Here is a 57671-nt window from a genome sequence, read left to right as displayed (position 1 = left end):
GCACCGGCCGGCCGTTGCAGGCCACCGCGAAGCGCTCCGGATTGGTGGTCTCGAGCTTGACCTGCAGGCGTTCGACCGAGGAATCGACGAAACGGACGGTGCCGCCGATGGCGCCGGATTCACCTGTGACGTGCCAGGGTTCCAGCGCCTGACGGAGTTCGAGCCGCGTGCCCTCGTAATCGACCTCGCCATAGAAGGGGAAGCGGAATTCGAGCTGGGCCTCGAACCATTCCGGCCGGAAGGTGAAGCCGTGGTTCTTCAGGTCGTCGAGCACATCCATGAAATCCGCCCAGACATAGTGCGGCAGCATGAAGCGATCGTGCAGCGTGGTGCCCCAACGTACGGGCTTGCCTTCGAGCGGGGACTTCCAGAAGCGGGCGATCAGGGCGCGGACCAGAAGCTGCTGGGCAAGGCTCATGCGCGAATCCGGCGGCATTTCGAAGCCGCGGAATTCGATCAGGCCGAGACGGCCGGTCGGGCCATCAGGCGAGAAGAGCTTGTCGATGCAGATTTCCGAGCGATGCGTGTTGCCGGTCGAATCGACCAGCAGGTTGCGGAACAGGCGATCGACCAGCCACGGAAGCGGCGGCACGCCCTGGCCGGGGGCAGGAACCTGGGCGAGGGCGATTTCCAGTTCGTAGAGGCCGTCGTGGCGCGCTTCGTCGACGCGTGGCGCCTGGCTGGTCGGGCCGATGAACAGGCCGGAGAACAGGTAGGAGAGCGACGGATGGCGCTGCCAGAAGAGCACGATGCTCTTGAGCAGGTCGGGGCGGCGCAGGAACGGGCTGTCATTGGGATTGGCGCCGCCGACCACGACATGGTTGCCGCCGCCGGTGCCGGTGTGGCGGCCATCGATCATGAACTTTTCGGCGCCGAGGCGGGACTGCCGGGCTTCCTCGTAGATGGCGGTGGTAATGTCCACGCATTCGCGCCAGTTGCTCGCCGGGTGGACGTTGACTTCGATGACGCCGGGATCGGGGGCGACGCGGATGACATTGAGCCGTTCGTCATGCGGCGGCGTGTAGCCCTCGATATGGACCGGCAGGCCGAGGCTTGCAGCAGCGCGCTCGGCCGAGGCGATCAGGTCGAGATAGTCTTCGAGCTTCTCCGTCGGCGGCATGAAGATGCAGAGCCGGCCATCGCGCGGCTCGATCGAGATGGCGGTCCGGACGCGTCCACCGATCTCCTCATAGGACTGGCCGATCTGTTCCTGCTGGCCGGTAGCATCCGCCTTCAGCGAATGTTCGGGCATGGCGCGGCCCTTCTCAGTGGCGAAATCCGGCAAGTCCGGCTTCGCGACCGTCGGGTCCTCGGGGTTGATATAGGGATACATGGAGGGCGAGATATAGGGGAGCGCGTTCAGCGGCAGGCGGAAGCCGACCGGTGAATCGCCCGGCACGAGGAAGATACGGCCGCGTCGCGTGATCCATTTCTCGCTGACCCAGACCCGGCCCGATGCACGCGCCTGCCAGGCCTGGACCGGGAGGACGAAGCCGGACGGCGTCGTGAGCCCGCGCGAAAACACCCGCGCGATGCGGTTGCGCTCCTCGGGGTCCTTGATCTTCGAATTGGCGGGATCGACATTTTCCGGGAGATTGGCCTCCTTGACGATCCACTCGGCGGGATCCTCGTAGGCCGGCATGACGTTCTCGGGCGTGAGATCGAGTTCGACGGCGATGGCCGCGAGCAGCTTGCCGGCATCATCAACGGTCGCTTCGTAATCCTTGCGCTCGATGGCGACGAGCTGGGGGTCGCGCCAGATCGGCTTGCCGTCCTTGCGCCAGTAGAGCGAGAAGGTCCAGCGCGGCAGGGTCTCGCCCGGATACCACTTGCCCTGGCCATAGTGCAGGAAGCCGCCGGGTGCGAAACGCTCGCGGATCTTGCGGATCAGGGTGTCGGCGAGGTCGCGCTTCTGCGGGCCGACGGCGGCGGTGTTCCATTCGTCGGACTGGAAATCGTCGATCGAGACGAAGGTCGGTTCACCGCCCATGGTCAGGCGCACATCCTCGGCCTTGAGATAGGCATCGACCTCCTCGCCGAGCCGGTCGAGATGTTCCCAGCTATCCTGTGGGAAAGGCTTGGTGATGCGCGGATGCTCGGAGACGCGGATGACCTTCATGTCGAAATCGAAGGAGGTCTCGGCCTGGCCGAAATAGCCGCCCGAGATTGGCGCCGCATTCTTGAAATGCGGGCTTGCGGCGAGCGGAATGTGGCTTTCGCCGGTCAAGAGGCCGGAGGTCGGGTCGAGGCCGATCCAGCCGGCGCCGGGAATGTAGACTTCGCACCAGGCATGCAGGTCGGTGAAATCGACCTCGGTGCCCGAGGGGCCGTCGAGCGCCTTGAGATCAGGGGCCAGCTGGATGAGGTAGCCCGAAACGAAACGCGCGGCGAGGCCGAGATGGCGCAGGATCTGCACCAGCAGCCAGCCGGAATCGCGGCATGAGCCGAGCGCGGAGAGAAGGGTTTCCTCCGGCGTCTGCACACCGGGCTCCATGCGGATGACGTATCCGACACGGGTTTGCAGCATGGCATTGAGGCCGACGACCATGTCGATGGTCTTCTGCTTGCCCCGATCCAGCGTGTCGAGCACGGCCTGAAGCTGGGGGCCGGCGGGCTCGGGCTTGATATAGATCGAAAGGTCTTCCTTGAGGTCTTCCGGATAGTCGAACGGCCACATCTCGGCGGATTCTTCGACGAAGAAATCGAAGGGATTGTAGACCGTCATGTCGGCGACGAGATCGACCTCGATCTTCATCTCGGTCACGGGTTCGGGGAAGACGAAACGGGCGAGATAGTTGCCGTAGGGGTCCTGCTGATAGTTCACGAAATGGTTCGACGGCGTGACCTTGAGGGCGTGGCTGAGGACTTTGGTCTTGGAGTGGGGAGCGGGCTTGAGCCGGATGATCTGGGGCGAGAGGATGACCGGCTTGTCGTATTTATAGTGGGTGAGGTGATAGATGCTCGCCTTGATCGACATATGGCGCTGTTCCCTGCTTTTGATTTTGGAGTTTGTGCAATGCAAACCGGGAAAGCAAGCTGATAAATTAGGAAGATACCAACGGCCAAGGAATGTCCGGGCCATAGCTTGACAGATGCTCGCTGCATTTGTAATTAGCAATTATGTTAATTAACAAAAATGTTAAATTATGAGCCAGCAGCTTTCATCCGTTTTCGCCGCCCTCGGCGACCCGACGCGGCTGGCCATCATCCAGCGGCTTTCCGAGGGTGAGGCTTCGGTGCAGGAGCTGGCGGAACCCTTCGACATCAGCGGTCCGGCGATCTCGCGGCACCTCAAGGTGCTGGAGCAAGCGGGGCTGATCACCCGCCGGCGCGAAGCGCAGCTCAGGCCCTGCCGGCTGGAGCTTTCGCGAGTGCAGGAAATCCGCGACTGGACGAAACAGATGAAGCGCTTCTGGGACGAGAGCTTCGACAGGATGGATGATTATCTCGAAGAGATTTTGGAGGACAGAGAATGAATGTGATGAACACGTCGGACCGGGTGCTGGCCTTCGAACGGATATTCGACGCGCCGCGCGAAATCGTCTTCGCGATGTGGACGAACCCTAAGCATATGATCCGCTGGTATGGCCCGCGGGGCCATAGCCTGACCAGCTGCGAGCTGGACGTCCGTGTCGGCGGCGGCTGGCGGGCCTGCATGTTCAACGGCGATGTCGAGACCTGGGTATGGGGCACCTATCATGCGATCGAGGAGCCCTCGAAGCTGATCTTCTCGTCGTCGATGCACTGGCATCGCTACGAAACGCTGGTGACCATCCATTTCGACGATCTCGGAGATGGACGTACGCGGATGCGGTTCCGGCAGGAAGAATTCTGGAATGAACCCGATTGTCACGATCACCGCTGGGGTTGGGCGAGCGCGCTCGACAAGCTCTCCGAACAATTGCTGCTCATGCAGACGGCAGGCCTCTTCAACGACCTGTTATGGAAAGAACCGCGCAGAAACGGCGTAGCCGAGGATTTCGCAGAGGCGGCGCGGCGCGCAAAGGCCGAGCGCGAGACCATGCCCGATAAAGTCATTCCCCCAAGCGTTGAATATCGCTAGGCGATCTTTGCTTCCGGCATGGCCAGACGATGGAGGAGGATTTCCAGCGCGTGGTTGAGTGCGCAGCGGGCATCCTCGGTGAGGCTCGACAGGATGAACTCGATCTCGCGACAGGGATCGAGTTTCAGCAGTGCCCGGCCCGATGCGGTCAATTCCAGTATTTCCGCCTTGCCGCGCGGCTGTTCCTTGGCCTTGGCGAGCAGGCCCTTCTGCAGAAGCGTGCGGACGGTGCGGCTGACGGGACCGTTGGCCATGTGCTGGAAGCGTGCAAGCTCACTTGCCGTGCAGAGATCGCGGCGTGCCCTCGAGAAATATCTCAGCGCCACCCATTGGGCAGGAAACATCTCGTGCTGGTAGCCCCTGGCATGCAGCATGCGGGCCAATAGCTCCAGCATGTCGGCAATCGCCGTCTCGGACGGTTTGAGCATGGGTCGTCAATCTCCGGCATCGAGTCTCGTGTTTCGGATCGGGCGGATAAAGCGGGCGAGAGCCAAATTCGTCAAATGCTTTGCCGGGAAAGGATGAACAACCCTATAATGAAGAGCATCGCATTTACCGCTTGAGTCGCAAAATCAGTATGTTAGAGGTTGTGAAAATGGAAACGATCGCGTTCCGCATGGTGCTGAACCCCGGCCAGAAGGCCGAATACAAGCGCCGCCACGACGAGATCTGGCCGGAGCTTTCGGCGCTGCTCAAATCATCCGGTGTGTCGGATTATTCCATCTGGCTCGACGAAGAGACCAACCACCTTTTCGGCATATTGAAACGCACCGAGGATCACACGATGGATGCGATGCCCAAGGAGGCGATCATGCGCAAATGGTGGGATTACATGGCTGACGTCATGGCGGTCGAAGCGGATAATACGCCGGTGCAGGTGCCGCTAACGCGGGTGTTTCATATGGAGTAGCGACCGATCGACATTCAGCTGATGCCGGTCTGCAAATGGCGATTTTCTGCGCTTCCGGTGCTCACGTACCTTAAGTACGCTCCGCTCCGGTTCTCGAAAGCCACCATTTTCGACTCGGCCTGAGCCGAATGCCGATCGGTCCCCGCCGAGTCATGCCCGCCTTTCCAACGATCGTATGATCAGCTACGCATGGGCCGCGGAAATGTCCGGGAGGGAACATGAACAGGATCGATCTCGAAGGCCAACATGCCGTGGTGACGGGTGGTGCGCAGGGTCTTGGCTTTGCGATGGCGAAGCGGATGGTGGAGTCGGGCGCCCGGGTGACGCTCTGGGACATGGACGAGGCCTTGTTGGTGACCGCCGCTGCGGCGCTCGGTGCGCGGGCCGCGCATGAAGTGGTGGATATCTCGGACTGGGACCAGGTGGAAGCGGCGCGCGAGCGGACACTGAGCGATAGCGGCGCGGTGCAGATCGTGGTCAATTCGGCCGGGATCGCCGGGCCGGCGGGGCCGCTCGACACCTACGAAATCGCGATGTGGAAGAAGATCATCGACATTAACCTCCATGGAACATTCTTCGTGAACCGCGCCTTCGTGCCCGGCATGAAGGCGCAGAATTACGGCCGTATCGTCAATATCGCCTCGATCGCCGGCAAGGAGGGCAACCCCAACGCCTCGGCCTATTCGACATCCAAGGCGGGCGTGATCGGGCTGACCAAGTCGCTCGGCAAGGAACTCGCGGGCTATGACATCGCCGTCAACTGCATCACGCCGGCGACCGCGCAGACGCGCATTCTCGAACAACTGACGCCGGAATTCATCGAATATATGCGGGTGCGGATTCCGCGCGGCCGGTTCCTCGAAGTCGATGAGGCCGCGGCGATGGTGGCGTGGCTGGTGTCGAAGGAGAATAGTTTTACCACGGCATCGGTGTTCGATCTTTCGGGCGGCCGGGCGACGTATTAGATCGTTTCATTGTTAAATGGAAGCATTCTGCCGGAGCAGGTTTTCGTCAGGGCAGAGGCGATTGGCGAAGGGCACACCCCGATGTACGTCCGAGCCGATCGCCTCTGATCCTGGCGGAAAGATGCCCGGCCCCTTCGGGGTTGGCCGATACGGGCCGCCTATTCGTTCGGTCGCCTTGGCCGTAGAACTGGGCTACGACGCGCGCCGACCGAACGAATATCCGACTCCGTCTCGGCCAACAGAATGATTCCATTTAACAATGAAGCGATCTAGGACCGCATCCACCCTCACTTCACATTGATTATTGTCTTGCGATCGACGATCGCCTTGCTGTCGCGGATGATCTCCAGACCGATTGAATAGGAACCCTGCACCGGTGCGCCGCGCTTGCCGGAATAGGCGGAATAGACCGCCTTGTTGCGGTCGAGGGGCTCGGTCATGGTGTCGATGAGAGGCTGGCCGCTGGGGTCGGTCATGGTGAAGCGCAGGCGGTCGCCGGCTTTCAGGTTGGCGATCCAGCCCCAGATCACGGCTGCCTGATCGCCGGAGGCGGCATCCGCAGGTGGGCCGTCGATGGCGAGCGTATCGTAATCGACCACCGCTCCGGCGAGACCGAAGCCGAGGACATCGGGCTTGTCGTGCGGCAGGGCGTCCATGACCGCCTTGGAAAACAGGGGATCGGCGTCGGCGCGATTGGCGACGCATCCGTCGCCGATCTTGCGGCCGGTAAGCGGGTCGATCTCCTCGCCGCTGACCCGCACCGTCATATGAACATGCGGGAACTGAGCGAGACCGGAGGCGCCGACCTCGCCGATCTTGTCGCCGGCCTTCAGCTTCTCGCCCGGCCGGACCACGATGCTGCCCTGCTTGAGGTGGCAATACTGCGTCTCGGTGCCGTCTGCGTGCTTCATGATGACGCCGTTGCCGCATTCCCTGTCGGCGACGGCCTGGCGATCAGCATCCGTCTGCACCAGACGATCCGGCACGCTATCGCGGCCTCGCAGCACCTCGCCATCGGCCGCTGCCACGACCGGCACGCCGCGCGCGACATCCTTCATCGACAGCACGCGGAGATCGACGCCATCGTGGCCGTCATAGGTGGCGATGCCGCAGAAGGGATCGGTGGCGCCCGGACCGGCCTGCATGTCCGGCGACTGTTGCAGGAAGCAATTCGTACCGAGCGTGCATTCGGCAGGCAGTCCGAGTTCGATCGCGGCTGCGCTGCCCGTGAGGCAGACGAGGCTTACAAGTGCAAGGCCGATCGTGCGCAGTCCCATCCGGTCGCTCTCCATCCCATGCTCGAGAGAACCTCTACTTAATGTGGTTGTGCGGCGGGGAAAAGGCCAAGTGCTCCATGGACAATGGTCGACGCCGAGCCTACATGCGCTTCCCATTCCGTCCGCAATCATGAAGCATATGGAAGAGCATGGCTGCATTTTTCACGCGACGCCCCGCAATCAACGCCACGGCTCTAGGCGTGCTCATCGCGCTCTATCTGCTGGCTGCGGCCAATATCACGTTCTGGGGCAAGGCCTGGGAAGGTTTTGTGAGCGGCATGGGTCTTGCGGCCTTTGGCGTGGCGACGCTCGCGGTTTTCGTCGGGGTTATGGTCGGCTTGTCGTTCCGCTTCATCGCCAAGCCTGTCTACATCTTCGCGATCCTGGTGGCGGCGGGGGCTTCGTATTTCACCGATACGTTCGGCACGATCATCAATGCCAACATGATCGAGAATGTTCTGGCCACCAATTCCGGCGAAACGGGAGAGTTCCTGACTGCGAGCTTTTTCGTCCACATGCTGGTTTTCGGCATTCTGCCAAGCCTTTTGGTGATGTGGGTGCAGGTGATCTACGGTCCGTTCCGGTCACGCCTGCTGACCAATGCGACGGTGTTGGTCGTGATGCTTCTGGTCGCGGGCGGGCTGATCTTTTCGCATCTCGGCGAGGTGCGCGCAGCGATGCGACGCGACTTCAACGCCATGATGGAGGTGCTGAACCCGGCGGGACCGGTCTCGGCTGCGATCAAGGTGGTAGTGCAGATGGTCGAGAACCGTCATGCGGTGCGCGAACCCTATGGCCGTGATGCCCGTAAGGGCGAATGGATCGCGCAGGCAAAAAAGCCTGTCGTCACGGTGATCGTGGTGGGGGAATCGGCGCGTGCGATGAATTTTTCGCTCAACGGCTATGCACGGGATACCAATCCGGAACTGGCCAAACTCGGCGTGCTGAACTTTTCCAATGTCACGAGTTGCGGCACGGAAACCAGCATCTCGCTGCGTTGTATGTTTTCGGGTTTTCAGCGGACTGACTTTTCCAAAAGCAAGGCGATCGCCAGGGAATCGTTGATGGACGTCTACAAAAATGCAGGGATCGATGTGCACTGGTGGGACAATGACGGTGGCGCCAAGGGCGTCGCCAACGGCGTGAAATATACCAGCTACATGATGCGGACCGATCCGGATCTCTGCCAGAGCGGCGCCTGCCAGGACGACATCTTCCTCGGCGATCTCGATACGCTGATCGGCGCGGCGACGGGGCCGACCGTCGTGGTTTTGCACCAGCGCGGATCGCATGGACCGGCTTATTACCTGCGCTATCCCGATACGTTCCGGCCGTTCCAGCCGGATTGCCGGCTCTACCAGATGAACGACTGCTCTTCGGAGGAGATCGTCAATGCCTATGACAACACGATCGCCTATACCGACCGGTTCCTCGCGCGGGTCATAGGGCTTCTCGACAAGCATCGTGCGACGGCGAGCGGTGCGATGTTCTTCGTCTCGGACCATGGGGAATCGCTCGGCGAGAACGGCGTCTTCATGCATGGCGCCCCTTTTGCCTCGGCGCCGAAAGAGCAGACACATGTGCCGCTGATCGCCTGGATGTCGCGGGAATACGATGCGGCTTCGGGATTTGATCGGGCCTGTGCGGCAAAGCTCTCCGCATTGCCGTTCAGCCATGACAATGTCTATCATACGCTGCTGGGGATGATGGATATCAGGACATCGGTCTACCGGCCGGAACTCGACATTTTCGGGAAATGCAGAGTTCCGGCGGTGAATTAAGCTATTCCTTTGTCTCAGGCTCCGAGGCTCATGTCGGGGCGTGGCTCTCCTCCAGGGGCTCCGGTGGTGAAGCAGCCTTCGAACGGCGCGAGCGGAGCAGGACATAGAAGACCGGGGTCAGGAACAGGCCGAAGAATGTCACGCCGATCATGCCGGAGAACACGGCGGTGCCGAGTGACTGGCGCATTTCGGCACCCGGACCGGTGGCGATCACCAGCGGCACGACGCCGAAGATGAAGGCGAAGGCGGTCATCAGGATGGGCCTGAGGCGCAGATGGCACGCCTCGATCGCCGCCTCCACCGCGCTTTTACCCTCCGCCTGAGCTTGCCGAGCGAATTCGACGATCAGGATCGCATTCTTGGCCGCCAATCCGATCAGCACGACAAGGCCGATCTGGGTCAGGATATTGTTGTCCATCCCTCTCAAATAGACGCCGATGAGCGCCGCGAGGATTGCAAGCGGCACGATGAGAATGATCGCCAGCGGCAGGATCCAGCTTTCATACTGGGCAGCCAGCACCAGGAAGACGAAGATGACGGCGAGCGCGAAGATATAGATCGCGGTATTGCCGGTATTCTTCTCCTGAAGGGCGAGTTCGGTCCATTCGAAGGTCGTGCCGGATGGCAGGATCTCCCTCGCCAAGGTTTCCATTTTCTCGATCGCGCTGCCGGTCGAGACGCCGGGCGTCGGATTGCCCTGCACCGGCACGGAGACGTACATGTTATAGTGCTGGACGAGTGCGGGACCGCTCTTGTCGAGGATGTCGATCAAGGTTCCCAGAGGCACGAGCGCCCCCGTCGCCGAGCGGACCTTCAACGCCAGGATGCTCGCCCTGTCGGTGCGGAACTGCTTATCGGCCTGGGCACGAACCTGGTAGACGCGGCCGAACGCGTTGAAATCGTTGACATAAGAGGTGCCGAGATTGATCGCCAGCGTGTCGAAGATATTCGGGATCGGCACGTTCAGGGCGCGGGCCTTGTCGCGGTCGATATTGAGGAAATATTGCGGGCTCGATGCGGAGAAGGTCGTGAAGACGCCAGTAAGACCGGGCGTCTGGTTTGCCTTGCCCATCAGCTGATAGGCAGCGCCGAGCACGCGGCGCATGTCCGAACCTTCGAGATCCATAAGCTGCATCTTGAAGCCGCCGCCATTGCCGATGCCGGCGATGGCGGGCGGCGGCACGGCGATGATGAAGGCTTCCTGGATGCTCTGCATTTTCATGTAGAGCTGGCCGATGATCGCATTGGCGCTCTGACCGTGTTTCAGCCGCTCCTCGAAACTATCGAATGGCGTGAAGATGACGCCGGAATTCGAGGCGTTGGTGAAGGTGGCGCCATTGAAGCCGGCAAAGGCCACGGCGTTCCTGACGCCGGGAATCGAGTTCGCGATCTCGGAGGCTTTCTTGATCACGGCATCCGTACGCTCGAGCGATGCGCCGTCCGGCAATTGCACGACGACGATGGCGTAGCCCTGGTCCATGGTCGGCACGAAGCCGCGCGGAACCGTGGTGCCCATGAAATAGGTCGCATAGAGCAAGCCGGCGAAGACGATGAGGGACGCGGTGATTGCCAGCCCGGTCTGCACCATATGGCGGACGATCCAGGAATAGCCGGCGCTCATCCTGTCGAATCCGGCATTGAACCCGCCGGCGAGGAACCGGCCTGCGCGCGTGATGGGATTGCGCGAGCGATGGTGCTCCTCATGCGGCTTCAACAGGATCGAGGCCAGCGCGGGGGACAGCGTCAGCGAGTTGAGCGCCGAGATGCCCGTCGCAACGGCGATCGTCACCGCGAACTGGCGGTAGAACTGGCCTGATATGCCGGGAATGAAGGCGGTCGGCACGAAGACCGCGATGAGCACGAGCGAAATGGCGACGACCGCCACGCCCACCTCGTCCATCGTCACATGCGCGGCCTGCTTGGGTGTCATGCCGCGCGCGAGATTTCGCTCGACATTCTCGACGACGACGATCGCGTCGTCGACGACGATGCCGATCGCCAGCACCAGGCCGAACAGTGTCAGCATGTTGAGCGAGAAGCCGAAGGCGAGGAGGAAGGCGAAGGTGCCGATCAACGATACGGGAATGGCGACGATCGGAATGATCGCGGTGCGCCAGGATTGCAGGAAGATGAGCACCACGAGCGCGACCAGAATCGCCGCTTCGGCGATGGTCTTGTAGACCTCGTAGATCGACTCCGAGATGAATTCGGTCGGGTTGTAGATGATGTCGTAGGTGAGGCCCGGCGGGAAATCCTTCGACAATTCCTTCATTGTCTGCTGGATCGACTCGGATGCAGCCAGCGCGTTGGTGCCGGGCCGGGCGAAAATGCCGATCGCGACGGCGGGGTTGCCGTCGAGATAGCTGTTGGTCACATAGTCCTTGGCGCCGAGTTCGACACGGGCGACATCCTGCAACTGCACCAGGCGTCCATCTTCGGCCGCTTTTACGATCACATAGCGGAACTGGCGGGCATCGGAAAACCGGCCCTCGGTGGTCACGGTATATTGGAAGGCGCTGTTGTCCGATGCCGGTGGAGCGCCGATCAAGCCGCCGGAGACCTGCACATTCTGGTCGCGCAGAGCCTGGACGACATCGCTCGATGTCATGCCGTAGGACGAGAGCTTTTCCGGATCGAGCCAGATACGCAGCGAATATTCGCGTTCGCCGAACAGGATGACGTCGCCGACGCCGTCGAGCCGGACCAGCTTGTCGCGGATGCGGGTGCGGGCATAGTTCGAGGAATAGAGCTGGTTGTAACGGCCATTGGGCGAGAGCAGATGGATGACCATCATCAGGTCGGGCGAGCTCTTGGCCGTGGTGATGCCGATGCGGCGCACGTCTTCGGGCAGCCGCGGTTCGGCAATGGCGACGCGGTTCTGTACCAGCACCTGCGCCTTGTCGAGATCGGTGCCGAGCTTGAAGGTGACGGTCAGCGCCATCGAGCCGTCGGCCGTCGAGTAGGACGACATGTAGAGCATGTCCTCGACGCCGTTGATTTCCTGTTCCAGCGGTGTCGCCACCGTATTGGCGATCGTCTCGGCATCGGCGCCCGGATAGGCGGTGCGGATGACGATGGTCGGCGGGGCGATCTCCGGATACTGGGCGACCGGCAGCTGGAAATAGGCGACGCCGCCGACAATCAGCAGCACGATCGAGACGACCGATGCGAAGATCGGCCGGTCGACAAAGAAATGTGCAAATCTCATTGCGCGAGCTCCAGATCCAACGCATCCGGCACGGCGTCATCGCGCTGCTGCGGCAGTTCGGTCATCTGAGGCGTGACCTTGGAGCCCGCGCGCGCGCGCATCAGGCCATTGACAATGATCGTCTCGGTGCCGTCGAGGCCCTCGCGGATGACGCGGTAGCCATATAGACGGGGACCGGGGCGCACCGCCTTGGTGGATACGGTGCCATCGGCGCCGACCACGAAGACCACCCGCTCGTTCTGGTCCGAGCCGATCGCCTCGTCGGGGATGAGAATCGCACGATACTTGTTCGATGCCTCGACCTGGATACGGCCGAACAGGCCGGGTTGCAGAACCAGCTGCGGATTTTCGAACCGCGCCCGGAGCCGCATCGTGCCGGTCTGCGTGTCGATCCGGTTTTCGGCGAAGTCGAGCTTGCCGCTGAAAGGCTTCTCGTTGCCGTCAGCAATCGTCACCTTCACTTGGACACCGCCGCCGCCGAGCTGAATGTCGTCACCACGGCTGCGCGCCGTGCTGGCGAAGTTCAGGAGCCGGCGTTCATCGACATCGAAATAGAAATCGATCGGGTCCAGCGTGACGATCGTGGTCAATATCGACTGATCCGCCTGGATGAGATTGCCGACGGAGATCAGCTTGCGGTCGATGCGGCCGCTGATCGGCGCGGTGATCTTTGTATATTCGAGGTCGAGCTTGGCGCGATCGGCCGTCGCCTCGGCGGCGCGGACGGCGGCCTGGGCGGAAATCTGTTCGCGCCGGCGATCCTCGAGCGTCTGGATGGATTGGCCGCCGCTCTTGACAAGGCCTTCCGCGCGCTTGAGCTGCGCTGCCGCGTAGGTCAGCGTGGCCTGGGCGGACTGGAGCTGGGCATCGGCCTGGTCGAGCGCGATCGCGTATGGCCGCTGGTCGATCACGAAGAGCAGATCGCCCTTCTTGACCAGCGAACCGTCGGTGAAATGGACTTCCTGCAGATAACCGCCGACACGCGCCCGCACGATCACCTGGTCTACGGCGTCGAATCGGCCGACGAAGCCGTCATTGTCCACTGCGTCCCTGACGAGAGGCTTGGCCACCGTTACCGGCGGCGGGGCGGCGGCATCCTGTGCATTTGCCGCGTTTGGCAGAAGGAGGAGAGAGAAAACGAGACCGTTCAGTACTGAAGATAGCCAATTCCGCATTCTCATGCCCCTTGGTTCCATATCAATTTACGAATGCTCTTCGCTCACTTGACCGATGTCAACTGATACGGCGGCAGAGTTTGAGTGAAGTAGGCATTCCAAGCCGGTGTTCAAGGCGTCAATCAACAAATGCGGAGTGATTGGTCGATTGACCAATCACTGATTGATAACAGCAGGTTGGTCCCCCTCGCTAGCAATCGCGATGCATCGAGGTTCTTTCCGCAACTCTCACGAAAATCTCCGCCGCAGTGGCGGAATGAACCGGAGGACAGTCTGGTCGAGCAGGACCATCACAATGATCGCCATGCCCGTCATCGGGAAGGCAAGGCCGAAGACGGCGGCGATGGCCCAGAGACCGATATAGACGCCTCCGCGCGGCGGCGCGGGCGGCACGCCAAGACGCCCGGAGGGGCGTCGTTTCCACCACATCACGGCACCCGATACGCACATCAGGACGATGCAGAGGCACGTTGCCAGCATCAGCAGCTGGTTGAACAATCCCCATTCCTGTCCCTGATGGACATTGATGCCCCATTCGATCATGCGCCCGGCGCGTGCATACTGGCCATAGGAGATATCGACCAGCGGCTTGCCGGAGAATTGGTCGATATGCATGGTGCGTTCCCGCGACAGGTCATCGGGATAGACCGAGGCCGTGTAAACGCCCTTGTCATCATCAGGGAGCGCCATTTCGAAGCCGGGTGCGATGCCGGCTTTCCGGGCGATAACGACCGCGGCGTCGAGGCCGATCGGTTGGGCATGCATATGGGCCATGTCCATCGTCGATTCCGGCACCGGTGCATTCTCGACGACCCAGCCGGGCTGGTCCACGGTGTGGTGTGTCGCCTTCGAGGAGGTTGGCACGGCGTCCCACAATTCGGCGGGATAGCCATAGCCGTTGGCCGTCAGCCAGGTGTTGGCGCTGTCGCCCCAATATCCGGACCAGGGCATGCCGGTGACCGCGAGGAAGAAGATCATGATCCCGGCGACCGCGCCGGTCACCGCATGCATGTCGCGCCAGAAGACCCGCTTCGACGGTGTGCCACGGACCGACAGCACGCCACCGGTCTGGCGGCGCGGCCACCAGAGATAGATGCCGGTCACCACGAGCATCAGCGCGAATCCACCGACGATTTCCACCAGCCGATTGGCATAGGTGCCGAAATATTCAAGGCTGTGGATCTTCTTCACGACCCAGTTGAATTCATTGTCCGAGGCGACGTGGCCGAGCACTTTGGCGTCATGCGGATTGACGAATACCAGCGTGCCGCCGGCATCGGATGAAACCGTCACCATCGCCGAATGCGTGGCATCGGGCGCTTCGCGATAGGCGGACGCCGAAGAACCGGGCACGGCAGCCTCCGCGGCGCTGACAATGGCAGACGGAGCGAAGTTTGCTCCGGTGTCCGCCACCACGTTGCGATAGGCGAAGAACGTGTCGTTGATCTCATCCTTGAAGAGATAGAGACCGCCGGTGACCGCGAGATTGAGCATGAATGGAATGACCAGAAGGCCTGCAAAGAAGTGCCAGCGCCAGATGGCGCGATAGAGGGAAATATCCCCTTCGGTCACGACGGGCGTGCCGGTGAGCGTTGTGTCTGTCATGGATATACCGATGTTTCCGGCCGCGCTCGGCGGGCCGTGATGGATGACAGGCGTTACGGAACGCCCGCAACGCCGGTTAAGACATCATGACAGCGTGAGGAGGAGCGCGAGGCCCGGAACTGGGTGGATAAATCTGCCGCGCGAGGCTGTATTGCCGCTCCTGGACCTTGACGATTTGCGCATATGCCAAGCGCCGACCGCAGTGATCATGTGGCGTCGGTAGAAGAGCGGTCGATGAGAGCCGGCAAGCATCGCAGCCGTGGCTTGCCGCCTTGGCCGGGCTCTGGTCATGGTCGCCGGGAATACAGATCGAGGCGATCGAGCCGTCGGGCAGGACATAGACGGGAATGTTGCCGGCAGGTGCAGCTTCGACAGGCTTGTGGGCGAAGCCGATCATGACAAGCGCCAGCACGCACAACAGGCGCACTGCCTTTGCCAATGATGTCGTCGAATCCGCCATCGAAACCCGTTTTCCCTTGTCCTGGGTGAACTAAGCGAGAGTGGCTTGGAAAGTCAATGCGACGAAGCGACAATGGCCGAAGAGTGATCGTGACTGACCTCTGGCACGGGGGAAGGCGAATATTTGGATCCGTGCCTTGCTCATGACATCCGGATGTCCGCGAGTTTCTTGGCAGGGAATCGGTATTCAAATGCCGCTTTGCCTCTGCATCCGTTCTTCGTCATTGACTAATATTACTGCGGAGGAGCAATGTAAAACCTCCGGAGGCTGGACCATGGCCTGGCAAAGCAACAACTTCTTCCTGTACGATGCTGATGTCACGGGCAAGGAACTTGATTCACTCGTCAAGAACTTCAATCGCTTCCTTGATGCCTATGAGTCCTATGGCCAGAATGCGGTCTCGCTGACTTGGTCAATTCCTGTAGACCCCGAGACTGGCGTTTTCCTCGACGACTACACCAATTCGCCACCATGGCTGATAGATCCGCCCTCTCCGCAAGCCTTGCAAGCGCTGACCGAAGCCGCTCATACCAGAGGTTTCGAGGTGAGCTGGAAACCTCATTTCGTTACCGACGAGCCAAACGCAGGAAACGTCAATAAGTTTTACGTTGATGCGGGTTTTAATCCCGAAACCTTCCTGGCCGAGGTGACCGCGTTTTGGGACGGGCTGGCGCCTTTGGCCCAGGAGAGCGGCGTCGATATGCTCATACTTGGAACCGAAAACGATGATTATGCGGTCGGGAGTTACGAGGCAGACTGGCGCCAAATAATCGCTAACGTGCGGTCTGTGTTTTCAGGCGATCTGACTTACGACGCCTTGGGCTATGTGGGGACGCCTGGAGGTGAGTCGGGAGGTGCGGCTGCCGACGACATCGAATTTTGGGACGCGCTCGATCACATTGGCATCAGCATGTATGTCCCGCTGAACACCGGCGGGCCAAAGACCCTCGAGAATGCAACTGACGAACTCTATGAAAACCAGATGGGTGGATGGCATGTCTGGCCACCCGTCAACGTGCCGGAGATCCTGCAATCGCTCGCCGAGACCTACGGGAAGGACATCATTTTCACCGAGGCAGGATCGCAGGCGCGAGAGGGGGCTTTGGAGAATCCAGCCTATGCAGACGGCGATCAGGACTACTGGGAACAATCGGTCATCTATGCTGTGCTCATGAAGGAGTTTTCCAAGTTCGATTGGTTTGAGGGGTTCAGTTGGTGGAACAATGACTCCGACTTTGCCCCAGCGCCAGGCACCAAAGGGTGGATGAACTGGTCGAGGAAGCTGCCGGCGGAATACGGATTTGTTGAGAAGCCGGCGGGCGACATTGTTCGGGGTTTCTGGCTGTTCGGCAACGAAGGCGCGCCGATGGAAGGGGAGTTCCTGCTGGGCAACAGGTTCGCCGAAACCCTCACCGGAGGTTCTTTGGGCGACTTGATCGTCGCTGCGGGCGGCAAGGATTCCGTAACAGGAGGTTTCGGGAACGATAGGCTTTTCGGCGGCGACGGCGCCGACAAAGTTTCGGGGGGATTCGGCGACGATATCCTCTTTGGCGGATCGAGCTATCGCGACTCAAATGATGTCATTACTGGAGCAGCCGGCGCGGACAAGATCTGTGGCGGCGCCGGCAACGACAGGATTGCGGGTGGAAGCGAGGCGGATCTCTTCCTGTTCTACAATCACGATGGGCGCGACACGATTTCAGACTTCGAGGTCGGCATCGACCAGATCGCCATTGAAACGGGCGCGAGGAAGTTTTCGCAGCTGCACTTCGAGAAAACCGGCGACGGCGTCATCGTGAGTTTCAGTGACGTCCAGCTCGTTCTGCTTCATGAGAAACTTGCCAAGATCGACGATGCCGGGAACTTCGTATTCTGGTCTGTGTCGTTCATGGAACAGGCACGCGAACCCCTGCCGGGCAATCACACCCGCACGTTTGCTGACGATGATGTGAGCTTCACGCTTGGCGCGACTGGCACGAGCAAAGCCACCACCGGTGCTCATGGTATAAACACCGGATAACGTCACCGTCGCGAAACGGCGGCTTGGACGAACTGCAACCGATCTAGTTCTGGCTTGCCGGCTGCTCGTTGCGTTCGCCGCCATCGTCCGGTGAGTCATCTCCAATGGCAGCTGTTTGGATCTGCGACTTGCACATGGAGTCCGCAACGGCGATTATCCGTGCTTGCTGGCCAGCATCCGAAACAGAGCCTGCTGACGCCCTGACGGCCACCGCCATTTCCTGGCACCTTAACGCGTCGGCCGTCTGGCTTTCGGTGCCGATCGAAACCACGAGATCGGCGATGGCTTTGTCTTTTTCAGCCTGCGTCCCCTGCATCCCGGCAATCTCCTGATTGACGAGTGCGGTACAGTCCGAGCCCGTCGCACAGGACTGTGCGACTTCGGCTGGATCGGCCCAAGCCAAAGACGACGTTAGAACCAGTAGTGTTGTTGCAAGAATTAGTTGGCGCATTTCTTCACTCCATTACTTAAGAAAAACAGCCCGCAAAACCATTAAGCTCCAGTAAAGGCTATTATGTCAAGACTTTCTTAATAATGGTATACACTACAAAATTGTATATTGATGATTCCGGCAAGACAAAAGGCAAAATCCTTGTCGCTGACAATCAGCGATCGGCTGGGCTATTCACGTGGCGCCGAGAACGCCTAAAAGTTGCGACTCGATATCGCCATAGTTCTAGTCACATTGCCCCGGGAACTCGAGCGGGGGCGATTCTGTGTCACATCTCATTGCATTGTCATGGCTGTTTGCCGGTTTTGCGTCGCATGCCGGCCCTGACGACCAAATCAACATGGCACATGCCGTATTCTGCATTCAGCATGCCGAGGAGTGTCCGGCCACGGGACCGACGGTCATAAAATGGTCGCAACATGTCGATCGTGACATCCAGGGCATTGATCACACCGTGAACGACTCGATCATCCCCCGAAATGAGACAAGTGACGAATGGACGATCAATCCTCGCTTCGGTGATTGCGACGACTTTGTCGTCACGAAGCGGCACGCGTTGATCCAGCTTGGCTATCCAGCGCGGGCGCTGCGGCCCAAGGTCGTGTCCCGAAACAAGCCGAACGACCATCTCGTGCTTGAGGTCGTCACGACGAAGCAGACCTATGTGCTCGACATGGATAAGAACCCCACCCCGCATCAGCGCCGACCAGCGCCCGATGTTGAACGGATCAGGCCCAAACCCCAAGGCGCTCAATTGCAAAACCTTCTGCGCGATCTTGCCACCAGCTCGATTCAATGATCGCAAGACGAAGCAGGGCCGTTTCCGGGCGGGTGATGGTGCGACCCGCGCCTGCTGGGCTGCGCATGGAGCGGATTGCAGCCTGATAAGGCGCATAGAGCAAGCAGTCTCCACGCCGTGACGGTTTTCCGGCATCGGGCGTTGAGGTCGAGAATTCGGCCTGATAAGACACAGCGATGATCGCTCTCGCCGAGCTACGCGCGCTCAACCTATCAACGGATATTCCGGGAACGCGGCCGTCGCATATGAGCGCTGCGAGCGGGCTCGTCTGCATCGGTTCTACCGCTTATGTCGTTGCCGACGACGATCTTCATCTGGGCGCGTTTTCCACCGCCGCGCCTGAACCCGGTAGTCTGATCCGCCTGTTTGATGGTGCCTTGCCCGATGCCAAGGCTGAACGAAAGCGGCGGAAGCCAGACCTCGAGGCGCTGGCCATGGTTCCGGCTTTCCAGGGTTTTCCGCATGGCGCGCTTATGGCTTTCGGATCGGGATCAAAGCCGAACCGTTGCCGCGGCGCTCTGCTCGGTCTCGACGCGGGCGGCGCTGTCTCAGGTTCGCCGCATGAACTGGATCTGTCGCCGATTCTCGGTCCGCTTCGCGGCGTGTTCGCTGAACTCAACATCGAGGGCGCGGTTGTCACCGGAGACGAATTGCGCCTGTTCCAGCGCGGCAACAAGCGGCATGCCGACAACGCGATCCTCCGTTACCAGCTTTCGCAGGTCCTGGAGGGCCTTCGACAGGCGCGCCCCGATGCCATCGAACCATCCGCCATCGATCGGCTCGACCTTGGTTTGATCGATGGTGTGCCGTTCTGCTTCACCGATGCGGCGGCTCTGCCCAACGGGGACATGGTGTTTTGCGCCGTGGCCGAAGACACCGAAGACGCCTATCTCGATGGCGCCTGCATAGGTGCGGCCATCGGGCTCATCGACAATGCGGGACGTCTGCTCTCGTTGCAACGACTTGACCGGCCATACAAGGTGGAGGGCATCAGCGCCCGGCCGGACGGCGACCGACTGAATCTCCTGCTGGTTACCGATGCAGACGACCCGGCCATCCCGGCGCTGCTGCTATCCACATCGATCGCGAGATAGCCCCGAGGTCTTGGTCACCATCCTTGTGATGGTTCCGACGTCTTGAACGCGTTGAGCGTACTCTCCACGATTCGATAAGCTTTCTGGCCCGTGCATCCTGGAACATTCACCGGACATTGATTGATGATTCACGCCGTGTGGCTCGACCCTCGGCGACAGCGATTATGATCTTCAAATTTTTATTGACTAACTAATTAGTAAAATATATTAGAGATGCAGCAGATCAGTTGGCCAGCCGGCGTCCCGCCGGTGAATGGCCACATGCAAGCGCAGGGGAGAGCGACTTGGCAGCCATGCAGTCCGCCATCGAGGCGAAGGGCGTTACCAGGATTTTTCGGTCGGCGGGGCTGGACCCCGTCACGGCACTCGACGATGTCTCCGTCACGATCCGCGAGAATGAATTCTTCACCCTGCTCGGCCCTTCCGGCTGTGGAAAAACCACCCTGCTTCGGCTGATCGCCGGCTTCGAATTTCCCACCGATGGCGAAATCCTGCTCTATGGCCGGGACATCGCACCGCTTCCGCCCTTCAAGCGGCCGGTCAATACGGTGTTCCAGAGCTACGCGCTCTTTCCGCATATGACCGTGGCCGAGAACATCGCCTTTGGCCTCGAAATGCTGGGGCGGCCAAAGGCAGAAATCGGCGCGCGCGTCGATGCGATGCTGAAACTCGTGCATATGGAAAACCTCAAGAACAGGCGCACCAGCCAGATCTCGGGCGGCCAGCAACAGCGCGTGGCACTCGCCCGTGCCTTGGCCCCGCAGCCGAAAGTGCTGCTGCTCGACGAGCCGCTTTCGGCGCTCGACTACAAGCTGCGCAAGGAAATGCAGATCGAACTCAAGCGGCTGCAGCACGAGACCGGCATCACCTTCATCTTCGTCACCCATGACCAGGAAGAGGCGCTGACGATGTCGGACCGCATCGCCGTGATGTCATCGGGCAGGATCCTGCAGGTCGGCAGCCCGCGCGACATCTACGACCGGCCGGCCGACCGCTTCGTCGCCGACTTCATCGGCGAGACCAATTTCCTCACGGCGAAGGTCGACAGCATCAATGGCGGCAAGGCCAGCGTGACGCTGAACTCGGGCGCCAGGATTTGCGCCACCGTCGCCGAAGGTTTCCGGCCCAATGGCAAGGCCACCGTCGTCGTTCGTCCGGAGCATGCCAGGCTGGTCGATGGCCCGGGAGACATATCAGGCACCGTCGATACCGTCGTCTACTTCGGCACCGATACGCATATCAACGTCCGGCTCGGCGACGGCGAGTTGTTCACGGTGCGCCAGCAGAACGCCCGTAATGGTGGCTGCGGCTTCGACAGCGGCGAGGCCGTCGGTATCCAGATCGGCGATGACGCCGCCCAGGTTCTCAAGGATTGAACGATGGGAACGGCGAGCGACGTCATCGAAGAAAACGAACGCAGGGACATCCGTTCGCGCTGGCTGCTTTCGGCGCCCGCTCTACTGATCATCCTGTTTGCCGCAGCCGGCCCGCTGCTGATCGTGGTGGTCTACTCGTTTCTGGCGCCGGGGTCCTATGGCGACGTGAAGTGGCAGTTCTCATCCGACGCATGGATCGGCGTGCTTCTCGAACGTGACATGTTCGATGAGACCCTGTCCTTCGCCGATGCCCATCTGACGATCTTCTGGCGCTCGATCAAGCTCTCGGTGGCGACCACGATCCTGACACTGGTCCTGGGCTTTCCGACCGCCTATTTCATCACCACGCGTTCGGAGCGGAGCCGGGATTTCTGGCTCTTCCTTATCACCATACCGTTCTGGACCAATGTGCTGATCCGCACCTTCGCGATCCAGGAGGTGATCCGCAATGGCGGCGTGATCAACTCGCTGCTCTCGATGACCGGGATCACCGACCAGCCGATCCAGCTGATGTATACGGACTTTGCCGTGCTGCTCGGCATGATCTATGTCTTCCTGCCGCTGATGGTGCTGCCGCTTTATGCCAGCATGGAGAAGATCGATTTCCGGCTGGTCGAAGCGGCCTACGACCTCTACGCTACTCGGTTCCAGGTATTGCGGCGGGTGATCATTCCCCTGGTGAAGCCCGGCATCGTCGCCGGCTCGATCCTCGTCTTCATCCCCTCGCTCGGCGCCTATGTGACGCCGAGGGTGATGGGCGGCGGCTCCAACCTGATGATCGGCAACCTGATCGAACTGCAATTCGGCCAGGGCCGCAACTGGCCGCTCGGCGCCTCTCTCTCCATCACGCTGATGGCGATCGTGATGATCGCGATGATGGTCTTCGTCCGCAACGCCAGCAGATCGGAGGCCGGACATGGCTAGCATTGTGTCGACAACTTCCCGCCCGGAGCACACCATGACGAAAGCCAATCGCGCTCGCGGATTCGATATCAGGCAGCAGGGTGGCTTTACCTTCGTAGCAGCACTCTGCTTCTTCGCCCTCTATGTGCCGATCGCCATACTGATCGTCTTTTCCTTCAACGACAACAATTCGACGGCCGTCTGGCGGGGGTTCTCGGCACGCTGGTTCGAGGCGGCATGGAACAACGAGCAGGTCGTCGAGGCGGCGATCCGTTCCTTCCAGATCGCTGCGATATCTGCGGTCCTAGCTACGGTTGCCGCGACCATGGCGGCACTTGCGACCACCCGCACCAAGCCATATCGCGGACTGCAGCTCAAATATGCCTTCATCAACCAGCCGCTGATCGTGCCGGAAATCGTGCTTGCGGTGGCGCTGCTGATCTTCTTTTCGCGGATCAAGCTGGCGACCGGCTATTCTGGCCTCGGCTATCTCATCGCGGCGCACACCGCGTTCTGCATTCCGTTCGCCTACCTGCCGATCCGGGCGCGCCTCGAGAACATGGACCTGTCGCTCGAAATGGCGGCGGCGGACCTCTATGCCACGCCGTGGAAGTGCTTCAGGCGGGTGACGCTGCCGCTGCTCTGGCCGGGCGTCATCGCCGGGCTGATGCTCGCCTTCGTCGTCTCGCTCGACGACGTGGTGATCACCGAATTCGTCAAGTCCGGCGGCCAGGAAACCCTGCCCACCTACATGCTCGGCCAACTCCGTCGCGGCGTAACGCCCGAGATCAATGCGATTTCCACGGTGTTCCTGCTGCTGTCGGTGGGCATCGTGACGGTATTTTTCTTTGCCAGCAAGAAACGGGCCTGAGGTCGGCGACCGAGCGTCCAACAGAAGGGGAGAATGAACATGAACTGGAGAACGACAGCGGTCACGGCCGCCCTGATGATGCTCGGATCGGCGGGAACGGCGCTGGCCGAGGGCGAGCTCAACATCTACAACTGGGGAAATTACACCAGCCCTGAGCTGATCAAGAAGTTCGAGGAGACCTACAAGGTCAAGGTGACCGTCACCGATTTCGATTCCAACGACACGGCGCTCGCCAAGGTCCGCCAGGGCGGGCACGGCTTCGACATCGTCGTGCCGTCTGCAAGCGTGGTGCCGATCTGGATCAGCGAAGGATTGCTCCTGGAGACGCGCCCCGACCAGATGGAGAATTTCAAGAACGTGGACCCCAGATGGGTTGACGTCGCATTTGATCCGGGTCGCAAATACACGGTTCCGTGGCAATGGGGCACGACGGGCATTTCGGTCAACACCTCGGTTTATTCCGGGGACCCGAACACATCGGCAATCTTCCTCGATCCGCCCACTGAACTCGTCGGCAAGATCAATGTCCTGCCCGAACTGGGCGATATTCTTTACCTGACGATCAAATATTTCGGCGGCGACTATTGCACCGACGACAAGCAAATCCTGCGGAAGGTGCGTGACAAGCTGGTGGAGGCGAAGCCCAAATGGATGTCTCTCGACTATGCAGCGGTTGATGGCCTCGGCAGGGGCGATGTCGCGGCTGGCGTCAACTGGAACGGCGCCTCGCTCAGACAGAGGATAGTGAACGACAAGATCGTCTATGGCTATCCGAAGGAGGGCTACCCGATCTTCATGGACAATGTCGCGGTGCTCAAGGACGCCAAAAACGTCGAGAATGCCAAACTCTTCCAGAACTTCATTATGGATCCGCAAAACGCGGCATTGATCTCGGCCTTTGCGCGTTACGCGAACGGGATCAAGGGCTCGGAGGCGTTTATGCCCGGGGATATGAAGACTGCCTCCGAGATCAACGTTCCGGCCGCGTTTCTCGACAAGGGCGAGTTCATGCCGACCTGCCCGGAGGACATCCGGAACCTCTACACGAAGATCTGGGTCGATATCCAGAAATAGCGTGACCTAAGGCGCCCCGGCCATGTCGGCCGGGGTTGTCCCCGACTCAACCCCCGCCACACACTTTCGAATTTCAAGCGCGACCCCACTCGGTCGCAGGAGGCTCTCCATGACCGATCTCGACCTTTGCTACATGCCGGCGAACGAAACGCTCCGCCTGTTCAAGGCGAAGAAGCTCTCGCCCGTCGAACTGATGCAGGCCACGATTTCGCGTGCCGAGGCGACGGAGCCGACCATCAATTGCCTGACCTACACCTATTTCGACGAGGCGATGGACCTCGCCCGCAAGGCTGAAGCGAAATATGCGAAGGGCGCTTCGACGGGCGCGCTCGAAGGCCTGCCGATCGGCATCAAGGACGAGAGCTACATCAAGGGCAAGCCGACCTCGCATGGCTCGCTGCTGACCAACGACCGGATCAGCGATCACACGTCGCCGATCAACGAGCGCATCATGAAGGCGGGCGGCATCGTGCATGCCCGCACGGCAACGCCCGAATTCAGCTGCGCCGGCTACACCTGGTCGAAGCGCTGGGGCGTCACCCGCAATCCTTGGAACCCGGATTTCACGCCGGGCGGCTCCTCCGGTGGCACGGCGGCGACGCTGGCGGCGGGCACATCGGCGATCGCAACCGGTTCCGACATTGCGGGCTCGATCCGCATTCCGGCATCGGCCTGCGGCCTAGTGGGGTTCAAGCCGCCCTATGGCCGCAATCCCGACGAGCCGCCGTTCAACCTCGACTTCTATTGCCATACCGGACCCTTGGCGCGAAACGTCAAGGACGCGATCCTGCTGCAGAACGTCATGGCAGGTCCGAGTCCGATGGACATTGCGACGCTGCGTCCGAAACTGCGGCTGCCGCTCGATTACAAGCCGATCAAGGGCTGGAAGATTGCCTTCTCCATGGATCTCGGCGAGTTCGAAGTGCATGAGGACGTACGCCGCAACACGCTTGCTGCCTGCGACGTGTTCCGATCGCTTGGTGCCACGGTGGAGGAAGTCGATCTCGGCTGGAACGGTGGAGCCTTGAAATCCGGCATGGCCTATCTCGAACATCTATTCGGCGCCTCGCTGTCGCCGCTGCTTGCGGAGCATGGCGACGACATGACGAGCTATGCGCGCCGCTTCGCCGAGGATGGCCGGGATTCGAAGGCCACCGACTTTATCGACACGCTGGAGGTCGCCGCGCGAATGTACCAAACACTCGGCCCGCTGCTGGAAAAGTACGATGTACTGATCTGCCCGACCAATGCGCTCGCCTCCGTGCCGGCGGAATTCGATCACTCAACCGACACCGTGGAGATCAACGGAAAGAGCGTCAATCCTTCGCTCGGCTGGGTCATGACCACGCCGTTCAACATGCAGAGCCGTTGCCCCGTCCTGTCGATGCCATCGGGCCGTGCGAGCAATGGCGTGCCGACCGGCATCCAGATCGTCGGGCGCACCTATTGCGACGCGGACGTATTCCGTGCCGCCATGGCCTATGAAACCGCCCAGGGCCAGTGGTATGGCAGCGCGGCAACACGTCCCTCGCTGTGATTGGCCAGCCAACAGTCTTGTCCGCCGGTGCTTGATCAAAGACGGCGATTGTGATGATTGGGCGATCGGCGCACCAGTGACCAGAGAAGTGCAGGCCCAATGACAGAGGCGAAGCTTTCACAAGCCAATCCAGCTACCCGGGATCGCCGGCGGGAGCGCGGCGAGGCGAGCGTGCAGCGCATTATCGACGCCACGATCGACCTGATCGCCGACGAGGGCCTCGCGAGCCTGACGATGCAGCGCATCGCCAGGCAGGTCAACGCGTCCACGGCGCTGGTGGTGTTCCATTTTCAAAGCAAGGAAAACCTGTTCAGGGCGGTGCTGCAATATCTGAGCGAGCAATACGACCGGCTGTGGGAGACCATGGTACGCGCGCCCGGTTTGACTCCAGTCCAGCGCCTGCTGGGCGCGGTCGATTGCGCGCAGCGTTTCGGCCGGCTGCATCCGAAATGGGTTTCGGTATTCGTCGTATTCGCCAGCGACCGCAACAGCATGCAGCTTTACCATGAGATCGGCCTGCCAGGAGACCTCGGCTACAACGCGGAATCGCGCGACCTGATCGCCGAGATCGCCCGTGATGGTGGCTACGATTCAGTCGATCCGGTCGTCCTGTCGGAGGGACTCAACTACCTGGTCCACGGCGCCTGGTTCTGGGATCACGTCAATCCGCCATCCGCCGATTCCGACGTGTTCCGGAAAACCGTGCTGAGATTGCTGCACCAGGCCTTTCCCCGCCATATCGATCTCGCATCCGCCTGATGCTCGCGGGTCCGAGCATGGGCTTGCGCCGCACGGGCATGACCGACTGATCCCCGAAGGCCTAAGACATAGTTGACCCTGACCTTCACCTTGACGCGATCAAGTTAAGACTGCCGCATTTCGAGCGGCAGCAGGGTTCGCATTCCATCACCACATTTCAGCCGCCACCGCGCTGTCGCGGGCGCATTGGCGAACGACTTTATTTGGCCTCCTCTCTTGACAATTCGTTCCTCATGTCGCTGGATATCAAAATCCAATAACACGGACACATGTCCGATATATTGGACAACTGGGAAAAACAGTCAAAAAGGGGAAATGCAATGTCTATGACCCTCCGTGCCAGATTGATCTCGCTGGTCGCCGCCACCCTTCTTTCGTCGACGCCCGCATTCGCTGACGGCAGCAAGCTCGACGAAATTCTTGCTCGCGGCCATCTGATCGTTGGAACCGGCAGCACGAATGCGCCCTGGCATTTCAAGGATGCCAGCGACAAGCTGGTCGGCTTCGACGTGGATATGGGCCACATCATCGCCAAGGCCCTGTTCGGCGATCCGGAGAAGGTGGAGTATGTCAACCAGTCGTCGGATGCCCGCATTCCGAACATCACCACCGGCAAGGTGGATATCACCTGCCAGTTCATGACGGTGACCGGTGAGCGCGCCCAGCAGATCGCCTTCACGATTCCCTATTACCGCGAAGGCGTGGGCCTCATGCTGAAGGCCGACAGCAAATATGCCGACTACGCGGCAATGAAGGCCGCAGGCTCCGCCGTCACGATTTCGGTGCTGCAGAATGTCTATGCCGAAGCCATGGTGCATGCCGCCTTGCCGGAAGCCAAGGTCGACCAGTACGAGTCAGTGGACCTGATCTATCAGGCGCTCGAATCCGGCCGCTCCGATGCCGCTGCCACCGATCAGTCGTCGCTGGCCTGGTACATGACGCAGAATCCCGGCCGCTACAAAGACGCCGGCTACGGCTGGAACCCGCAGACCTATGCCTGCGGTGTCAAGCGCGGCGATCAGGATTGGCTGAATTTCACCAACACCGCGCTGCATGAAGCCATGACCGGCGTCGAGTTCGATTTCTATGCGAAATCCTTCAAGATGTGGTTCGGCAAGGATCTGGCGCCGCCGAAAATCGGCTTCCCGGTCGAGTTCCAGTAAGCCATTCTCCCCTCGCGGCTCCACCGATCGGGTGGAGCCGCTGGAACGTTTGATGGATCGTGGGCTTGCATGGGCTATACTCTGAATTTCGCCGCCGTCTGGCGGAGCTTCGACCTGTTGCTCGAGGGGTTGGCGCTGAGCCTTGGCCTTGCCGTGGGGTCGATACTCATTGGGTTCGCCATCGGCCTCGTCGTCGCCTTCGCCCTGGTGTCGAAATCACCCTGGTTGAGGAAGCCCGCCGGCCTCTATGTCACGGTGATCCGCAACACGCCGATCCTGGTGCTGGTACTCTTCAGCTATTTCGCGCTGCCGGAACTCGGCATACGGCTTGGCAAGATCGAGAGCTTTGTGATGACCTTGGCGCTCTATTCCGGCGCCTATCTCGCCGAAGTGTTTCGTGGCGGGTTGCTCTCCGTGCCTTCGGGCCAGCGCGAGGCCGGGCTCGCCATCGGCCTGACGGAGATGCAGATCCGCACCTCGATCATCATCCCATTGATGCTGCGCAACGTCCTGCCGTCACTCTCGAGCACTTTCATCTCGCTGTTCAAGGATACGTCGCTTGCCGCGGCCATCGCGGTGCCGGAACTCACCTTCGAGGCGCGCAAGATCAACGTCGAGACCTTCCGGGTGATCGAGACCTGGATCGTCGCGAGTTGCCTTTATGTCGCCACCTGCTCGCTGCTTGCCGCCTTCCTCCGGCAGGTCGAGCGGCGGCTTTCGGTTCCACGGTGATGGCGATGGAGTGCTTCGCATTTTTCGACCAGCTATGGCTCGCGCGGCTTCCGATCCTGAAAGGCCTCGGCGTCACCATCTCGATCTCGTTTTTCGCCATCCTCGCCGGCACCCTGCTCGGTGTCGCCGTCGGGCTGGTCCTCACCTATGGCTATCGGCCCTTCCGCTGGTTGATCCGCGGCTACACGGATTTCATCCGTGGCACGCCGGTGCTGGTCCTGGTTCTGGCGAGCTATTATGTGCTGAGCACGATCGGCATCGACCTCGGCCCGTTCCAGGCCGGCGTCCTCGCACTTTCGGTCTTCTGCAGTTCGCATGTCGGCGAGTTGACGCGCGGCGCCCTGCAATCGATCCCGAGCGGCCAGACCGAAGCCGCGAAGGCAATCGGGCTCACCTTCTCGCAGACCTTCGTCTATGTGCTCGGCCCGCAGGCGCTGCGTTCGGCCCTGCCGGCCTGGGTGAACACGGCAGCCGAAATGGTCAAGGCCTCGACGCTGCTGTCGATCATCGGCGTGGCCGAGCTTCTGCTCCGAACGCAGGAGCAGATTTCCCGCACCTTCATGAGCCTCGAATTCTATTTCTTCGCGGGCTTTCTCTATTTCGTCATCAATTACGGCATCGAGCGCTTCGGCCGTTATGTCGAGCGCAAGGTAACCGTCGCGTCATGAGGATCCGATGACTGGCACGCTTCTTGAGATAAGCGATCTTCACAAGCGCTACGGCAATGTCGAAGTGCTCAAGGGTGTTGATTTCACCATGAACCAGGGCGAGGTGATCTCGATTATCGGCTCCTCCGGTTCCGGCAAGACGACGATGCTTCGCTGCATCAACATGCTCGAGGATTTCCAGGGTGGAACGATCCGCATCGATGGACAGGAGATCGGTTACGACAACGCGGGCGGCGTGCGCCGCCGCAAGAAGGAGAAGGACATTGCCCGCCAGCGGGCACTGACCGGCATGGCCTTCCAGCAGTTCAACCTGTTCCCGCATATGACTGCGGCCGGCAATGTCATGCTCGGCCTGACCAAGGTGCGCCGAATGAGCCGCGACGAAGCGCGTGCGGTCGCCGAGAAATGGCTCGACCGGGTCGGCCTCCTCTCGCGCGTCGATCACTATCCGGGGCAGCTCTCGGGTGGCCAGCAGCAGCGCGTGGCCATCGCCCGCGCCATCGCCATGAACCCGAAGCTCATGCTGTTCGACGAGGTTACCTCGGCGCTCGATCCGGAACTGGTCAATGAGGTTCTGCAGGTCATCAAGGGTCTGGCCGCCGACGGCATGAGCATGCTGCTGGTGACCCATGAAATGCGCTTCGCCTATGAGACCTCGGCGCGGGTGGTGTTCATGAACCAGGGGCGGATCGGCGAACAGGGCAATCCACGCGAGATGTTTCATCGGCCGCAAACCGAGCGGCTCGCGGAGTTCCTCAAGAATTCGACCTTCAACTGAAAAGCGGAGAACAATTGTGACAATCAAACGCTATGGCGCAGGCGAAACGGGAGCGGGCGGTCAAGCCTTGCCCTTTGCACGTGCGGTGGAGGCCAATGGCTGGCTCCACGTTTCCGGCCAGGTTCCGATGGAAAACGGCGAGATCGTCAAGGGCGGCATCATCTCCGAGAGCCGCAGGGCGATCGAAAACATGATCGCCATCCTTCACGAGGCGGGCTACACCGTCGATGATGTGGTGCGGATCGGCGTCTGGCTCGATGATCCCAGGGATTTCTGGAGCTTCAACGGCGTCTATGCGGAGTATTTTGGCAAGAACCCTCCGGCGCGCGCTTGCGTTCAGTCGCGCATGATGGTCGATTGCAAAGTGGAAGTCGACTGCGTCGCCTATCGTGCGGATCGCGGATAGAGATAGTCTGGAGAACGGCATGGCCGAGGCCATCGGCGACACGATATCGCGGCGCACGCGCGGTTTGGATCGGGCTTTCGAGATCCTGGAATTCCTGCGGGTCAAGCGTCAGCCGATGCGCCCGAACGAGATCGCCTCGGAGATCGGTGCGCCACGTTCGTCCATCTACGAACTGGTCAATCTGCTGCTCAGTCATGGGATGCTGGACTATCAGGGTGGCGATGGCCGGGTCTTCCTCGGCCGCCGCCTTTATTTCCTCGGCACGGCTTATGCCCAGCAATTCGACCTGATGCGGGAATGCGACCGCATGCTGGTGCGGCTTGCCGAGGAAACCCGGGAAACCGCGCAGATGTGCCTGCTCGAAGGCGACAAATATACGGTTGCCATGATGCGCGAGGGTATCCGTCCGTTCCGCATCTCCTCCAATGTCGGCGAACTCGTACCAATTCCGTGGACGGCTTCCGGCCGACTGCTGGTTTCGCATCTCGCCGACGAGCAGATTCTGGACCTGATCCCGCCGGAGGATTTCATCCTGCCGAGCGCGCGCAGACTGGAAACCGCCGATTTCATAGCGCAGGTACGGCGTGCCGAGTCTGATGGTTATTTCACCTTCAACAGCGAAGTCGAGAATTTCACCCATTGCTTTGCAGTGCCGATTCATCAGGTTGACGGCACCTGTATCGCCACGCTTTGCCTGGTTGCCCCGCGAGAAGATGGCCTGCGAAATCGAACGGCCTATCTCGATAGCCTGCTGAATGCCGCCAGAGAAATCTCCGAGAAGCTGGGTTTCCACAACTCGAAAATCCCGGCTGCCCAAGCTCGGGCATGATAGCTACCGACCTCGCAATAAGATGCACCCATCTGACAATTGGAGGGGGCTGGTGGTTCACATCCAATCAAAACCGAATAGTGTCAACGCAGGCTGCGCTGTCGCAGAGGGCGATGCATTTCTTTCGAAGCCATAATAAGAGAAGTTGGTTATGGTGATGACGGTGCGGCCGTAATCAAAAGAATACGTCAATCGGGAGGAGCGACAAATGGCTGGAAAACCTGATCTCAAGCGGCGGAAGCAGTTCGATGGCGCGCGGGACATTGCCGCGGGGACTGGCAAGCCGTATCTCGACCCCGCAATTCTCTTCAATCGGGCGAGCGACGACGACCTGAAGCTCTACACACCGGAGATGCTGGCATATTCAGCCGTGCATTCCGCCCGCGAGCTGGCTGCGTGGAACGGCAAGACGTCCCGCGTCAGCATCGAGCCTGTCGCAAATGTCGAGCCGGGCGGCGTGGCTGTCTCCGTGCTTTCGGTGACCGATCACAATAAGCCCTTTCTTTTTGAATCAGTCATGGGCGAGGTGACAAGCAGCTATCGCGACCTCTATATGGCGGTCCATCCGATGCTGGTGGTCGAGAAAGGCAAGTCGCCGGAACTCTATTCGGCCGAACATTCAGGCACGCCGACAAGTCGGGTCAGCCACATTCAGCTTCACCTTGCGCCCCTGACGGAGCCGCAATCCGCCGATCTGTTGAAACGTCTGAAGACGGTGCTGGAGCACGTCGGCCTTGTCGTCTCCGGCTGGAAGCCGATGCTTTCCAAGATGGACGCTGTCATCGAGGAGTTGTCAGCTCATGATGCTGGCCGCAGAAAGGCTGACCGTGACGAGGCAATCGCCTTCCTGGACTGGCTGCGCAACGGGAATTTCACGTTCCTCGGCATGCGGGAATATGTCTATTCAGGCAAGGGATTGGACGCCAAGGTCGAGCGCGACAAGGGCGCGGGCCTCGGTATCCTGTCGGACCCGGATGTCCGCGTTCTGCGCACGGGCACGGACGCCGTGACCACCACCCCGGAGATCCTTGCTTTCCTCGATGGTCCCGACTTCCTGATCGTGACCAAGGCCAACGTCAAGTCGGTGGTACACCGTCGCGGCTATATGGATTATGTCGGCGTCAAGCGCTTCGATGGCAAGGGCAATGTCAGCGGCGAGCTGCGCATCGTCGGTCTCTTCACCTCGACGGCCTATACCTCCACTCCGGACGAGATTCCGCTCCTGCGTTCCAAGGTCGAGTGGGTCAAGGCCCATTTCGGTTTTGACCCGATGAGCCATTCGGGCCGCATGCTGGCCAACACGCTCGACTCCTATCCGCGCGACGACCTCTTCCAGATCGATGCGACATTGCTCGCAACCTTCGCCGAACAGATCAACGACCTGGCCGATCGGCCGCGTGTGCGCGTGCTGCCGCGCATCGACCATTTCGATCGTTTCGTCTCCGTGCTCGTCTATGTGCCGCGCGAGGAATACGATTCCATCGTCCGCGAGAAGATCGGGACCTATTTGAAGACCGTTTATGACGGCCGCGTCTCCGCCTATTATCCGGCGTTCCCCGAGGGCGGTGTCGCGCGCGTCCATTTCATCATCGGCCGTTACAGCGGCAAGACGCCGCGCGTTCCCCAGGCGGAGCTCGAAGACAAGGTCCGCAGCATCACCGCACGCTGGGCCGAGCGATTCGAGGCTCTGGCCGGGCATGAGGCTGGTAGTATCCGCGTCGACAACGCCTTCCAGGACTCTTTCACGCCCGAGGAGACTGTGGCCGATCTTCCCGACATCCTCGCGTGTGCCAGGGGTGAGTCGATCCGCATCAAATTCTATCACCGCGAGGAGGAGCACGGCCCGGCGCTGTCGCTCAAGATCTTCCACTCGGGCGGTCAGCTCGCACTGTCGCGCCGGGTGCCGCTCCTGGAAAATCTCGGCTTCAATGCGGTCAGCGAGCGAACCTTCGATATCGAGATGCCGGCTGCCGAGAGTGCCGCGAAGTCCGTCGTATTGCACGACATGAAGGTCGAGGCTGTCGGCGGTGGGGCCATCGATCTCGACCGATATGGCACGGCGCTCGGAGAGGCCTTCGTCGCCGCCTTCAACGGCGCCATCGACAATGACAGCTTCAACCGGCTGATCCTGTCCGCGGGTCTTTCGGCGCGCGAAGCCAATGTGCTGAGGGCCTATGCGCGCTATCTTCGCCAGGCGGGCATTGCCTATTCGCAGGATTATATCGCCGCGACGCTGGACAAATATCCAGAGATCGCCGCGAACATGTTCCGTCTCTTCCACGACGAGCACGACATCAAGCTCGCGGAGAAGGCGCGCGCCAAGAAGCTCAAGGGCCTCCACGCTGCGATCGAAAATGCGCTTTCCGACGTGCCGAGCCTCGACGACGACCGCATCCTCCGCCGCTACGTCAACGTCATCGACGCCACGCTGCGCACTAACTATTTCCAGCGCAATCCCGACGGGTCACCGAAGGCAATGCTCGCCTTCAAGCTCGATCCGAAATTGGTGGACGGCCTACCGGCGCCGCGGCCGTTCCGCGAAATCTTCGTTTATGGCGTCGAAGTCGAAGGCGTGCATCTGCGCTTCGGAAAAGTCGCGCGCGGCGGCCTGCGCTGGTCGGATCGCGCCGAGGATTACCGGACGGAAGTACTGGGCCTCGTGAAGGCACAGCAGGTCAAGAACGCCGTCATCGTGCCCGTCGGCGCAAAGGGCGGCTTCTATCCGAAGAAGCTCCCGGCCGGCGGCAGCCGTGAAGAGATCTTCAATGCCGGCCGCGAGGCCTACAAGACCTATATCCGCACGCTGCTCTCGATCACCGACAACATCTCAGGCGCCGACATCGTGCCGCCGCAGGATACGGTCCGCATCGATGGGGACGACCCCTATTTCGTCGTGGCGGCCGACAAAGGCACGGCGACTTTTTCCGACACGGCCAATGCGCTTGCGCAGGAGGCAGGCTTCTGGCTCGACGATGCCTTCGCCTCAGGCGGTTCGGCGGGTTACGACCACAAGAAGATGGGGATCACGGCCCGCGGCGCCTGGGAAACGGCAAAACGCCATTTCCGCGAGATGGACATCGATATCCAGACCACACCGTTTACGGTGGCCGGTGTCGGCGACATGTCCGGCGACGTCTTCGGCAATGGCATGCTGCTTTCGCCGAAGATCCGGCTCATCGCCGCCTTCGACCATCGCGACATCTTCATCGATCCGGACCCGGACATGGCAAAGACGCTCGCCGAGCGTCAGCGGCTGTTCAACCTGCCTCGTTCGAGCTGGCAGGATTTCGACAAGAGCGTGCTCTCGAAAGGGGCAATGATCATCTCCCGCGCCTCGAAATCGGTGACGCTGACTCCGGAAGCGGCATCCGCCATCGGGATCGACAAGAGTGTCACAACGCCCTTCGAGATCATGAGTGCGATCCTCAGGAGCCCGGTCGATCTGCTCTGGTTCGGTGGCATCGGCACCTATGTAAAATCGGTCTCGGAAACCGATGCCGATGTCGGCGATCGTGCCAACGATCCGATCCGCATTGCCGCGGACGAAGTGCGCGCCAAGGTGATCGGCGAAGGCGCCAATCTGGGCGTCACGCAGAAGGGGCGTATCGCCTATGGTCTGAAGGGCGGCCGGTGCAATTCCGACGCGATCGACAATTCGGCCGGCGTCAACACCTCTGATGTCGAGGTCAACATCAAGATCGCGCTTGCCGCCGCCATGCATGACGGACGGTTGACGCGGGCGAAGCGTGACCAACTGCTGCCAACGATGACCGAGGAGGTGGCGGAGCTCGTGCTGCGCAACAACTATCTGCAATCGCTGGCGATTTCGTTGACGGAGCGGAAAGGTACGGCCAACGGCTTGGAACTGGCCCGCCTCATGAACGTGCTCGAAGGCACGAAGCAACTGAACCGCAAGGTCGAAACCCTGCCTGATGAAGCCGCGCTTGCCGAGCGCTATGCGGCCGGAAAGCCGCTGACCCGCGCGGAAATCGGCGTTCTGCTCTCCTATGCCAAGATCGTGCTCTTCGATGCGCTGGTGGCGAGCCCGCTACCCGACGATCCCTATTTCGAAGCAACGCTCGCCGAATATTTCCCGGCCAAGATGCGGAAGTCGAACGCCGCCGATATCGCAAGTCACCGGCTACGGCGCGAAATCATCGCGACCGTCCTCGCTAATGAGGCGATCAATCATGGCGGTTCGCCCTTCGTCGTCAACATGATGGATGCGACGGCCGCCACCGCGCCCGACGTGGTGCGCGCATCGATCATCGCCCGCGACGGTTTCCACCTCGCGCGGCTATGGACCGAGACCGACGCGCTCGACGGCAAGATTTCCGGACAGATGCAGAATCGTCTCTATGCGGAAATCGGCCATGTCTTCACCGTGCTGACGCGCCTCCTGTTGAAGACCACCATGGTGAAGGACGACATGTCCAGCGTCGTCGGCACCATTCAGGCCATGCTCAAGGAACTCAAGCCGACGCTGGTCGGACGGCATTCGCCGGAATATGCCGCACGCCGGACCGAATATGTCGACGCGGGGGTGCCGGCGAAGCTGGCGGAGGAGATCGCCGGCCTCTCGGTTTTCGCCCTGGTGCCGGAGATCATGCAGATCGTCGAGCGTACCGACGCGCCGCTGACGCGTGCCGCCGAGGGCTATTTCGACGTGTCGCAGACCTTCCGCGTCGAGCGCCTTCTTGCGGCAGGCAACAGGATCGTCACGTCCGACCACTACGAGAATCTGGCGCTCGCCCGCAGCATCGACCAGATCGCCACCTCGCGGCGTGACATCGTGATCGCCGCGCTCGGCAATCACGCCAAGGAGAAACGTCCGGTCGAGGCCTGGCATGCGGGGGACCAGGTCCGCATCAACCGCATCGTCGAGGAACTCTCGGGCCTCAGCGACAGCGGTGAACCGAACCTCGCCCGCATCACCGTCGCCGCCGGCCTGCTGACCGATCTGGCGCGCGATGCGGGAGGGACCTAATTCGGTACGCGGCGAGGTGAGGTGGGATAGTGATGAAAAGGATGGTGGGCGTGACAGGGATCGAACCTGTGACCCCTTCGGTGTGAACGAAGTGCTCTCCCGCTGAGCTACACGCCCATCCTTTTGAAAAACAACGACAAACTGAAGTCCTTCGGCGGAATTGGCGCCTGACTAGCAGTTTTTCCCGGGCTTTGCAATACACCGGGAACAGCCGGGCGCCGAATTCGGATCAGCCGCCTTCGAAGCCAGTCAGGACGCCGACCGCGTTGGTGCCGATGTCGGCGACGGCGTAGCCACCTTCCATGACGACCAGTGTCGGCAGGCCGAGCCCGGCGATGCGAGAGCCGATCTTGGGGAAGTCCTCGATCTTCAGCTTGAACTTCGAGATCGGGTCCTTCTCATAGGTATCGACGCCGAGCGAGACGATCACGACATCGGGCGCGTATTCGGCCAGCTTGCGGCAGCCGTCGTCGAGTGCGGCGCTCCATGTCTCCCAGTCGGTGCCCCAGCGCATGGGGTAATTCAGGTTGAAGCCTTCCCCGGCGCCCTGGCCCTTCTCATCGGCATGGCCGAGGAAATAGGGATATTCCTGCATCGGGTCGGCGTGGAGGTTGATGACCTGCACGTCATTGCGGGCGTAGAAGATTTCCTGCGTGCCGTTGCCATGGTGGTAATCGACATCAAGGATCGAGACGCGCTTGGCGCCCTGGTCGAGAAACCACTGGGCGGCGACGGCGGCATTATTGATGTGGCAATAACCTGCCATGAAATTGTGGCCTGCGTGGTGGCCGGGCGGACGACATAACGCAAAGGCGGCGCGTTCGCCGCTGTGGACGAAGCCGGCGGCGGTGAGCGCCACGTCATGCGAGGATTTGATCGCGTCCCAAGTGCCCTCGACATGGCCGCAGCCGCCATCGAAGGAATAGAAGCCGAGCTGGCCGTCGATATGTTCGGGCAGCTTGTCGCCGCGCAGGCCGCGCGTCGGCCAGGTGAAGGGAAGCGCGGTGCCATCGCGGCCCTCGGCCTTCCAGCGCGCATAGACAGTGGGCAGGAAATCGAGATAGGCCTTGTCATGCACCTTGGCGGCGGTGGACAGATCATGCTCATCGGGTTCGAGAACCGGTCCGAGATTGACTTCCTTAACACGCGAAAGCACGAACTCCGCGCGCGACGGCATTTCAAAAGCCGGTACGATGGCGCCGGCGACAAGCTCGGTGTTGCCGGAATGCCCATGATGGCGCGGTGAATAGACAGTCTTCATGATCCATACTCACATTGAAGAAAGGCCGCCTCGCGTGTCGTGCGAGGCGGCCGGAATGTTAGTCTGTTCTTACTTCTGCAGTTCGGTCCAGATCTTGGTGTAAAGCGCCTGGACCTCGGGCGGGCAGGTCTCGGACTGAACGCCATTCTTGGCGAATTCCTCCGGCACGTTGACCTCGGGCGCGTCCTTCATGTCTGATGGCATGAACTTGTCGGAGCCGTCGATGCCGTTGGCATAGCGGTGGAAGCCCGAATTCATGCCGGCGTTTTCCGGATCCATCATGAAGTTCTGGAAGAGCTTGGCATTCTCGACATTCTTGGCGTCCTTCAGCACGCCGACATTGTCGGACCAGTAGACGAAGCCCTCCTTCGGATAGCCGTAACGGATCGAAGGCTTCTGCAGGCGCTGGCGAAGTGCCGAGCCATTCCAGTCGCTCGAAGCGGCAAAGTCGCCGGCAACCATCTTGTTGATCGTGCCGTATTCCATCGCGACCCAGTTGGGCTTGGCGGCAACAAGCGTGTCGCGGACCTTCTTCAGGATCGTCAGGTCGCCGGTGCATTTCTTGCCGCCGTTATAGAGCACGGCCGCATCGATCACGTCGTTCATCTCGGGCACGACGTTGACCTTGCCCTTGAGCTCATCAGGCGTGTCGAAGACGATGGCCCAGGTGTTGATGTCGCCCTTGTAGACGTCGGTGTTCACGACCGTGCCGACGGTGCCCATCGCCCACGGAACAGTGTATTTGCGGCCGGGATCGAACGGGGGATCGGCCCATTGCTTGGCGACGTTCTTGAAGTTCGGCATCTTGGACGGATCGGTTTCGAGCAGCAGGCCTTCGGAAATCCAGATCGGGACATAATTCTGGGAGGGCACGACGATATCGAAGCCATGGCCGCCCTGGCGGATCTTGGCGAGCGCCGTATCGTTGGAGTCATAGTCGGTGATGGTGACCTTGACCTTGTTTTCCGTCTCGAACTTCTTGATCATGTCGGGGCTGGTGTAATTGCCCCAGTTGTAAATTTGCAGTTCGCCGTCGGCATATGCCATCGCCGTGGAGGCCAGCAGCATCGCTGCCGCAGCCAAAACTTTCCTACCCGTTTTCATAGTTATTTCCCTTTCTTGTTTTACGCACGTTTTCGATTGATGAAGAAGAAGATCGTGACCGCCGCAATCGAGAGCAGCAGGAACACGGTGGAGATCGCATTGATCTCGGGCGTCGTCGCGCGGCGGATCTGGCCGAGCATGTAGGTCGGCAGGGTATCCTGGCCGCCGGACTTGACGAATTCGGTGATCACGACGTCGTCGAGCGAGATCACGAAGGCCAGCATGAAGCCGGCGATGATACCCGGCCACAGCAGCGGCAATGTGACGAAACGGAAGGCCTTGAAGGGTGTCGCGTAGAGGTCGGCAGCGGCCTTTTCCAGCGTCATGTCCATATTCTCGAGCCGTGCCCGGACCGGCAGATAGGCGAACGGAATGCAGAATGCGGTATGGGCCGCGATGAGATAGCCAAGGCCGGAATAACCGGTCCAGATCTTGATCCGCGAGAAGAATATCAACAGCGCCACGGCGGTGACGATCTCGGGCACCATCAGCGGCAGGTTGAGGAAGGCATATTTCGCCGTCAGGCCGCGATAGCCTGTTGTCCTGGTTGTGGCGATGGCGGCGAGGGTGGCGGCGACCGTGGCGATCAGGGCGGCGATGACGGCGATCTGCAGCGAGCGGATCGAGGCGTCGATCACCTCCACATTGTTGATCGCCTTCTCGAACCAGCGCAGCGACAGGCCCTCCCATTGCGAGAAATTCTCGCCGGCATTGAAGGCGAAGATGACGAGCACGACGATCGGCAGATAGAGCATGAAGAATGCGATCATCGCGATCGTGGTGAAGCCCTTCTGACGGCGGACATCGAAGCTTCTAGCCATGGCTGCGCGCTCCCGATCCAGCATTGCGGACATAGAAGAGCAGCGCGACCATGACGATCATCATCAGGGTGATCGAGATCGCCGAGCCGAGCGGCCAGTTTCGTCCCTGGCCGAATTGCAGCTCGATCAAATTGCCGAGCATCATGTTCTTGCCGCCGCCGAGCACCGAGGGCGTGACATAGGCGCCGAGCGACGGGATGAAGACCAGGATGGAACCCGCGATCATGCCCGGCTTGACCAGTGGAATGATGATCTTGCGGAGAACCTGGAACGGCGTGGCATAGAGATCGTAGCCTGCCTCGACCAAGCGGAAATCCAGCTTTTCCATACTGGCATAGAGCGGCAGCACCATCAGCGGCAGATAGACGTAGACCATGCCGGCGAGGATGGCACCATCGGTGAACAGCATCTGGATCGGCGACGAAATCACACCGACCTCGATCAATGCGGTGTTGATCAGACCCTGGTTGCGAATGATCTCCAGCATTGCGAATGTGCGGATCAGAAGATTGGTCCAGAACGGGATGGTGATCAGGAAGACCCAGAGCTCGCGGGTTCGCTGTGGCCGCGTGGCGATGAAATAGGCGGTGGGAAAACCGAGAACAAGCGCCAGAACCGTGGTCAGCACCGACAGCCTCAGCGAACGCAGGAAGATCGAGAGATGCGCATCCGCGAGGGATAGCGTGTCATCGAAAATATCGCGCTGGAGAAGCACGCTGACCCAGCCATCAGTCGAACCCTTCCAGATCACATCGCCATAGGGGCCGGGGGTGAGGAAGGAATAGACCAGGACGACGAGCAGGGGACCGGTCGCGGCAAGCAGCACGATCAGAAGTGCGGGCGCCGAAAGCAGCCATCGATTGCGGACATCCCGCTTGGCTTCGTCCTCGATGATCTGCTGCTGCGGCGTCATGTCATGTCCTCAGCACGCGGATGGCACCCGGCGGGAACGTGATGCCGGCTGTGTCGCCCACGGCCTGCGAACCCTCTTCGCCCGGCCTGTTCTGCTGGCGGATGGTGAAGACCTCGCCATCGGCGAGCTTGACGTTGAAATAGGTGTCGGTGCCGAGATAAATGATATTGGTAAGCGAACCCGAAAGGATCGGTTCTTCGCCGCGTGCCGGGCTGGCAATTCGGGCATGTTCCGGGCGCACCATCACAGTGATTTCGTCGCCGCTTTTCGCGTTTTCCGGTGAGAGTGCGGAGAGCTTGGCGCCGGCCGGCAGCGTGAGCGAGGCGATGCCGTTGTTGATATCGGTGATCTTGCCTTTGAGGAAATTGGTCTCGCCGATGAAATCGGCGACGAAGCGGTTGGCCGGCGTATCGTAGATGTCGCGCGGGCTGCCGACCTGGAGGATGTTTCCCGACGACATGACCGCGATGCGGTCGGACATGGTGAGCGCTTCCTCCTGGTCGTGCGTGACGAAGACGAAGGTGATGCCGGTCTCGGTCTGCAGGCGCTTGAGCTCGATCTGCATTTCCTTGCGCAGCTTGTAATCGAGCGCCGACAGTGGCTCGTCGAGTAGCAGCACCTTCGGCGCCGGTGCCAGCGCGCGGGCGAGTGCGACGCGCTGCTGCTGGCCGCCGGAGAGCTGGCTGGTCTGGCGCTTGGCATATTGTTCCATGCGAACGAGCTTGAGCATCTCGGCCACGCGGGCATTGACATCCGCTTTCGGCTTGCCGAGCATCTTGAGCCCGAAGCCGATATTGTCGGCGACGGTCATATGCGGGAAGAGCGCGTAGCTCTGGAAGACGGTGTTGACCGGCCGCTTGTAGGGCGGCATGGCGGCGATGTTCTCGCCGTAAAGTAACAGTTCGCCCTCCTGAGGGAATTCGAAGCCGGCAATCAGGCGGAGAAGCGTGGTCTTGCCGCAACCGGAGGGGCCGAGGAGGGTGAAGAATTCATTCTGGCGGATGGCCAGATTGGCGCCGCTGACGGCGGCGATACGATGTTCGCCATAGCCGTAGAATTTCGATACGCCGCGAATTTCAATCGCGTGGCTCGCTGTCATGCTGTTCGCTGTTCCCTGTTCTTGCCGCTAGATGACCACAGGGAACCGCAATTGACAATCTGGATTCTGATTCGCCATTCAACAAATTTTCATGAGGCGAAAGATGGGGGGGAGGGCGAAGCCAGGAGTTTTAAGCAATTGCAGAAAATGCAGATTTTGCGTATGATCCGCTTCATCTGAAGAAGGAGTGGTACCATGAAGTCCTTTTCATTTTCCGATCTCAGTCGCAAGTCGGGCGATGTCCTCGACGCTGCGCTGGCGGGGCCTGTATCATTGGTAAAGCGCGGCAAGGCCAAAGTCGTGATGCTACCTCTTGATGAGTACCAGAAGCTCGTTGACGGCAACGGCGGGCGACAAGCATTCTCGATCGACACGGCATCGGATGATGACATCGCAACCTTGGTGGAGGGCTTCCAGAGAATCCTTGATGACTCGGAGCGGAAGAGGGAATGATACGGGGCGGTGTCTATCGCTTCAATTATCTCTGGAGCCACGAGCGTGATCGGGGTGAGGAAAGCGGCCGCAAAATCAGGCATGCCTGTCTCATCGTGGAAACAACCGACTTTCTCTACATGTTTCCGTTTACCAGCAAGAAGCCGGTTGCCCGGACCGCTGGCGAGAAGCGAATGTTTGAAGTCGTCCCCGAGATCGAATGCAGGCGTGTTGGATTATCTGGTTCGAGTCCAAGCTATCTCGTCCTTGATGACTTCAACAAAGTGAGCCGCAGCAAGCTTTATGACTTCGAAGGCATCGATCCGGTCGGTACACTCAGTCCGAAGTTCATGGAAAAATGTGCACGGCAATTCCTTCAAGCCGTCGCTGAGCGTCGGCCGCTGAAAGGTGTAGTCCGAAGCTAACAATCAGTGCTCGAACGTAACCCTTCCACCGCAGATGACTCCGGCTGGCCGGATCGCATGGATATCTTCCGGCGTGACCGCTTCGATATCGCTGTCGAGGATCGTCACATCGGCGAAATAGCCCGGCTTCAGCATGCCCTTCCGGTCCTCGGCGAATTCGGCGTAGGCGCCTTCGATCGTGTAGGCGGCGATGGCCTCCATCAGGGTGAAGCGCTGGTCCGGATCGGTCTCGGCCCATTTCTGGCGCGTCACCGCGGCCTGGATGCCGTGCATCGGATCGATTGGGGAGACGGGCCAATCCGAGGCGAAGGGAATGTGTGCGCCGGCATCCTTCAGGGTTCGCCAGGCATAGGCATAGGGCCAGCGGTCGCGGCCGATCATCGAGACGGTCGGCTCGAGCGGCAGGCCCATGGCGCCGGGCGGGTGCGGCGGCTGCATGGAGGCGATGACGTCGAGGTCCTTGAAGCGATGGATGTCGGCGGGGTGGACGACCTCGATATGCTCGACGCGATGGCGGCTGTCGCGGGTGCCATTCGTCTTTTGCGCGGCCTCGTAGCCATCCAGCACCGCGCGGACGGCGCCGTCGCCGATGGCGTGGACGGCGACCTGCAGGCCGCGCCGGTCGATTTCGATCGCGGCCGCCTTCATCTCATCCGGCGTGAACAGGCTGTCGCCGCCGGTCGAATCGGGCTTGTTCGCATAGGGCTCGACCATGATTGCGGTCCAGCTATCGAGCACGCCGTCATAGAACATCTTGACCGTGCCGGAGCTCAAGAAATCCGAATTGTATTTCTCGGCCATCTGGGAAGCCTTTTCCAGCATCGACAGCGGCATGAAGTTCTTGAGATGGAAGGGAATTCGGACGCGAAGCGGCAGGAAGCCATCGCGCTTCTCGATCTCGGCGAGCAGTTCGAGCTGGTAGAGATTGCCGTCCATGCATTGCAGCGATGTGAAGCCGTGGCGGGCGCAGTAATCGAGACCACGGCGCATGACGGCGATGTCTTTTTCGAATTCGGCGCCGCTGGGGTAAGGGTCCGGCTCGCCGCCGGTGGCGAGGCCGAGGCGATAGCGATCGAAGCCGGCGGCGAACTGGATCGGCCCGAAGGCCTCCATTTCCCGGAGTTCGCCATTGGCAAGGCCATCCTCGCCCATCACCACTTCGTTGCCGGGGCCGAGCTCCTTGCCATGCAGAAGGCCGGCCAGTTCCAGCGCCTTGGTGTTGGCCCAGGCGGTGTGATGATCGTGTGCGAAGATCGTGAAAGGCCGATCCGGAATGATCCGGTCGAGATGATGGCGGGTGACGCGCTCGCCCCCGCCGAGGATCGTGTAATCCGCGCCCTGGCCGAACAGCACGATCTCGTCGGGCATACGCGCGGCATAGGCCTGCGCGGCGTCTTTCAGTGCATCGAAGCCCTGGATGCCCGAGAGATGAAGATGATCGAGTTCGGCCGAACCGGAGAACAAGTGGAGATGGTTTTCCGAGAGGCCGGGCAGGACGGTGTTGCCGCCGGCATCGATGACACGCGTGTCGGTCGTCTTCAGCGCCTCGACCTCCGCCCGGCTGCCGATCGCGGCGATTTTGCCGTCCCTGAGCAGTATCGCTTCGGCACGTGGATTGGCCGGGTCCATGGTGAGGATGCGGGCGTTGGTGATGAGGAGAGGATGGATCATGATGCGTACTCTGTCTCTCAAATTCTAGGCAAATATGTACGGTAGTCAAAATCCGACACCGTCCGCATGAAGGTAATTGCTTCCTTACGCTTCGTATCGGCAAAGAGCTTCTGGTACTGCTTGCCGAGAATGTCGCCGATGAATTCCGAGGCGGCGAATTCTTCCACCGCGGTGAGAAAGTCGTGTGTCAGGCGCTCGGGCTTTTCCGGGCCGCTGGTTGGGTTGGTGTCCGGGCCGGGGTCGAGTGTGTTTTCGAGGCCGAGCAGCATGCCGCCGAGCATGGCGGCGAGCAGAAAATAGGGGTTGGCATCGGCGCCGGCGACGCGGTGCTCGACGCGGGCAGCGGGGCCATCCTTGTCGGGAATGCGGATGGCGGTGCCGCGATTGCCGAAGCCCCAGGTCACGTCGACCGGTGCGAACGAGCCGGGCTGGAAACGGCGGTAGGAATTGGCGAAGGGTGCGAAGATCAACTGGGCCTCGCGCATCGTCTTCAGCATGCCCGCGGTGACCGACTTCAGCAGAACGGGATAGCCGCCCTTGGCATCGAGCACATTGACGCCGTTCCTGTCGATGAGGCTGGCATGAACATGCAGGCCAGAGCCCGCCTGGTCCGAATAGGGCTTGGCCATGCAGGTGGATTTCAGACAGAACTTGCGCGCCGCCTGCTCGACCACGCGCTTGAGATAGATGCAATCATCGGCGGCGGCGAGCGCATCCGGCCGATGATTGAGATTGATCTCGAACTGGCCGGCGCCGAATTCCGCCGTCGTCGCATCGGCGGGCAGGCCCATGGCGTTGCAATAGGCGCGCACGGTCTGCAGGTATTCGCTCATATTGTCGACGGCATCCATCTCGTAGAGCTGGAAACCGTTCTTGTCGCCCATGCAGGTGAGCGAGGAGGGCGGCATTGGGATGCCGGTCTCGCGGCTCTTGCCATCCATCACGTAGAATTCGAGTTCGGTGGCGACGACCGGCGTCAGGCCGCGTTCGGCATAGCGCTCCAGCACGCGCGCGAGCATGCCGCGCGGATCGCAGAAATGGCGCTCGCCTTCCAGTGTATGCATGGTCGCCAGCACCTGGCTGGAGCCGGCCGGCGCCCAGGGCATGGCCACGTGGCTGCGCTTGTCGGGGATCACAGCTCCATCGGGATCGCCGAGCGTCAGCGAAATGCCCGTCAGGTCGTCGTTGTCGTCACCCCAGATATCGAGAGACTGGGTCGATGCGGGAAGGCGGGTGGCGCCCGACCAGACCTTCTTTTCAGCATCGAGCGGCAGTTGTTTGCCGCGCAGGCGGCCGTTCATGTCGACCAGCAGGATTTCGATGCGCGGGGGCAGGGAGGCGTCGAGCGTGGTCTCGGCCTTCATATTGTCGTTCATGATGCGAATGGCTCACTTTTTGAGATTTTTCCGGCTCGGGAGGCAAATTTTCGCCGGTCCCTTGCCAAAATGATCGGGCAAGGTCATTTTCGTAGCCGAATTCAAGCCGCCTTTCAATCAGGCAGAACGGACCGCCAATCGTGGTGGACCGGCAGCAGAATGCGGCGTGGGGGAGAGCAAGAATGTCAGAAACGTCCGTCGCCCTGTCCAATCTCGGCGCCATCGATGCGGCCCATCATATCCATCCGTTCAGCAACATGACAAAGCTGAACGAGGGCGGCAGCCGTATCATCGAGCGCGCCGAAGGCTCGACGATCTGGGATTCGAAGGGCAAGAAATATCTCGATGCCTTCGCCGGACTCTGGTGCGTCAATATCGGCTATGGCCGCAAGGAAATCGCCGAGGCTGTGGCGGCGCAGATGAACGAACTGCCCTATTACAACCTGTTCTTCGGCACGACTACGCCGCCGGCAGCACTGCTGGCGCAGAAGATCACGTCGCATACCGATGGCAAGCTCAACAAGGTGTTCTTCACCGGTTCCGGTTCGGAGGCGACCGACACGTGGTTCCGCATGGCGCGCGTCTATTGGGCGGCGAAGGGCATGCCGTCGAAGAAGCAGATCATCGCACGCAAGAACGGCTATCACGGCTCGACCGTCGCCGGCGCCAGCCTCGGCGGCATGAAATACATGCACGAGCAGGGCGCGCTGCCGATCGAAGGCATTCATCACATCGGCCAGCCGCACTGGTATGCCGAGGGCGGCGACATGACGCCCGACGAGTTCGCCTTGAACGTGGCACGCGAGCTCGAAGCCAAGATTGATGAACTGGGCGAAGAGAATGTCGCCGCCTTCGTCGCCGAGCCGATCCAGGGTGCGGGCGGGGTGATCGTGCCGCCGGACAGCTACTGGCCGGAGATCGTCCGGATCTGCAAGGCGCGCAACATATTGCTTGTCGCCGACGAGGTGATCTGCGGTTTCGGCCGCACGGGCAACTGGTTCGGCCACCAGCATTACGGCTTCGTGCCCGATATGGCGCCGGTCGCCAAGGGCCTGTCCTCGGGCTACCTGCCGATCGGCGGCGTGCTGGTCAGCGATCACGTAGCCGAAGTCATCATGGCCGACGATTTCAACCACGGCTACACCTATTCCGGCCATCCGGTCTGCGCCGTGGCGGCGCTCGAAAACCTTCGTATCATCGAGGAAGAAAAGCTGGTCGAGCGCGTGCGCGACGATATCGGACCCTATCTCGCCAAGGGGCTGGCCACTCTGCTCGATCACGACATGGTCGGCGACGTGCAGTCGGTCGGCCTGATGGCGGCCGTGCAGATGGCCAAGAACAAGAAGACGCGAGAGCGGTTCGAGAAGCCCGACGATGTCGGTACGCTGGTGCGCAACAAATGCGTCGACGCGGGGCTGATCATGCGCGCGACGGGCGACCGGATGCTGGCCTCGCCGCCGCTCATCATCACCCATGAGGAAGTTGATTTCATGATCAGGACGCTGCGCGGCGCGTTGGATGCGGCGTGGATGGAGATGAAGTAGGTTTAAGAAAGACCCCGCCCCAACCCCTCCCCACAAGGGGGAGGGACTAACCCGTAGCACTGCCTTGCCCCAAGCGACCTTTCAGTAAGTGAAGGGGTTGGAGAGGGATAAAGGCGGTGCTGCACGTTAAGCCCCTCCCCCTTGTGGGGAGGGGTTGGGGCGGGGTCTTGTTTTTGAAAAAGCATTGAGGGAATCGTATGAAATTCATCCACGTAACCGACCTGCATCTGGTGCCGGAAGGCGAGGTTCTCTGGGGTCTCAAGCCGATTGAAACGCTGGATGCCTGCCTTGCGGATATTGCGAAGCATCATGCCGATGCGTCCTTCGTGGCGATTACCGGAGACCTCGCGGAGCGGGGCGAGATCGCCGCTTATAAGCTTCTGAAACAGCGCCTGGAGAATTTTCCACTGCCCGTGCCGCTGCTGCTCGGCAATCACGATGACCGCGTCAATTTCAAGTCGGTTTTCTCGGACGCGGCGCTCGACCATGGCGGCTTCGTGCAGCAGGTGCGCGAAGAGCATGGTGGTGTGTTCCTGTTTCTCGATACGCTCAAAGGGCCGCCGTCCTCAGCTGGACTTTATACGGAAGAGCGCAGGCAATGGCTGACACAGCAGCTCGACAAAGCGGGTGGCAGGCCGGTCTATCTCTTCATGCATCATCCGCCGTTCTTCATCTCGCACGAACTGATGGACAGGATCATGCTGGACGATCCCGAAGAATTTGCCGCGTTGCTGCAGGGTCACGACGTCAGGCATATCTTCTTCGGCCATGGCCACCGGGCAGTCAGTGGCGTGTGGCGCGGCATCAGCTTTTCGGCGCTGCCGTCACTCAACCACCAGCTTCCGCTCGTGGAGGGTTCGGTGGAGACGGTCTATTCGCACGAGCCACCGGCCTATGCGGTGGTTCATGTGACGGGTGAAGGGATCATCGTGCATAACGACGCTTTCCTCGACCGCAAGCCGGCCGTCATGCCGGCCGATGCCGAACGCGGCACATGGTTTTGATCAAGCGCTTTACAGACCCGTGGTTTGGGCTCTAACCTTTCCTCCCGTATTGGAGGAGGAAATTGATGGGGCTGAAAATTCTGCTTGCCGGCGAGTCCTGGACATCGCTCGGGCTGCATCTCAAGGGGTTCTCGATCTATACGACCGGAGGTTATGAGGAGGGTGGCAGGCCGTTGATCGAGGCGCTGGAAAAGCAAGGCCACGCGGTCACCTATATCCCCAATCATCTGGTGCCTTCGCAGTTTCCGAACAGCGTCGACGGATTGTCTGGCTATGACGTGATCGTGCTTTCCGATATCGGCGCGGATACGTTCCTGCTGCATCCCGATACGCTGACCAAGTCGCTCCGTCGCCCGAACACGCTGAAAGTCATGGCGGAATATGTCGCGAATGGCGGTGGGCTGCTGATGGTCGGCGGTTTCATGAGCTTTTCCGGCTTCGGCGGCAATGCCTGCTATCACAACACGATTTTCGCCGATGTGCTGCCGGTGAAGATGCTCGGTCATGACGATCGTGTGGAGTGCCCGGAGGGGATCAACCCGGCGGTTGCCGGGGATCATGCCATTCTCTCCGGCACGGGTTCGGCTTGGCCGCATTTCCTCGGCTACCAGCGGCTGGTCGCCAAGGACGGCGCTGAGACGCTGCTCACGGCGGATGCCGATCCGTTCCTCGTTGTCGGCTCCCATGGCAAGGGCCGGGTCGGCGCCTTCGCGTCGGATTGCTCGCCGCATTGGGGTTCGCCGGAATTCGTCGGCTGGGAGCATTATTCCCGCTTCTGGTCGCAATTGGCCGGGTGGCTGGCGGGCAAAAGCTAGCGCAGCCGCTTCACGGAACCACGCTCCATCAGTGTGACCGGAAGCCGGATTCGGGGTGCGGACATGTCGCCTTCCATGCGCTTGCACAGCAGCTCGAAACCGATCCGGCCGATCTCGTCGACGGATTGGCGGATAGCGGTAACTGGCGGATCGAAAAGCGCCAGTGGCCCCACATCGTCGAAGGTGATGATGGAGATATCCTCTCCCAGGCGCAGGCCCCGGTTCTTGGCTTCTTCCATCATGCCAAAGGTGATTTCGTCACTGCCGACGAAGATGGCGGTCGCATCGGGGAACCGCTCGAGGACTTCGGCCATCGCCTGCTTGCCGTAGGCCGTCGTGTAGTGCCCGAAAAGTTCGCCGGTCAGCGTGGCGCCTGCCGCTTCGATCGTTTGCTTGAATCCCTGTGCGCGTTCGCGCGAGCTCATGATGTTGCTGTGCCCGCCGACGAACACCACGCGACGATGCCCGGCTTCGAGAAACTTTTCGGCTGCGAGATGCGCACCCTGGACATTGTCGGAAAAGATTTTGGGTACGTCGGTGCCTTCGATATCCTCGTTCATGATGACGATGTTCCGGCTTGCATTGATTGCGTGGGCCAGCGCCTGATTCTCGTCCTGGTGATTGGTGGTGAAGAGCAGGCCATCGACATGGTTGCGCCTCAGGCGTTCGATGTATTCAAGCTCGCGGCTCTGGCGGTTGACGCTCGTGCAGAGCATGAGACCGAGACCTGCCTGGCCGGCATGATGCTCGACCGCGGCGGCGAGCTTGGCGAAGAAGGGGTTGGCCACATCCGGCACGACAAGGCCGATTGTATCGGAGCGCCCACGGCTGAGGCTGCGGGCGTGTGGGTTGGGACGGTAATTGAGAGCGGCGATCGCTGCGTCGATACGGTCTGAGGTTTCCTGCGGCAGGTTGAGCGAGCCGTTGAGATAGCGCGAAACGGTGGCGGGCGAGAGCTTCGCCGCGCGCGCAACATCCTGCAATGACGGTGGCTTCGTCATATTCCCCCTCGTAAGCCAGTCATAACAGTTCATGGGGAAGATGCCAGAGCGGGACGGCGATATCCGCGTCACTCTTTCTTGAAGCCGCACAAATGAATTGAAGGCTCGCGCTGTCAGGCCGGAGGCAGCACCTTGCCGGGGTTGAGGATGCCGTGCGGATCGAGCGCCTTCTTGATCGACCGCATCAGCGCCAGTTCCTCCGGGCTGCGAGAATGGCCGAGAAAATCGCGCTTGAGAAGACCGATGCCGTGTTCGGCGGAGATGGAGCCTTTGAACTGTTTCACCGCGCCATAGGTGATTGCATCGATGGCATGGAGCGTGGCGTCGTCGGTCGGTCCGACCGAGACCGCGATATGCAGGTTGCTGTCGCCCATATGGCCGAAGAAGGCGATATGGGCGTCGGGATACTTTTCGCGCAGTGCTATTTCACAAGCCTCGGCGAATGCGCCCAACTGGCCGATAGCGATAGAGACGTCGAAATTGATCAGCCCTTCCAGCCGGTCGTAGGCCGCGCCTTCGCGTACGGCCCAGAACTGCCGGCTTTCCTTCTCGGACTGGGCGATGAGCGCATCCTCTATCAATCCCTCTTCGAACATCGTGCCAAGAAAGGTTTCGAGGTTATCGTTATCCGGCGTTCCCGATTGCTCGATGATGGCCACGAAGGGATGGCTTCGGTCGAACAGGGTGAGGCCTTCGCCCTTGCTGCTGAAGGAAAAATAGTTGTCCCACATGATCTCGAAGGCAGAGAGGCCGACCAGCCCGGCCTGCGCGCGTTTGAGCAAGGCCACGGCGTGATCGTAGTTCGAAAGTGCGACAAGCGCCGTCGCTTTGCCCGACGGCAGCGGCTGGAGGCGGATGACGGCGCGGGTGATGATGCCGAGCGTGCCTTCGGAGCCTATAAAAAGCTGCTTCAGGTCGTAGCCGGTATTGTTCTTGCGCAGGCGGTTCATCGAGGAGATCACTGTGCCATTGGCGAGGACCGCTTCCAGCCCGAGAATATTGTCGCGGGTCACGCCGTGGCGGATCACGCGGATGCCGCCGGCATTGGTGGCGATGTTGCCGCCGATCTGGCAGGAGCCGCGCGCGCCGAGATCGATGGGTAGCAGGAAGCCGGCGTCCTCGGCAGCTTTCTGGGCGACTTCGAGAACGGTGCCGGCGCGAAGGGTCATTGTCCCGGCCGCGCTGTCGATATCCTCGATGCCCGAAAGGCGGTCGAGCGCGATCACAACGTCGCTGCGTTCCGGATTGGCGCCGCCGGCTAGTCCGGTCATGCCGCCCTGGACCGTCACCGGCCAGCGACAGGCATCGCAGGCACGCAGGGCGATAGCTACCTGTTCCACCGTGACGGGCCTGACATAGAGCCAGGGCAGGCTGCGACCGGACAGGCTCGCATCGCTGCGCGCCTTCTGGGGGATGCCATCGCCGCGCAGCAGCACCGTGTCGTCGAGCAGTTGGGATAAAGCGGCAAGAAGCTCGTCCTGCGCACGGCTCATCGCTGGTTACTCCGGCTTGTGCAGGAACGTGTGAAGATCGGCGAGGCGCTGGCAGCCGAGCTGCGACAGGGTGCCGGTAAGCTCCAGCTTCAGCACGTCGATCAGATGCGCCGGACCATCGTCGCCGATCGCGGCCACCGAGAAGATGAAGGGCCGGCCCATGAAGACATAGTCTGCGCCAAGCGCGATCATCCGGGCGATATCGAGGCCGGAGCGTACACCGCCATCGACCATGACAAGCGCATCCGGCCCGAGGCGCTTGCGGACAAGCGGCAGCATCGAAACGGAGGAGGGTGCCGCATCGAGCTGGCGGCCGCCATGGTTGGAGACGATGACGCCATCGGCACCCATGGCCATGTAGGCCGCGGCCTCCTCGGGGTCGAGCACGCCCTTGACGATGACTTTACCCGGCCACTGGTCTCGGATCTGCTTGAAGCGATCCGCGGTGATGTGGTTCGAGAGGACCGAGCCGAGAAAGGCGTAGAATTCCTTGATCGATTGTCCCTTCGGCGCATAGAGCTCAAGATTCTCGAAATGCGGAATGCCGTGGCGGGCAAGACGCAGCAGCCAGTGCGGGCGCATGGCGGCATGGAATACCGTGCGGGCATCGAATTGCGGTGGCACCGAGAGACCGTTGCGGATGTCGCGGTCGCGTCGCGTGACGGTGGGAATATCGACAGTGACGACCAGCACCTCGTAGCCGGCCCGCTTGGCCCGCTCGATCATGTCGGTTTCCATCTTCGCGTCATTCGGCGGATAGAGCTGGAACCAGCCCATGGGGCCGGAAAGCGCTTTCATTTTTTCCAGGCTCTGCGTGGCATGGGTCGAGAGGACATGCAGCACGTTATGCGCCTGCGCCGCCTTGGCGATCGGTGGTTCGCAACCCGGCCATTGCAGGCCTGCGAGGCCGACGGGGGCCACGCCGAAAGGCGCCGATAGCGTCTGGCCGAAGATCGTGGTGCTTATGTCAGGGCTCGGCGCCGCGCTCAGATAGCGCGGCATGAACATGATCTTCTGGAGGTCGTCGCTGTTGCGCCGGACGTTTTCCTCCATGCCGATGCCGCCGGTCATGTAGTCCCAGGCAAAGCCCGGTATGCGCCACCGGGCCTTCGCCTTCATATGCGGTATCGAGGGAAACCGCTTCTGTATATTCGCCAACTCGTCCTCCGCGACGCTTACGCGGCCTCGCGACGGAGGGCCTGCGCCATGCAATGAATGCCGCCGCCAGTCTTGGAAATCTCAGCCGTATCGACGGCGGCGACTTCGAAGCCGCGCGCCTTCAACTGCTCGATCAACGTCTTCGACGAGGTCGGTGCGATGATCTTGTCGTTGCCGAGAGACATGAAATTGCAGCCGAGCGCCATCGTATCCTGGAAGGGCACATCGACGATATCATGGCCCTTGTCCTTAAGCCAAGTGACGATCGCGGGGTCGGTGCAATCGAGGCAGACGGCGGTCAGCTTCGGCGCGATCGGCACGACCATCAGGTCGATATGGACGTAATATTCGTCGATAAAGGCGAGGCGGGTCTCCCAACCTTCCTTGTCGAACCATTCCTTGACCTGGCGGGCACCTTCCTCCTGGGTGCGGGCGCCGCCGCAGCCGATCAGCACCACGCCATCCTCGATGACGTTGAAATCGCCGCCTTCGAACGTGCCGGCGGTGACCATGTCGTAGATCGGGATGTCGAGCTTTTCATAGGTGCGGATCGCGGCATAGTTCTCGCCGCGCCGCCACCACTGCGCCATCGCCGTGATGATCGCGCCATAGGGCGTCATGACGGAGGAATCGCGCGAATAGACCTGCATCGGCAGTTCCGGGGTCGGCTCGTGCCAGTGGATGCGGACGCCGAAATGCTCGTAGGCCGAGACAAGCTCCTTGTGCTGGGCCTGGGCGGTCTGGATGTTGCACGGATTTTCGCGCAGGTGCTTGCGCGAGAGCGACGAGGTCGCCAGGTGCCGGAGATAGGCGGGCGAGCCGAGCAGAACGTCGGTCAGCGTGTCGGTCTCGTTGGCGAAGCCCCAGCCTTCCAGGCGCTTGGTGTTGCCCTTGGGGTTGCGGCGCTGGAGGGAAAAGGGCTCTTGGGATGCGAAGGCGCTCTGGATGTTCATTGCGGTTTCTCCGTTCGGTCAGGAATTGGGTTGCGTGGGTATCCACCAGTCCCGACCACGCTGAGTGGTAACATATTCGGGCCAGCGGAAGTGGATGGGTGGGTCGTAATCGCAGAGCGGCGGGGTCCATTTCGAGCCGCCGACGCCACCGCCGGTGCGGGTTTCGAATTCGTCGCGCGCCGCCTTGCGGGCCTTGGCGTCTTCCATCAGGCGGAGCGCCGAGAAGGCGAGCACTTTCGCCGCGGTCGCCACCATCGGATCGATCGTTGCCGGGATGCCGCCGAGCGCGTTCATCACCCAGCCGGGATAACGATAGCCTGACGGCGCCTTGAGTGCCGGCCGGGCAATGTAGAAGCGGGCGAGCGGCGCATGCCAGCTCATATCGGTATAGTCATCCGAGGTCGAGTTGAGTTGCGAAGGCGGCAGGTCGCGGCGCAGGATCGCCTCGGCCTCTTTCGGATCGACCAGTGCCGTCATCTCGTCGATGAACGGCTCAGTCATCGGATCGAGGCCGAGATTGGACTGGATTTCGCGCGCCTTGGCCTTGGCTTCCTCGTCCCATACTGGCGCTCCGACCGCCAGCAGCGAATCCCAGACGACATTGGCCATGACATGATTGGCGAGGCCGGGCCGCGACTTGCAGACCCAATGGCGCTCATAGCTGCAGCCGGACATCTGCGCGGCATGCGCGGCGTTTCGGTCGAGGAAAGCGGTTGCCTGCTCGGCCATGGCGAGATCGGGCATGCGCATCATGTACTGGATTTCGGCGAGGCCGGCGGGCAGGTTGTCGGCGGTGGCCTGGCCGGCGGTGAGGATCGCTTCGCTGATCGACCAGCCGCCCTGATGCGGCAGCATGGAATCGCGCAACGCCTTGGAGGACATGTACATCATCATAAGCGCATCATTGGCGCCGGGTGCGCGGATGGCCGAATGCGATTGCGGGATCGGCGCGCCATCACTTTTGCCCCAGTCTTCGGGCTGGTCGCAGATGAAGCGATAGATCATCGAATAGGCGGCGCCGCAATGCGTGTCCCAGCGGACGGTATTGCACATCGGCAGCATGTAGAACGGATGGAAGGAGAGCATGCCGTCCAGGCCATCATAATAGCCCTTGGCTGCGTGGATGGGCTTGGAGCCGCGTACTTTCTCGGCCGGTTCGCCGGTGAAACGCAGGGTTCCGGTGACGCCGTGGCGCTCCATCGCGGCCTTGGTGGCAAGCAACCCACCGAGCGCACCGACGCCAAGGCCGGAATGCGGATCGGTGTGTCCGCCCGCATGTTCGTTGAGGCCGGCGCGGGGTTCCTTGCAGGTCGATGCCGCCTGGCAATTGCCGGGCACAGCGTCATATTCGGCATACATGCCGACCGAGGGACCGGGGCCATTGGTCCAGTGCGCGGCAAAGGCCGTGGGCATGCCCGCCGAGCCTTCCTCGACGGTAAATCCATGGGAACGCAAGGTTTTTGCGTACCAGTCGGCCGATTGATATTCGCGCCAGGCCGTCTCGCCGAAGTCGAAAATCGTCGCGGTCCAGGCCGAGAGATCAGACCTGATCGCGTCGATATGCTTGGCTGCATGGCGCTGGGCGGCCGAGATCGGCATGGGAAATTCTCCTCGTCGGGGCCGAGTACACCGCAGATCGCGAATTTGAAAAAGTGAAATCTTTTCCCAAGAGCCGCAAATTTGGTTCACCAATGCTCAAAATATGTTTAGCCTGAGACCCATATGGAGGTGACATGAAGCGAATTCCCTCGACCCAGGCGCTGCGCGCTCTCGACAGCTTCACCCGTCATGGTTCGGTGTGGAAGGCGGCCGACGAACTCAACCTCACCCGCAGCGCGGTGAGCCATCAGTTGAGGCTGCTCGAGCGGGATCTCGGCTTCCAGTTGCTGAATCGGATCGGCACCAAGATCGAGCTGACGGAACAGGGCATGGGCTATGCGCTCGATGTGCGCAAGGCGCTTAACACGATCGCGGGCTCCGCCGTGCGGCACGCCAATCGCGGTGTGTCCGGTTCGATCAATGTGTGCTGTACGCCGGGCTTTGCGTCCAGCTGGCTGTGCAGCCATATCTCCAGCTTTCGCGAGACCCATCCGGATGTGCGGCTGTCGATCTCGACCCCGATGCGACTGGATGACGTCTCCAATCCCGATGTCGATGTGTTCATCGCGTTCGGCACGGGATACTGGCCGGATATGAAGGTTGAACTGCTGGTTGAGGTCGAATTCACGCCGCTTTGCAGCCCGGTGCTGATCAACAAGTCGCTGGGCCTGTCGGATCCCTCGGATATCAAGAAGACCTGTCTGCTGCATCTTGTCGATGACGACGACTGGGAGGAGTGGCTGACGATCGCCGACGTCGATCCGTCGTTCGCGCAGACGGGGATCGTCTTCTCCGACATGAATCTCGTCTATTCGGCCGCCATGTCGGCGCAGGGGATTGCGATGGGAGACGAATTCATCTGCCGGACAGCCATGGCGACCGGGCAGCTGGTGCGGCCGTTCGACATCAACATCAAGTCCAAGCGCTCCTACTATCTCGTCGTTTCCGAGGCCAAGGCCGACAACAAGACCGTCATGGCCTTCAGCGACTGGCTGAAGGAAGAGGTGATGAAAAATGAGGCGGTGCCGATCAAGGCTTAACCAGTTTCACCCGGCAAAGGTGAATGGAATTTGTCGAATGGGTGAAAAGATTTCGTTTGTGCGGCTGCCGTTTCGCTCATAGGCTAAGCTCAATAATAAGGGAACGGCCATGCAGACCAAGAATAGGGCGGCCGAACTGGACGCCCGGGGAATTGGCAAGACTTACGGCGATTTTCACGCACTGGACGATGTCTCCCTGACGATCGGCCGTGGCGAATTTCTGACGCTTCTCGGACCTTCCGGCTCCGGCAAGACGACGTTTCTGATGATCCTCGCCGGCTTCGTCAACGCGACATCGGGTTCGCTGACCAAGGATGGCACGGACATAACCCACCTGCCGGCCGAGAAGCGCGCCTTCGGCATGGTGTTCCAGGGCTACGCGCTCTTCCCCCACATGTCGGTCGAGAAGAACATCGCTTTTCCGCTGCAGGTGCAGGGCCGCAATGCCCAGGACATCAAGAAGAAAGTCGATAATATCGTCGATCGCGTCGGGTTACGCGAGCATGCCACAAAACGTCCCGCCGACCTTTCGGGAGGCCAGCAGCAGCGCGTGGCGCTGGCCCGTGCGCTGGTGTTCGAGCCTTCCGTGCTGTTGCTCGACGAGCCATTTTCCGCGCTCGACAAGAACCTGCGCGGATCGATGCAAGAAGAAGTCCGCCGTCTGCATCAGGAGACCGGCACGACCTTTGTTTTCGTGACCCACGACCAGTCGGAGGCCCTGGCGCTTTCGACGCGGGTCGCGATCTTCAACAAGGGCAAGCTGCAGCAGGTCGATACACCGAAGGCCGTCTACGAGCATCCGGCCAACCGTTTCGTTGCGGAATTTCTCGGCGATATCAACATCTTCGATCTCAAGGATACCAAGCTCTCGGGCGCGCTGGCGGAATGCCGCTTCGAGGACAGGGTGATCCGCGCGTCGAATGCCGCTGGCAGCCCGACCAACCATTTCGCCATCCGACCTGAGCATATGGTCCTTTCGAGCGCCGAGCCGGCTGATCGTAACGCGCTGGCCGCCGATATCGAGGATGTGACCTATCTCGGCGCCGCGACACGGTTCGCGCTGAAGACGCCGGGTGGCAAGGGACTGACGCTTGAGATGCCGACCCGCGAGACCGGGCCGGATTTCGCCAGGGGAAAGAGAGTTTGGGCGAGCTGGGCGCCGGATCAGGGATTTTTCCTCTGACGCTCAAGACAGCCTGAAGCAGACTGGGAATGACGACAACAACAAAAATAGAGGAGAACGACATGTCCATGGAATTCGAAAAGGAAACCCTCGAGATTCTCTCGAAGAAGGTCGATAACGGCCAGCTGTCGCGCCGCCGTTTCACGCAGATTGCCGCCATGCTGATCGGCGGCGCGCCGCTGGCTCTCAAGGCCAAGGGTGCCTGGGCAGCAGCCAACGAACTGGTTTTCGTCAATTGGGGCGGCGATGCCATGACCGCCTATGACGAGGCCTATGGCAAGGCATTCGCGACCGAAGCCGGCGTGACGGTGAAGCAAGACGGCTCCGGCCCGACCGAAGGCGCGATCGCCGCGCAGGTCGAAAGCGGCAAGCCGAGCTGGGATATCGTCGACGCCGATCCGTTCTCGGCGCAGGCGCTCGGCAAGAAGGGCCTGATGGAGCCGATCGACTATGCAATCGTCGACAAGAGCAAGTTCCGCCCGGGCTTCGGCTGGGAATATGCGGCCTCGACCTATTTCTTCTCCTACATCATCGCCTATGACGCCTCGAAGTTCGGCGACAAGGTGCCGACCGGCATGGCGGATTTCTTCGACGTGGAGAAATTCCCCGGCAAGCGCTCGCTCTACAAGTGGGGCGCTGGCATGTGGGAAGCGGCACTCCTCGCCGATGGCGTGGCGCCTGATAAGCTCTACCCGCTCGACCTCAAGCGCGCGCATGACAAGATCGCTGCCTTCAAGGACAATGTCGTCTCCTATTGGGGTGGCGGCGCGGAGAGCCAGTCGGTTCTGCTCAACGGCGAAGTCTCGATGGCGCTGATCTGGTCGACGCGTGCCGGCCTGATCGAGAAGGATTCCGGCGGTTCGATCAAGTTCATCTGGGACCAGGGCC

49 protein-coding genes and 1 tRNA gene (2 of these 50 running past the window's edge) are annotated in these 57671 nt (G+C 60.9%); 29 read left to right on the top strand and 21 right to left on the bottom strand.

All coding sequences use genetic code 11. The features are described 5' to 3' along the window. A protein-coding gene (locus tag IHQ71_RS21935; RefSeq protein WP_258158547.1) for a DUF2126 domain-containing protein crosses the window boundary here: on the bottom strand, positions 1-2977 show its 5' portion. Its footprint begins 347 nt before the window's first position; 2977 of the gene's 3324 nt are visible here — the first part of the coding sequence; the start codon lies at positions 2975-2977; the stop codon falls past the left edge of the window. A gap of 169 nt (positions 2978-3146) precedes the next feature. Between IHQ71_RS21935 and IHQ71_RS21930 the strand changes: the two genes are divergently transcribed. Next, entirely contained in the window at positions 3147-3476 is a 330-nt protein-coding gene (locus IHQ71_RS21930; RefSeq protein ID WP_258158546.1) for a helix-turn-helix transcriptional regulator, read from the top strand. Continuing rightward, positions 3473-4063: an SRPBCC domain-containing protein gene (locus tag IHQ71_RS21925; RefSeq protein ID WP_258158545.1), complete on the top strand. Its 591-nt coding sequence runs from the start codon at positions 3473-3475 to the stop codon at positions 4061-4063. The genes IHQ71_RS21930 and IHQ71_RS21925 overlap by 4 nt, the downstream gene beginning before the upstream one ends. Here IHQ71_RS21925 and IHQ71_RS21920 read toward each other — a convergent pair. Then, positions 4060-4491: a hypothetical protein gene (locus IHQ71_RS21920; protein ID WP_258158544.1), complete on the bottom strand. Its 432-nt coding sequence runs from the start codon at positions 4489-4491 to the stop codon at positions 4060-4062. The two genes, IHQ71_RS21925 and IHQ71_RS21920, sit on opposite strands and share 4 nt — an antisense overlap. A 167-nt stretch (positions 4492-4658) precedes the next feature. Between IHQ71_RS21920 and rhaM the strand changes: the two genes are divergently transcribed. Both rhaM and IHQ71_RS21910 read left to right on the top strand, forming a co-directional pair. Next, positions 4659-4973 carry an L-rhamnose mutarotase gene (gene rhaM, locus IHQ71_RS21915; protein WP_258158543.1) on the top strand — a complete coding sequence of 105 codons (315 nt, stop codon included), beginning with the start codon at positions 4659-4661 and terminating at the stop codon, positions 4971-4973. Positions 4974-5191: 218 nt separating this feature from the next. Continuing rightward, the gene (locus tag IHQ71_RS21910; protein WP_258158542.1) at positions 5192-5938 is read left to right on the top strand and encodes an SDR family NAD(P)-dependent oxidoreductase; all 747 of its coding nucleotides are present in this window, start codon (positions 5192-5194) and stop codon (positions 5936-5938) included. A 287-nt stretch (positions 5939-6225) separates the two neighbouring features. Here IHQ71_RS21910 and IHQ71_RS21905 read toward each other — a convergent pair whose 3' ends face one another. Continuing rightward, positions 6226-7215 (bottom strand): M23 family metallopeptidase, encoded by a 990-nt coding sequence (locus tag IHQ71_RS21905; protein WP_258158541.1) that lies wholly within the window; start codon positions 7213-7215, stop codon positions 6226-6228. A gap of 149 nt (positions 7216-7364) precedes the next feature. Here IHQ71_RS21905 and IHQ71_RS21900 point away from each other — a divergent pair, with 149 nt between their 5' ends. Next, positions 7365-8996 (top strand): phosphoethanolamine transferase, encoded by a 1632-nt coding sequence (locus IHQ71_RS21900; RefSeq protein WP_258158540.1) that lies wholly within the window; start codon positions 7365-7367, stop codon positions 8994-8996. A gap of 28 nt (positions 8997-9024) precedes the next feature. Here the strand turns inward: IHQ71_RS21900 and IHQ71_RS21895 are convergent, their stop codons facing one another. The 4 genes from IHQ71_RS21895 to IHQ71_RS21880 form a co-directional block, all read right to left on the bottom strand. Further along, positions 9025-12204, bottom strand: coding sequence for an efflux RND transporter permease subunit (locus tag IHQ71_RS21895; protein WP_258158539.1), 3180 nt, complete (start codon positions 12202-12204; stop codon positions 9025-9027). Next, positions 12201-13379, bottom strand: a complete 1179-nt coding sequence (locus IHQ71_RS21890) for an efflux RND transporter periplasmic adaptor subunit (RefSeq protein ID WP_258158538.1) — start codon at positions 13377-13379, stop codon at positions 12201-12203. The genes IHQ71_RS21895 and IHQ71_RS21890 overlap by 4 nt, the downstream gene beginning before the upstream one ends. 228 nt (positions 13380-13607) lie before the next feature. After that, positions 13608-14984, bottom strand: a complete 1377-nt coding sequence (locus tag IHQ71_RS21885) for a PepSY domain-containing protein (RefSeq protein WP_258158537.1) — start codon at positions 14982-14984, stop codon at positions 13608-13610. 76 nt (positions 14985-15060) lie between these two features. After that, on the bottom strand, positions 15061-15444 hold the full coding sequence (locus IHQ71_RS21880; RefSeq protein ID WP_258158536.1) for a hypothetical protein: 384 nt from the start codon (positions 15442-15444) through the stop codon (positions 15061-15063). 274 nt (positions 15445-15718) lie between these two features. Here IHQ71_RS21880 and IHQ71_RS21875 point away from each other — a divergent pair, with 274 nt between their 5' ends. After that, the gene (locus IHQ71_RS21875) at positions 15719-17464 is read left to right on the top strand and encodes a hypothetical protein (protein WP_258158535.1); all 1746 of its coding nucleotides are present in this window, start codon (positions 15719-15721) and stop codon (positions 17462-17464) included. A gap of 43 nt (positions 17465-17507) precedes the next feature. Here IHQ71_RS21875 and IHQ71_RS21870 read toward each other — a convergent pair whose 3' ends face one another. Continuing rightward, on the bottom strand, positions 17508-17915 hold the full coding sequence (locus IHQ71_RS21870) for a hypothetical protein (protein ID WP_258158534.1): 408 nt from the start codon (positions 17913-17915) through the stop codon (positions 17508-17510). A gap of 265 nt (positions 17916-18180) precedes the next feature. On the opposite strand from IHQ71_RS21870, the gene IHQ71_RS21865 reads away from it, so the two are divergent. The 15 genes from IHQ71_RS21865 (at position 18181) to IHQ71_RS21795 (ending at position 35891) form a co-directional block, all read left to right on the top strand. Further along, positions 18181-18714: a transglutaminase-like cysteine peptidase gene (locus IHQ71_RS21865; protein WP_258158533.1), complete on the top strand. Its 534-nt coding sequence runs from the start codon at positions 18181-18183 to the stop codon at positions 18712-18714. 176 nt (positions 18715-18890) lie between these two features. Beyond that, entirely contained in the window at positions 18891-19808 is a 918-nt protein-coding gene (locus IHQ71_RS21860; RefSeq protein WP_258158532.1) for a DUF6929 family protein, read from the top strand. 293 nt (positions 19809-20101) lie between these two features. Beyond that, positions 20102-21184: an ABC transporter ATP-binding protein gene (locus IHQ71_RS21855; protein ID WP_258162907.1), complete on the top strand. Its 1083-nt coding sequence runs from the start codon at positions 20102-20104 to the stop codon at positions 21182-21184. Positions 21185-21187: 3 nt separating this feature from the next. Then, the gene (locus tag IHQ71_RS21850) at positions 21188-22108 is read left to right on the top strand and encodes an ABC transporter permease (protein ID WP_258158531.1); all 921 of its coding nucleotides are present in this window, start codon (positions 21188-21190) and stop codon (positions 22106-22108) included. A 34-nt stretch (positions 22109-22142) separates the two neighbouring features. Next, positions 22143-22958, top strand: coding sequence for an ABC transporter permease (locus tag IHQ71_RS21845; RefSeq protein WP_258158530.1), 816 nt, complete (start codon positions 22143-22145; stop codon positions 22956-22958). A gap of 39 nt (positions 22959-22997) precedes the next feature. Continuing rightward, the gene (locus IHQ71_RS21840) at positions 22998-24032 is read left to right on the top strand and encodes an extracellular solute-binding protein (protein ID WP_258158529.1); all 1035 of its coding nucleotides are present in this window, start codon (positions 22998-23000) and stop codon (positions 24030-24032) included. A gap of 109 nt (positions 24033-24141) precedes the next feature. After that, on the top strand, positions 24142-25569 hold the full coding sequence (locus IHQ71_RS21835; protein WP_258158528.1) for an amidase: 1428 nt from the start codon (positions 24142-24144) through the stop codon (positions 25567-25569). Positions 25570-25668: 99 nt separating this feature from the next. Next, entirely contained in the window at positions 25669-26328 is a 660-nt protein-coding gene (locus IHQ71_RS21830; protein ID WP_258158527.1) for a TetR/AcrR family transcriptional regulator, read from the top strand. Positions 26329-26648: 320 nt separating this feature from the next. Next, positions 26649-27491, top strand: a complete 843-nt coding sequence (locus IHQ71_RS21825; protein WP_258158526.1) for a transporter substrate-binding domain-containing protein — start codon at positions 26649-26651, stop codon at positions 27489-27491. 69 nt (positions 27492-27560) lie between these two features. Continuing rightward, positions 27561-28223: an amino acid ABC transporter permease gene (locus IHQ71_RS21820; RefSeq protein ID WP_258158525.1), complete on the top strand. Its 663-nt coding sequence runs from the start codon at positions 27561-27563 to the stop codon at positions 28221-28223. A 5-nt stretch (positions 28224-28228) separates the two neighbouring features. Continuing rightward, complete coding sequence (locus IHQ71_RS21815) at positions 28229-28891, top strand: amino acid ABC transporter permease (RefSeq protein ID WP_258158524.1); 663 nt, start codon at positions 28229-28231, stop codon at positions 28889-28891. A 7-nt stretch (positions 28892-28898) separates the two neighbouring features. Further along, positions 28899-29669, top strand: a complete 771-nt coding sequence (locus tag IHQ71_RS21810) for an amino acid ABC transporter ATP-binding protein (protein ID WP_258158523.1) — start codon at positions 28899-28901, stop codon at positions 29667-29669. Positions 29670-29685: 16 nt separating this feature from the next. Beyond that, positions 29686-30075 (top strand): RidA family protein, encoded by a 390-nt coding sequence (locus IHQ71_RS21805; RefSeq protein ID WP_258158522.1) that lies wholly within the window; start codon positions 29686-29688, stop codon positions 30073-30075. A gap of 19 nt (positions 30076-30094) precedes the next feature. Beyond that, the gene (locus tag IHQ71_RS21800; RefSeq protein WP_258158521.1) at positions 30095-30904 is read left to right on the top strand and encodes an IclR family transcriptional regulator; all 810 of its coding nucleotides are present in this window, start codon (positions 30095-30097) and stop codon (positions 30902-30904) included. Positions 30905-31112: 208 nt separating this feature from the next. Next, the gene (locus IHQ71_RS21795) at positions 31113-35891 is read left to right on the top strand and encodes an NAD-glutamate dehydrogenase (RefSeq protein WP_258158520.1); all 4779 of its coding nucleotides are present in this window, start codon (positions 31113-31115) and stop codon (positions 35889-35891) included. A 42-nt stretch (positions 35892-35933) separates the two neighbouring features. Here the strand turns inward: IHQ71_RS21795 and IHQ71_RS21790 are convergent. The 6 genes from IHQ71_RS21790 to IHQ71_RS21765 form a co-directional block, all read right to left on the bottom strand. Then, positions 35934-36008, bottom strand: a tRNA-Val gene (locus IHQ71_RS21790). A gap of 112 nt (positions 36009-36120) precedes the next feature. Further along, positions 36121-37152: a histone deacetylase family protein gene (locus IHQ71_RS21785; protein ID WP_258158519.1), complete on the bottom strand. Its 1032-nt coding sequence runs from the start codon at positions 37150-37152 to the stop codon at positions 36121-36123. Positions 37153-37221: 69 nt separating this feature from the next. Then, complete coding sequence (locus tag IHQ71_RS21780) at positions 37222-38256, bottom strand: extracellular solute-binding protein (protein WP_258158518.1); 1035 nt, start codon at positions 38254-38256, stop codon at positions 37222-37224. Between the two features lie 20 nt (positions 38257-38276). Next, positions 38277-39077, bottom strand: a complete 801-nt coding sequence (locus tag IHQ71_RS21775; RefSeq protein WP_258158517.1) for an ABC transporter permease — start codon at positions 39075-39077, stop codon at positions 38277-38279. Next, entirely contained in the window at positions 39070-39990 is a 921-nt protein-coding gene (locus tag IHQ71_RS21770) for an ABC transporter permease (RefSeq protein WP_258158516.1), read from the bottom strand. Before IHQ71_RS21770 ends, IHQ71_RS21775 begins: the two co-directional genes overlap by 8 nt. A 1-nt stretch (position 39991) precedes the next feature. Continuing rightward, a complete protein-coding gene (locus IHQ71_RS21765; protein WP_258158515.1) occupies positions 39992-41089 on the bottom strand; it encodes an ABC transporter ATP-binding protein in 1098 nt (365 codons plus the stop codon). A 195-nt stretch (positions 41090-41284) separates the two neighbouring features. On the opposite strand from IHQ71_RS21765, the gene IHQ71_RS21760 reads away from it, so the two are divergent. Then, complete coding sequence (locus IHQ71_RS21760) at positions 41285-41542, top strand: type II toxin-antitoxin system Phd/YefM family antitoxin (protein ID WP_258158514.1); 258 nt, start codon at positions 41285-41287, stop codon at positions 41540-41542. After that, complete coding sequence (locus tag IHQ71_RS21755; RefSeq protein WP_258158513.1) at positions 41539-41946, top strand: hypothetical protein; 408 nt, start codon at positions 41539-41541, stop codon at positions 41944-41946. Before IHQ71_RS21760 ends, IHQ71_RS21755 begins: the two co-directional genes overlap by 4 nt. A 3-nt stretch (positions 41947-41949) precedes the next feature. Here IHQ71_RS21755 and IHQ71_RS21750 read toward each other — a convergent pair whose 3' ends face one another. Together IHQ71_RS21750 and IHQ71_RS21745 are read right to left on the bottom strand one after the other, a co-directional pair. After that, positions 41950-43617 (bottom strand): amidohydrolase, encoded by a 1668-nt coding sequence (locus tag IHQ71_RS21750; RefSeq protein ID WP_258158512.1) that lies wholly within the window; start codon positions 43615-43617, stop codon positions 41950-41952. 17 nt (positions 43618-43634) lie between these two features. Beyond that, the gene (locus tag IHQ71_RS21745) at positions 43635-44993 is read right to left on the bottom strand and encodes a glutamine synthetase family protein (RefSeq protein WP_258158511.1); all 1359 of its coding nucleotides are present in this window, start codon (positions 44991-44993) and stop codon (positions 43635-43637) included. A gap of 182 nt (positions 44994-45175) precedes the next feature. On the opposite strand from IHQ71_RS21745, the gene IHQ71_RS21740 reads away from it, so the two are divergent. The 3 genes from IHQ71_RS21740 to IHQ71_RS21730 all read left to right on the top strand — a co-directional run bounded on the left by IHQ71_RS21740 (position 45176) and on the right by IHQ71_RS21730 (position 48356). Beyond that, positions 45176-46537, top strand: a complete 1362-nt coding sequence (locus tag IHQ71_RS21740; protein ID WP_258158510.1) for an aspartate aminotransferase family protein — start codon at positions 45176-45178, stop codon at positions 46535-46537. Between the two features lie 197 nt (positions 46538-46734). Next, a complete protein-coding gene (locus IHQ71_RS21735) occupies positions 46735-47541 on the top strand; it encodes a phosphodiesterase (RefSeq protein ID WP_258158509.1) in 807 nt (268 codons plus the stop codon). Between the two features lie 65 nt (positions 47542-47606). After that, entirely contained in the window at positions 47607-48356 is a 750-nt protein-coding gene (locus IHQ71_RS21730) for a glutamine amidotransferase (protein ID WP_258158508.1), read from the top strand. On the opposite strand, the gene IHQ71_RS21725 is transcribed toward IHQ71_RS21730, so the two are convergent. The 5 genes from IHQ71_RS21725 to IHQ71_RS21705 form a co-directional block, all read right to left on the bottom strand. Next, positions 48353-49357 (bottom strand): LacI family DNA-binding transcriptional regulator, encoded by a 1005-nt coding sequence (locus IHQ71_RS21725; RefSeq protein WP_258158507.1) that lies wholly within the window; start codon positions 49355-49357, stop codon positions 48353-48355. The genes IHQ71_RS21730 and IHQ71_RS21725 overlap by 4 nt on opposite strands. A 113-nt stretch (positions 49358-49470) precedes the next feature. Continuing rightward, entirely contained in the window at positions 49471-50850 is a 1380-nt protein-coding gene (locus IHQ71_RS21720; protein ID WP_258158506.1) for an FAD-binding oxidoreductase, read from the bottom strand. Positions 50851-50856: 6 nt separating this feature from the next. After that, complete coding sequence (locus tag IHQ71_RS21715) at positions 50857-52008, bottom strand: alpha-hydroxy acid oxidase (protein WP_258158505.1); 1152 nt, start codon at positions 52006-52008, stop codon at positions 50857-50859. A gap of 17 nt (positions 52009-52025) precedes the next feature. After that, positions 52026-52961: a dimethylarginine dimethylaminohydrolase family protein gene (locus IHQ71_RS21710; RefSeq protein WP_258158504.1), complete on the bottom strand. Its 936-nt coding sequence runs from the start codon at positions 52959-52961 to the stop codon at positions 52026-52028. Between the two features lie 18 nt (positions 52962-52979). Next, complete coding sequence (locus IHQ71_RS21705; protein ID WP_258158503.1) at positions 52980-54560, bottom strand: amidohydrolase; 1581 nt, start codon at positions 54558-54560, stop codon at positions 52980-52982. Positions 54561-54694: 134 nt separating this feature from the next. Between IHQ71_RS21705 and IHQ71_RS21700 the strand changes: the two genes are divergently transcribed. The 3 genes from IHQ71_RS21700 to IHQ71_RS21690 all read left to right on the top strand — a co-directional run. Then, positions 54695-55600 carry a LysR substrate-binding domain-containing protein gene (locus IHQ71_RS21700; RefSeq protein ID WP_258158502.1) on the top strand — a complete coding sequence of 302 codons (906 nt, stop codon included), beginning with the start codon at positions 54695-54697 and terminating at the stop codon, positions 55598-55600. A 109-nt stretch (positions 55601-55709) separates the two neighbouring features. Further along, positions 55710-56783 (top strand): ABC transporter ATP-binding protein, encoded by a 1074-nt coding sequence (locus tag IHQ71_RS21695; RefSeq protein WP_258158501.1) that lies wholly within the window; start codon positions 55710-55712, stop codon positions 56781-56783. Between the two features lie 62 nt (positions 56784-56845). Then, on the top strand, positions 56846-57671 hold the 5' portion of the coding sequence (locus IHQ71_RS21690) for an ABC transporter substrate-binding protein (protein WP_258158500.1). Its footprint extends 290 nt past the window's final position; only the first 826 of its 1116 coding nucleotides appear in the window; the start codon lies at positions 56846-56848; the stop codon falls past the right edge of the window.

The organism is Rhizobium sp. TH2 (assembly GCF_024707525.1).
In the GTDB taxonomy this organism is placed as follows: Bacteria; Pseudomonadota; Alphaproteobacteria; order Rhizobiales; family Rhizobiaceae; genus Rhizobium_E.
The sequence above is the reverse complement of the archived record's forward strand: the minus strand, read 5'-3'. Positions and strand labels throughout refer to the sequence as shown.

Excerpts from the sequence above, each read along its gene's own strand:
- IHQ71_RS21700 (WP_258158502.1), top strand. The coding sequence starts at position 54,695 with ATGAAGCGAATTCCCTCGACCCAGGCGCTGCGCGCTCTCGACAGCTTC.
- IHQ71_RS21765 (WP_258158515.1), bottom strand. The coding sequence starts at position 41,089 with ATGACAGCGAGCCACGCGATTGAAATTCGCGGCGTATCGAAATTCTAC.
- IHQ71_RS21725 (WP_258158507.1), bottom strand. The coding sequence starts at position 49,357 with ATGACGAAGCCACCGTCATTGCAGGATGTTGCGCGCGCGGCGAAGCTC.
- IHQ71_RS21820 (WP_258158525.1), top strand. The coding sequence starts at position 27,561 with ATGGGCTATACTCTGAATTTCGCCGCCGTCTGGCGGAGCTTCGACCTG.
- IHQ71_RS21890 (WP_258158538.1), bottom strand. The coding sequence starts at position 13,379 with ATGCGGAATTGGCTATCTTCAGTACTGAACGGTCTCGTTTTCTCTCTC.
- IHQ71_RS21705 (WP_258158503.1), bottom strand. The coding sequence starts at position 54,560 with ATGCCGATCTCGGCCGCCCAGCGCCATGCAGCCAAGCATATCGACGCG.
- IHQ71_RS21910 (WP_258158542.1), top strand. The coding sequence starts at position 5,192 with ATGAACAGGATCGATCTCGAAGGCCAACATGCCGTGGTGACGGGTGGT.
- IHQ71_RS21775 (WP_258158517.1), bottom strand. The coding sequence starts at position 39,077 with ATGGCTAGAAGCTTCGATGTCCGCCGTCAGAAGGGCTTCACCACGATC.
- rhaM (WP_258158543.1), top strand. The coding sequence starts at position 4,659 with ATGGAAACGATCGCGTTCCGCATGGTGCTGAACCCCGGCCAGAAGGCC.
- IHQ71_RS21825 (WP_258158526.1), top strand. The coding sequence starts at position 26,649 with ATGTCTATGACCCTCCGTGCCAGATTGATCTCGCTGGTCGCCGCCACC.
- IHQ71_RS21900 (WP_258158540.1), top strand. The coding sequence starts at position 7,365 with ATGGCTGCATTTTTCACGCGACGCCCCGCAATCAACGCCACGGCTCTA.
- IHQ71_RS21785 (WP_258158519.1), bottom strand. The coding sequence starts at position 37,152 with ATGAAGACTGTCTATTCACCGCGCCATCATGGGCATTCCGGCAACACC.
- IHQ71_RS21850 (WP_258158531.1), top strand. The coding sequence starts at position 21,188 with ATGGGAACGGCGAGCGACGTCATCGAAGAAAACGAACGCAGGGACATC.
- IHQ71_RS21885 (WP_258158537.1), bottom strand. The coding sequence starts at position 14,984 with ATGACAGACACAACGCTCACCGGCACGCCCGTCGTGACCGAAGGGGAT.
- IHQ71_RS21905 (WP_258158541.1), bottom strand. The coding sequence starts at position 7,215 with ATGGGACTGCGCACGATCGGCCTTGCACTTGTAAGCCTCGTCTGCCTC.
- IHQ71_RS21810 (WP_258158523.1), top strand. The coding sequence starts at position 28,899 with ATGACTGGCACGCTTCTTGAGATAAGCGATCTTCACAAGCGCTACGGC.
- IHQ71_RS21735 (WP_258158509.1), top strand. The coding sequence starts at position 46,735 with ATGAAATTCATCCACGTAACCGACCTGCATCTGGTGCCGGAAGGCGAG.
- IHQ71_RS21830 (WP_258158527.1), top strand. The coding sequence starts at position 25,669 with ATGACAGAGGCGAAGCTTTCACAAGCCAATCCAGCTACCCGGGATCGC.
- IHQ71_RS21730 (WP_258158508.1), top strand. The coding sequence starts at position 47,607 with ATGGGGCTGAAAATTCTGCTTGCCGGCGAGTCCTGGACATCGCTCGGG.
- IHQ71_RS21845 (WP_258158530.1), top strand. The coding sequence starts at position 22,143 with ATGACGAAAGCCAATCGCGCTCGCGGATTCGATATCAGGCAGCAGGGT.
- IHQ71_RS21920 (WP_258158544.1), bottom strand. The coding sequence starts at position 4,491 with ATGCTCAAACCGTCCGAGACGGCGATTGCCGACATGCTGGAGCTATTG.
- IHQ71_RS21780 (WP_258158518.1), bottom strand. The coding sequence starts at position 38,256 with ATGAAAACGGGTAGGAAAGTTTTGGCTGCGGCAGCGATGCTGCTGGCC.
- IHQ71_RS21800 (WP_258158521.1), top strand. The coding sequence starts at position 30,095 with ATGGCCGAGGCCATCGGCGACACGATATCGCGGCGCACGCGCGGTTTG.
- IHQ71_RS21795 (WP_258158520.1), top strand. The coding sequence starts at position 31,113 with ATGGCTGGAAAACCTGATCTCAAGCGGCGGAAGCAGTTCGATGGCGCG.
- IHQ71_RS21770 (WP_258158516.1), bottom strand. The coding sequence starts at position 39,990 with ATGACGCCGCAGCAGCAGATCATCGAGGACGAAGCCAAGCGGGATGTC.
- IHQ71_RS21750 (WP_258158512.1), bottom strand. The coding sequence starts at position 43,617 with ATGATCCATCCTCTCCTCATCACCAACGCCCGCATCCTCACCATGGAC.
- IHQ71_RS21875 (WP_258158535.1), top strand. The coding sequence starts at position 15,719 with ATGGCCTGGCAAAGCAACAACTTCTTCCTGTACGATGCTGATGTCACG.
- IHQ71_RS21740 (WP_258158510.1), top strand. The coding sequence starts at position 45,176 with ATGTCAGAAACGTCCGTCGCCCTGTCCAATCTCGGCGCCATCGATGCG.
- IHQ71_RS21855 (WP_258162907.1), top strand. The coding sequence starts at position 20,102 with ATGCAGTCCGCCATCGAGGCGAAGGGCGTTACCAGGATTTTTCGGTCG.
- IHQ71_RS21860 (WP_258158532.1), top strand. The coding sequence starts at position 18,891 with ATGATCGCTCTCGCCGAGCTACGCGCGCTCAACCTATCAACGGATATT.
- IHQ71_RS21835 (WP_258158528.1), top strand. The coding sequence starts at position 24,142 with ATGACCGATCTCGACCTTTGCTACATGCCGGCGAACGAAACGCTCCGC.
- IHQ71_RS21870 (WP_258158534.1), bottom strand. The coding sequence starts at position 17,915 with ATGCGCCAACTAATTCTTGCAACAACACTACTGGTTCTAACGTCGTCT.
- IHQ71_RS21720 (WP_258158506.1), bottom strand. The coding sequence starts at position 50,850 with ATGAGCCGTGCGCAGGACGAGCTTCTTGCCGCTTTATCCCAACTGCTC.
- IHQ71_RS21895 (WP_258158539.1), bottom strand. The coding sequence starts at position 12,204 with ATGAGATTTGCACATTTCTTTGTCGACCGGCCGATCTTCGCATCGGTC.
- IHQ71_RS21880 (WP_258158536.1), bottom strand. The coding sequence starts at position 15,444 with ATGGCGGATTCGACGACATCATTGGCAAAGGCAGTGCGCCTGTTGTGC.
- IHQ71_RS21710 (WP_258158504.1), bottom strand. The coding sequence starts at position 52,961 with ATGAACATCCAGAGCGCCTTCGCATCCCAAGAGCCCTTTTCCCTCCAG.
- IHQ71_RS21755 (WP_258158513.1), top strand. The coding sequence starts at position 41,539 with ATGATACGGGGCGGTGTCTATCGCTTCAATTATCTCTGGAGCCACGAG.
- IHQ71_RS21925 (WP_258158545.1), top strand. The coding sequence starts at position 3,473 with ATGAATGTGATGAACACGTCGGACCGGGTGCTGGCCTTCGAACGGATA.
- IHQ71_RS21930 (WP_258158546.1), top strand. The coding sequence starts at position 3,147 with ATGAGCCAGCAGCTTTCATCCGTTTTCGCCGCCCTCGGCGACCCGACG.
- IHQ71_RS21745 (WP_258158511.1), bottom strand. The coding sequence starts at position 44,993 with ATGAACGACAATATGAAGGCCGAGACCACGCTCGACGCCTCCCTGCCC.
- IHQ71_RS21695 (WP_258158501.1), top strand. The coding sequence starts at position 55,710 with ATGCAGACCAAGAATAGGGCGGCCGAACTGGACGCCCGGGGAATTGGC.
- IHQ71_RS21840 (WP_258158529.1), top strand. The coding sequence starts at position 22,998 with ATGAACTGGAGAACGACAGCGGTCACGGCCGCCCTGATGATGCTCGGA.
- IHQ71_RS21760 (WP_258158514.1), top strand. The coding sequence starts at position 41,285 with ATGAAGTCCTTTTCATTTTCCGATCTCAGTCGCAAGTCGGGCGATGTC.
- IHQ71_RS21815 (WP_258158524.1), top strand. The coding sequence starts at position 28,229 with ATGGAGTGCTTCGCATTTTTCGACCAGCTATGGCTCGCGCGGCTTCCG.